The organism is Halomarina halobia (assembly GCF_029338575.1).
GTDB lineage: Archaea > Halobacteriota > Halobacteria > Halobacteriales > Haloarculaceae > Halomarina > Halomarina halobia.
This window is the reverse complement of sequence record NZ_CP119993.1, coordinates 1091169-1148839: the sequence shown is the minus strand read 5'-3', so window position 1 is coordinate 1148839 and position 57671 is coordinate 1091169. Positions and strand designations below refer to the sequence as shown.

Here is a 57671-nt window from a genome sequence, read left to right as displayed (position 1 = left end):
TACATGGCCGGCCGCCAACGTACGGCGTATGTCGACCAGTACGTGTTCTCATGCCGAGCGAGGTGCCAACGGTTCCTCCGTCGTCGTCGAAACGTTTCGGACGCTAGTCCCACTCTCGAGATGGGTTCCCGTGGTCGCCCCTCGACGGCGGTCTACACCGGGCGGCCGACGGTGGTGGCGATGACCGCCGATCGCTCGCCGCTTGACGCACTCTTCTCGCCCGATTCCGTCGCCGTCGTCGGAGCCAGTCCGGAGAACTGGTACTCCGGGAAGCTCGTGGACAACCTCCTTGAGTACGGGTTCGAAGGGGACGTCTACCTCGTCAATCCGGGGCGGGACGAAGCCTGGGGCAGGCGGTGTTACGACGACGTTTCCACGCTTCCGGAGCCCGTCGACCTGGTCGTCGTCTGCGTCCCTCGGGGCGCCGTCACGGACGTCGTCCGTGCGGCGGGCGAACGCGGTGTTCCCGCCGCGCTCGTCATCACCGCCGGGTTCGCAGAAGCCGACGAGGAGGGACGACGCCTCCAGGCCGAACTCGTGGAGGTGGCCGCGACGTACGACATGCGGATCGTCGGACCGAACTGTATCGGACTGGCGAACGTCATCGACGGAACAGTGTTGACGAGCACGTGTTCACGCCAGCCCGAGCCGGGGTCGATCGGACTCGTGAGCCAATCCGGTGCGCTCGCCTTCACGACGTTCTTCGAACGCGCAGCCGACGAGGACGTCGGCTTCTCGCACGTCGTCTCGACGGGGAACGAAGCGGCGCTCTCCGTGACCGACGTCGTCGAGTACCTCGGCGCGCGGGACGCGGTAGATGTCGTCTGCACGTACGTCGAGGGGCTCGACGACCCGCGCCGATTCGTCCGCGTCGCCGACGAGGTCGTCCGGAACGGGACGCCCGTCCTGACCGTGAAGGTCGGCAAGTCGTCGGTCGCCGAGACCGCGATCCGCTCACACACGGGTTCGGTGACCGGGAGCGACAATGTCTGGAACGGGGCGTTGGCGCAGGTCGGCGTCGAACGCGTCCCGGACATCCCCGACTTGCTCGGCCGAGCGAGGGCGCACGCCGCGTTCGATCCGCCCGCGTCCGACCGGGTGTGCATCGCGTCGACGAGCGGCGGCATGGGGAGCCTGCTCGCGGACATGGCCGCCGATCGGGGACTCGACCTCCCCGCGATCGAGGACGAGACCGAACGCGCGCTGCTCGACATGGACGATCTGCTGACGTTCGGTGAACTTCACAATCCGGCCGACATCCGCGGGCAGGGTGCCGACGTCCTTCCTGCGATCGCCGAGGTGCTGTTCGCAGACGACGCCTTCGACGCGTACGTGTTCGCGATCGGCCTCCCCGTTGTCGGCGACGACGCCGAACGCATCGCGGACTCGGTGCTCGCGGTCGCCGAGGTCGCATCCGACCCCGTGTTCTTCCTGTGGACGGGACGGAAGAAACCGATCGACCCCGACGGCGTCCAGCCGTACGAACGCGTGCGTCGGCGCACGCCGCTTTACTACGACCCGGGCCGTTGCATGGACGCCGTCGCCTCCCTCGTCGACGCCGGAGCGTTCCGCCACCGACTCGCCGACCGACCCTCGCGCGCAACACTCGAACGAGAAGTCGACACCGGGACCGACGCAGACACCGACGCCGAGATCGACGGTGGCGGGGATAGCGGGGCCCTCCCGTCGAACGACGTGCTCTCGTGGAATCGGGCGTCCGCGCTCCTGGCGTCGTACGGCATGGACGTGCATCCGACCGTGCTCACGGCCGATCCGAGCGAGGCCGTCGACGCTGCGACCGACTTCGGCTTCCCCGTCGTCCTCAAGGTCGACTCGCCGGACGTCCCCCACCGCACCGACGCGGACGCGGTCCGGACCGGACTCGAGGACGTCACCGCGGTCCGCGAGGCGTACGACGAGGTCGTGACGAACGCACTGGAATACGCGCCCGACGCGCGGCTTGAGGGCGTGCTTGTGCAGCCCCACGCCGGCGCGGGCGTCGAGGCGCTCGTCGGAGTCACGCGCGACGACGCGTTCGGGCCGGTCGTGACGGTCGGGTCGGGCGGCGTCGCCGTCGAACTTCACGGCGACGTCGCGGTTCGCGTCGCCCCGCTCTCAAAGCGCGGCGCGCTAGACGCCATCGACGCAACGACCCTTGGCGAGCAACTCGCCGGGTACCGCGGTAGTCCGCCGCACGACATCGACGAACTCGCCGAACTCGTCCGGAACGTCGGTCAACTGTGCACCGAGGTCGCGGGCGTCGCCGAACTCGACCTGAATCCGGTTGTCGTCCACGAAGACGGCGTTTCCGTCGTGGATACGCTCGTTCGGACGACCTGAACGGGTCGACCCAATCGCCCTTTCCGTACAGGAATGGAACGTGAGGAGAAACAGGGGATCACGCTCCCGTCGCGCTGTTGAGAGTCGATCGGCGATGGTGCAGTGGGTACGGGAAGGCCAAAGACCCGAGCGACGGAGACGGCGTGGCGCAGTTCGGGAGAAAGGAGACGCCGCGATTCAGTTCGGGAACAACGTCGCCCGCGTGACCTCGCGAGCGTCGGACTGCCGGAGGGCATCGTCGACGTCGCGGAGGTCGAACTCCGCGTCAATTAGGTTCTCGTAGGGATAGACGTCGCTCTGTGCTTCGAGGAACTCGAGCGCCCGGTGGAGGTACCACGGATCGTACCGGACCACCGAGGTGACGTCGATGGACTTCCGCGTCAGAAGCCCGGGGTCGAACTCGGTCGTCGCCCCGGGAGTGACGTTCCCCATCTCCAGGTACCGGCCGCCGTCGCGGAGGAGGTGGATCCCCTCTGCGAACGCCTCGGGTGCGCCCGCGACCTCGACGCCGACGTCCGCGCTAACACCGTCGGTGAGCGCCCGGACGCGTTTCGCGCGCGCCTCCACCGAGTCGTACTCACGGAAGTCGATCACGTGGTCGACGCCGAACTCGCGACCCCGCTCGATGCGGCCGTCTACGCCCTCGATGAGGATCGTCTCTGCACCACACTCGTTCGCGTACGCGATCGCGTTCAGTCCCAGCCCGCCACCACCCTGGATCACGACCGTGTCCCCGTACTCGACACCGGTCGAGTCGAGGCCGAATATCACCTGTGAGAGCGCGCAATTCGCACCCGCGGCGATGCCTGGGTCGATTCCGTCGGGGACCTTATAAAAGTACTGGTCCCGGTGAACGACGTAGTGCGTCCCGAACGTGCCGTGGAAGTGCGGTGGTTCCTCAGGGGACCGCGACCAGTACTCGTAGACGTTCTCGCACAGGTGGAACTGGCCGTTCTGGCAGGCCGAACATCGCCGGCACGTGAGGTAGTACACCGGTGCGACCAGGTCCCCCTCCTCGACGGGTTCGCCCGCGTAGTCCGTCTCCACGCCTTCCCCGAGTGCGTCGACGCGACACAGCGCCTCGTGACCGAGCGAGCCCTCCTTGACCTCGGGGTGGTTCCCGCGCCAGATATGCAACTCCGACCCACACACGTTCGCCCGCTCGACGGTCGTCACGACCTCGCCTGGCGCCGGGTCCGGAACGGGGTACTCCCTGAACTCCACGCGACCAGGTTCCGCGAGATACGCGACCGTACCCGTTTCCTTCGGTGTCATGGTACAACGTGTGTCGCGGGGGGCGATTACTCTTTTCCCTCGCCGGGGCTGGCCTGTCAACGAAACACGCTCGCTGATCGCGCCACCGGGCACGCGAATGCTTAATGCGATGGGTAGCCACAATCCGTTCCAATGGTCGTCGAGATAACGTATGATGGTGATCCCTTCAGGTCACCCGAGGAACGGCCGGACGCCAGCGTCGTTCGATTCGGTGACGTCAAACCACGAACGCGGCACGCATCGAACACCGGTTGTAACTTCGATCACCTGGTCTGGGAGTATGACTTCCCGGCCTCGAAGTGGTTCGACCGAGGGCAGTTGCGGCGGCTCGAACCGGGCGAGTACACCGACTTCCAGTCACATCGAGCGGACGTAGAGGGACCCCTCGAGATGTGCGTCCGCGTCGTCTCGGGGCGCGGCGTCCTCCGAACCGAGCGGCGGGACGTTCCGCTCGAACGGTTCGACCTCGTCACCGTCCCGACGGGTGCCGCCTACCAGTTCGGGAACGTCGGGACCGACTCGCTCTGGATCACAGCGTGGACGTCGGCCGGCGATACCGAACTGGGCGAGGAATCGATGCGAGAACCGTCCGCGCAAACGGGTGCACGGGAAGAGTACGAGCGGATCATGGCTGCGCGAGCCGCGGCGGGACTCGCCACCGCCCCCGGGTACTCGGACGAGTACGGGGACGACCCGGACCAGGACCGACCGGAGCCGGCCGTCACTCGCTTTGCGGAATCGATGCCGAAGGTGTTCCACGAGGCACCCGAGGTCGGCTGTAACGCAGATCGACCCGACTGGGTCACGACGGTCTCCGACGTGACCTGGTTCTCCGACAGCGTCGTCATGCGACTGGACCCCGGCGCGTACACGAGCCTCCACACGCACTTCGAGAACGAGGGGCCGCACGAGGAGATCTACTGGGTCGTCGACGGCAGGGCGCGTCTCCTCACGGAGTACCGGGATACCACGCTCGAAACGTTCGACTGCGCGTTCTTCCCGACCGGAAACCCACACGGAGTCGGGAACGTCGGGACCGATACCCTCTGGATCGTGGCGTGGGGCGCTCGAGGCGGGCGAAAGGGGGAGTTCACGCTCGAGGACCTCGAGGTCTCGGAGCGGCCGGGGCAGGTGGCAGAGTACGAGCGAGTGCTGGCCGCGCGAAAGAAGCGAGGACTCTCGCTCCCGCCTTGGGTATCGGTCGACCTGCAGTGAACCGTCCCCGTTCGCTACACGCGCCTCGACTTCTGAAGGCGACTCCGGGCGTCGAGACCCGGATGCGAGGGGTTCGCGGCGAGAGCGGACAGAGCGTCGGTCAGTCGAGCCCCGCGAAGAACGACTCGATCTCGTCGTTGGCCAGGTCGGGTTTCTCGTGGTGGACGAAGTGCCCGGCGTCCGGGACGGTATCGAGGCGATAGTCCGCGAAGTACTCGTCCAGTCGGTCGCTCCACTCGGAGTCAACGATCGGGTCGAGTTCCCCCCAGAGGATGCGCGTCGGGACCTCGATCGGGTCCATCGAGGGTGCGCCGTCGCGCATCAGTCGCTTTCGATCCTCGTCCGCGGCTACGTACCAGTTGAACCCGCCCTGCAGGTTTCCAGGTTTGAGGTACGTGTCGATCCAGGATTCCCGGTCGTCAGCATCGAACTCCGATGGGTCGCCCGACCAGTGATCGAGAAAGTGGCCGATGTACGTCTCACAGGCCACTCGACTGGAACCGACGAGGTCCGCGGCCCAGGGCTGCTGGTTGAACGACTGGTACCAGATCTCGCCGATGTGATCGGGGTCGCGCCACCGTTTGCCGATCCCCGGATACGGGGTATCGAAGAAAAACAAGCCGCGGAGTGACCCTGGGCGTTCGCGCGCGATCGTCTGCCCGACGTACGCGCCGAGGTCGTGGCTTACGTACCCGAATTCGTCGATGTCCAGTTCGGCTGCGAGTGCTGTTAGGTCAGCGACGTGTGCGTCGACGCCGTATCCCTTCACGGCGGGAACGTCGGGCTTCTCCGAGTCCCCGAACCCCCGAAGGTCCGGGACGATCACCTCGAACGATTCGGCGAGGACGGGGACGTTCTTCCGCCACGTCCGCCAGTACTCGGGCCACCCGTGAACGAGAAATAGCGGGAAGCCCGAGCCCTCTCGAACGTAGTGCAGTTCGACGCCGTTTACCCGGGCATACTCGTGGTTCCATGACGTCATCACCTTCGAGTACAGGCCCCAGGTCCGTATAACTGTACCCTGGCTGATGGCGTCTCTTCGGAACGGCGTCCTCCCGTCCTCTCTGTCCGCGCCTCGACCCGTCACGATTGGATATTCTAAAGTAGAAGTTCTGCGACGCGTTCAACCGCGAGGTCAGTCCCGAGAGCACCGGGGCGCTCACCCGGTCGGCGAGCGACGGTTCGAGATGGCTCAGCCATGCTTGGGCGAGCACGACGACGTCGACGTCGATCACGTCCTCGATCGCGCCAGTCACGAGGCGGTCGTGCGCGTTCACGTCGTCGTTACGGCGGGCGATATCGACCGCGGGCGACGTACTCGAGTACGTGTCCAAGATTACGTCGACCCCGCCGCGTTCGGCGAGCGAGAGCTGTGTATAGATCTGCTGGTGCGCCCGGCGTGAACTCACCCGCCGTGAGCACGTCGTCAGGGGCGCTCTCGTCGACGGCGTGGTACCACCCGTCCGCGAGGTAGTCCGCGATCAGAGCTTCGAACCGCTCCGAGAGCGCCGTGACCGTGTGGAGGAGGGAGTCGTGGATCGTCGTGGCACTAGAGATTCGATTCGCTACGTGTCCGTGGCGTCGCTGTCGACGACGACACCGGTACGTGCTAAGTAGTCGGCCGTTGTCCCACCTACGCATTCAGCGTGTACCCTGTTAACGGTCCTTCCCGCACGAGACGTTCGAAGCCGAACAGAACCCAGAACCGAATCGGCTGACCGGAACCGGCGTCGACAGCGTCCGAGCGGTCGGTACGAACACATATTACGATTACGGGTCGTGACGATCTCGGCTCCGGGGGACCACCAAAACAAACGGTCCCGCGTCCGTCGACCGTGGCGGTCGAGACCGGGGGAACGTTTTAGGCTGCTCCCCACGCACTGAGGGGAAGGATGCCGGGAGACAGACGTACCGTCGACAGTAGCACGAAACCCGATGCGACCGGTACCGCGGTGACCGCGGGCAGCCACGGCGGTATCTCCTCCGGGTGGCCGACCGCCCGGCAGGGAGTGACAGGGGTCGTCTTCAACGACGCGCACGTCAGCGACGCATTGTCAGCGTGGGGGGACGGCGTCCCGAGTCACGCCAACGAACGCGCCGCGAGCCTGTGCGTCGAACCGGGTGACACGCCACGGGACTTCGTAGAGACGGTCCAAAACGCGGAATAACCACGAGACAGCAATGAACGCAACCGGTCACACTACCAAATGACGGACCGAACGACGCACGATACCGCTCGAACGACGGCGACGTACCGCGTCGAGACCGCCGAGGATGTCACGAAGGTCGCCGAGCTGATGGCGGGCGAGCAGTCCTCGGGGACGTTCGTCGACGTTCCCGGCGAGACGGACGCCCTCCGCGAGCGACACGCGGCCCGCGTCGAATCGATTACGGAGCAGGAGACGGTCGCGGAACCGTCTCTCCCTGGAGCGTCGTCACCCTCCGAGGGTGCCGACTCGCCGTACACGCGTGCGGACGTCGAGATATCGTACCCGATCGAGAACACCGGGACGTCGCTCCCGAACCTGCTGACGACGGTCGCCGGGAACCTCTACGAGTTATGGCCGCTCTCGGGCATCAGGCTCGTCGATATCGCGCTCCCCGAAGCGTTTGCGGCGGCGAACCCTGGACCCCAGTTCAGCGTCGAGGGGACGCGCGACCTCGTCGGTGTCCACGACCGCCCATTGATCGGGACGATCGTCAAACCGAACGTCGGCCTCACTCCGGCGGAAACCGCAGACGTCGTAGAAGCGGTCGTCGAGGCCGGCGTGGATTTCGTCAAGGACGACGAGCTGATCGCTGATCCGCCGTACTCGCCGGTCCACGAGCGCGTCGTGGCAGTGATGGAAGTCATCGACCGGCACGAGGCGGCAACCGGCAGCCGGGTCATGTACGCCTGCAACATCACGGGAACCGTCGACGAGATGCTGGAACGCCACGACGCCGTGAAGGATGCCGGCGGAAACTGCGTGATGGTCAGCCTCCACAGCGTCGGCCTCGCCGCGGTGCAGACGCTCCGGGCCGAAGCCGACCTGCCGATCCACGGGCATCGAAACGGCTGGGGTGCCCTGTCGCGCTGCCCGCAGTTAGGGTTCAATTACGAAGTGTGGCAGAAGTTTTGGCGGCTCGCCGGAATCGACCACCTCCACGTGAGCGGGCTCCGGAACAAGTTCACTGAGTCCGACGAGTCCGTGATCCGATCGGCGAAGGCCGTCCAGCGCCCGATCGCCGCTACGGACGATGTCGCGATGCCGGTGTTCTCCTCCGGCCAGTGGGCCGACCAGGCGCCGGACACTTACGAGGCGCTCGGGAACTGCGACCTGCTGTACCTCGCGGGGGGCGGGATACTCGGTCATCCGGATGGTCCGGGAGCGGGCGTCGCCCACCTCAAACAAGGCTGGGAGGCCGCAGTAAGAGGAATCCCGCTGGAGGAGTACGCGGAGGACCACGAGGAACTCGGAACTGCACTGGCGTTCTACGGGAAACGATGAGACAACACGAGCCGAAGCTATGACCGAAGAAACGAACCGGCCGACCGACGACGATCTCCTCTTGGCGTTCTACGGGGATGACTTCACGGGGTCGACGGACGCACTGGAGGGGCTCGCCGCCAACGGCGTTCGTGCGGTGCTCTTCCTCGATCCACCGACGCGAGCCGACCTCGACCGGTTCGACGACCTGGACGCGCTCGGAATCGCCGGTGCGAGCAGGTCGATGACGCCGGGTGAGATGACCGAGGAACTACGACCGGCGTTCGAGGCGCTTTCCGCCTTCGACGTGCCGATCGTCCACTACAAGGTTTGTTCGACGTTCGATTCCGCGCCCGATGTCGGGAGTATCGGTCGCGCAATCGACATCGGTCAAGAGATGTTCGACTCCCCGGTCGTCCCGGTCTCGCAGGGGACCGAGGTACCGCACGGTCGCTACGTCGCCTTCTCGAACCTCTTCGCCGTTCAGGACGGCGAGACGTACCGGATCGACCGTCATCCGACGATGCGCGACCATCCGGTCACGCCGATGCGGGAGGGTGACCTCCGCCGGCACCTCGGCGAGCAGACCGAGCGCGACGTCGGTCACGTCCACGTGACGGACCTAGAACCTGCTGTGGCAGCGGACTCGGCGCTCTCGGACGCGAGCGCCGCTTCCGAGATCGTCGTCTTGGACGCGCTCCACACCGATCATTTGGAGACGATCGGGCGACTCCTCTGGGACCGTGCGATCGCGATCTCGGATCCACTGTTCGTGGTCGGTTCGTCCGGTCTGGAACATCACGCGCTCGTTCACACGTGGGCTGAACATGGCCGAATCGACCGCGAGGAGCGACTATACCGGAAGCGCGAGTCCGTCGACGAACTGCTCGTCGTGGCAGGGAGCGCGTCGGGGATGACCGCCGCACAGATCGATTGGGCGAGCGAGAACGGGTTCCGGGACATCCGGCTCGACACCGAAGCGCTCGTCGATCCCAACGCGGCCGCCACGGCCCGCGAATCCGCAGTCGAGGTGGCGACCGACGCGCTCGTTGCGGGCGATAGCGTCGTCCTCTACTCGGCTCGCGGTTCGGACGATCCCGCGCTCAAGGCCACCAGACGGCGGTTCCGGTCGCTCGGTATCGGCGGAGCGCTCGAAACTCGCCTCGGTCGAGAGCAGGGCGAGATCCTCCGCGAGGTCCTGGAGCGGACGAGGTTGCGTCGGGCGTGCGTCGCCGGCGGCGACACGAGCAGTCACGCGATTCCGCGACTCGGCATCCGCGCGCTCGAAGCGATCGCACCCGTTGGCCCGGGTGCCCCTCTCTGCCGGGCTCACGCCGACGACCCCGCGTTCGACGGCCTCGAGATCGCGCTCAAGGGTGGGCAGATCGGGACGAGGCACGAAGCCGCGGATTACTTCGGTGTCGTGCGCGAGGGCGGCGTCGCTGGAGAGTGATCATCCCGCGTCGGATCGGGCTCGTCGTTCGATTACGCCGGTCAGATGGCTTAGTCCTCGCCGGCGATGCCACCCCAGGAGTTCGTCGCGCCACCGTCGACGACGAGGGTTTCACCGTTGACAAATCCCGCGAGGGGACTGACGAGGTAGAGAACAGCGTTCGCAACGTCGTTCGGCGTGCCGACGCGTCCAATCGGTGTGGTGGTCGCGTACTCCTCGGCTGCGCCCGAGTCGAACATTTCGAGGTCGTTGCGAGTCATGCTGGTCTCGATGACGCCGGGGGAGACATCGTTCACACGGATGCCCCGCGGGCCGAGCGAGGCCGACAGCGCGTACGTCATCAGTCGCAATGCTCCCTTGGAGGCGCTGTAGACGACACCGTTCCCGCGTCCGGCAATACCCGAGATGCTCGCGATGTTGACGATGCGTCCGTCGTGGTCCGCGTCGATCATGCGTTCGGCAGCGAGCTGCGACGCGAAGAACGGTGCTTTGACGTTGATGTCGATGATGCGGTCGAAGTCAGCCTCGGTTTCGTCAGGAAGTCGCGGTTCTCGGTGATGCCGGCGTTGTTGACGAGGATCGAGACGCCGCCGAGTGTCTCGGCCGCGTCGAAGGTGCGTTGGAGGTCCTCAGAATCCGTGACGTCGCACTCGACGAACTCTGCGCGCTGACCGTACTCGGATTCGATGAGCTCGGTCGTCGGCTGACCGCCCTCCCGGGGCTCCATCCGGAGGTCGGCGACGACCACGTCGGCGCCGTACTCGGCGAGTGTACAGCTGATCTCTCGTCCATTCCCACTTGCACCACCGGTGACTACCGCTACGTCGCTAGCTAACCAGTCGGTCATTGTACCACCTGTGCCCTTAGTGTGCACCCTGTTAACGATTACGCCTCGAACGTTCGTAAGCCGACGGTGCGAACCTGATCCGACACCCGAGGACGGCGATGGTGCGAACGCTCCGTTTGACCCCTCCATTTATGGTACGACATAACATACACCGAGGAGTGAGTTAGCGTGGAGTCAACCTCGATGGTACTATCCGAACCCGGTCGTCTCGAGCAGGTAGCGTTCCCCGTGCCCGACGTCGCTGACGAAGGGGCGATTCTCGAAGTGGAAGCGGCGTCGGTCTGTGGGACCGACCTGAGCCTGTATAAGGGAACGTCGAATATGGGCGTCCTCCCCGTGGTACTCGGACACGAGGTCGCAGGCACTATCGTCGACGGGGCGGCGGAAACCCTGGACCGATGGGGTGTCGGGGTCGGCGATCGCGTGTCCCCCGAGCCGTACCTCCCCTGTAATGACTGCGGGGATTGTCTCCAGGGCCACTACCACATGTGTTCCGAGGGTCGCCTCTACGGGATCACGCTCCCGACACATGTCAAACCGAGCCTCTGGGGCGGCTACGGCGAGTACATGTACCTGCATCCGAAGTCCCGAGTCCACGCCGTCAGCGACGACATCTCGCCGAAGGCGGCCTGTCTCAGTAGCGTGATCGGGAACGGCGTTCGCTGGATTAGTCGAAAGGGGAAGGTGTCCCCCGGTGACAGCGTCGCGATCGTCGGTCCCGGCGCGCAGGGGTTGGCGTCCACGATCGTCGCGAAGGAGGCAGGCGCCGACCCGCTGGTCGTCATGGGGCTGTCCGCGGACGAGAAAAACCTCGAAGTCGGGGAGGCCGTCGGCGCAACACACACGCTCTACACCGACGAGGACGATGTCGCGGAGCGAGCGATCGACATTGCGGGCGGATCCGGGTTCGACGTCGTCGTGGTGACTGCTCCGGCAGAAGCCGCGGTGCACCTAGCCATCGACGTGGTGAGACCGCGCGGGCGTCTCGTGCAGGTTGGACTCCTCGGATCCGATGCGAGCATTCCACTCGACAATATCGTCGGGGACGAGATCACGCTACTCGGGGGGCGTGGACAGGCGGGCGACGTCGAAAAGGCGATGAACGTCCTCGAACGGAACGCCGACGATGTCGCGCGGATTAACACCCACACCTTTGCGATCGCCGAGGCGGAGACGGCGATCCACCGGCAATTACCGGGCGAGCAATTCGATCCCGACATCGTTCACGCAGTGCTCGTTCCGGGGGAGATCTGAGCACGATGGATGTCGAACGAGAGTCAGACCCGTTTCGACCGGTCGAGGAACGACCGAAGGCGAGCGTCGTGCGATTCGACGAGTGCATTCCACGTACGCGCCACGAGTCGACGGCGGGCTGTAATTTCAGCCACGCCACGTGGGAGTACGACTTCCCGGCCTCGAAGTGGTTCGACAGCGGGGAACTCGTCCGGCTCGATCCCGGTGCATACACCGACTTTCAGTCACATCAGCCGGACGTGGAAGGCGCGCTCGAGAGATCGTTGCGAGTCTTCTCTGGACGTGGTGTGCTCCGGACAGAATACTGGGACGCGACGATCGAACGGTTCCACCTGGTTTCGGTCCCTCCCGATACAGCCTATCAGATCGGGTATACCGGTACGGAGCCGCTCTGGATCGGTGCCTGGTCGTCTGTCGGCGGCGACGAGATCACAGACGAGTCCACGCTCGAACCCGCTGCGAGACCGGAGGGGAACGCCGAATTCGACCGGATCATGGCGACGCGATCCGACCGCGACCTCGCGACATCACCCGGGTACGATGGTGAATACGATGCGGACCCAGACGAGGACCGACCGGAACCCGTCGTTACGTCGTTCGCTAACACGGCGGCCAAACTATGTCCCAAAGCGCCGGAGGTGGGATGCAACGCCGACCGACTCGCGTGGATCGCCGAGCTTCCAGAACTGGAGTGGTTCTCGGACAGCACGGTGATGAAACTGGATCCCGGGATGTACGCGAGCACCCACACGCACTTCGAGAACGAGGGGCCACACGAGGAGATATACTGGGTCATGGCGGGGAAAGCGCGTTTGATCACGGAGTACAGGGATGCGAGATTGCGTCGGTTCGACTGCGCGTTCTTCCCGACCGGGAACCCACACGGGATCGGAAACGTCGGCACGGAGACGCTCTGGATCGGGGCGTGGGGAGCGCGAGGCGGTATCGAGGGGGACTTCGACATCGCGAACCTGGATGTTGCGGACCGACCGGGACAGATCGAGGAGTACGAACGTGTGATGGCTGCGCGGAAACAGCGAGGGCTCCCCCTCCCTCCGAACGCCGACATCCTCGACCCGTAGTCGCACCGACATCGGAGCGGGACCGGGCTGCTTCTTCGGGGGAAAGAGATAGGTTGTTATCGACCACAAGGGGGCTATGTTCGAACCGGAGACAGTCTGGACGTTCGATGCAGCCGACCGGGTATCGTTCAGCGTGGGTGCAGCGAACGAACTCGGCGACGAACTGTCGGCGTTCGACGCATCGAGCGTGCTGTTCGTCTCGGACGCGGGCGTGGTCGACGCCGGCATCGTCTCGTATTTGACTGACCGACTCCCGGATGGAATCGAATACGGCGTGTACGGCGACGTCGAGCCGGAAGCCGACATCGACGTCTACCGGGACGCACTCGAGCGTGCACGCGCAGACTCGCCGGACGTCGTCGTCGGCGTGGGGGGCGGAAGCGCGATGGACGTCGCCAAGACGACCGGCGCGCTCCTCGAGGTCGACGAGGACCCGCTCGCGTTCGTGGCACCGCCGACGGGCGAGGGAAAGCCCGTTCCTCGATCTGGTCGCCCCGTCGTCTGTCTACCGACGACGGCCGGCACCGGCGCCGAGACGTCGCCGGTTACGGTCATCTCCCTTCCGGACCGAGAGACGAAGGTCGGGATTTCGAGTCGTTACCAGTATCCCGACCTCGCCGTGCTCGACCCGACGCTTTCCGTGACGCTCCCGCCCGAACAGACGGCCTCGTCGGGCATGGACGCGCTCGCACAGGCGATCGAGGCGCACACCGTCCGACGGTACGACCAGAAGCCACGCGCAGACGACTCCGTGGGTCGACCCGATTACGGCGGGCGCACCCCGTTGACGGATTCGCTGGCCGAGCAGGCGATTAAACTCGTTTCCGGGAACATCAGACGGGCCGTCGGGAACGGCGAGGACCTCGAGGCTCGATCCGGGATGCTCCTCGGGAGCTTCCTCGCCGGACTCGCGTACACGAACGCGGGCGTCACAGTCAATCACGCGATGGCGATGGCGATTGGCGGCCGGTTACACAGTCCCCACGGCGCGACCGTGGCGGTATTGTTGCCAGCGTCGATGCGGTACAACGCCGGTGCGAGCCCGGACCGACACGCCAGAATAGCGACGCTGCTCGCCGACGCCGAGAACGGTTCGGGGACGGGAAGCAAGGAGGCGGCGGACGCGGTCGAGCAACTGCGGTCAGAGCTGGGACTTCCGGACGGCCTCTCGGCTTTCGGCGCCACAGCCGACGACGTCCGGTCGTTCGCCGAACGAACCATACAGCTCGAGCGCTTGACGTCGAACAATCCGAGAGCCCTCCCCCTGTCGGCCGTCGAAGACATGATCGAGCGGTCGCTCTGACCGGCTCTGTCGAACGCTCTCGTGCTCGACATACGCTGACTCACCGGCCCTCACTCGCTCTGCTGTCGATAGGACCCGAACATGTCCACGAGGTACTCTAAATCGTCGTCTGCCATGATGACAGGGTCCCCGATGGCCGACGCCTGATAGTGAATCTGGGCGACGAACTCGACCATCTCCGCGGTCTCCAGGGCAGCGTCGGCGTCTTCTCCGACGGCGATGACGCCGTGGTTCTGGAGGAGACACGCGTCGTGGTCGTGACCCAGCGCGTTGACTGCCAGTTCGCCGAGCGCCTCGGTCCCAGGCGGTTCGTATCCGGCAACCGGAACCTCCTTCCCGGCGAAGGCGATAAGGTAGTGAGACGCCCGTATCGGTTCGCCGAGGCTCGCGAACGTACTCGCATACGGTGAGTGCGTGTGAACGATCCCTCCGACGTCGGGTCGACCGGCGTAGATGAGCACGTGCATCGGAGTCTCGCTCGACGGGTCTCGCTCCCCGTCGCGGAGCGTCCCATTCAGGTCGGTGATGGGGACGGTTTCGGGGGTGATATCCTCGTAGGGGATTCCCGATGGGCTGACCGCCACCCGGTCGCCGCTTCTAGCGCTGACATTCCCACCCGACCCCTTGGTCAGGCCCTTTTCGCGCATCTCCCGTCCGATACGCGAGATGTCCTCGCGTTCGGCTCGCAGTGGTCGCTCTGTCGTCATGGGTAGCACCTCCGACTCACGGGATAGAGACAAAGGTTTCGCTAACGGAGGGTGGGCCGCACGGGATCCGGACGTGCCGCTTCGCTGTAGGTCGCTCACGTGATGAAGTAGAGGAGGACGAACAGCGAGCCGGTGGAGGCCATCGTCGTCGCGAAGACATTCACGGACGCGAATGTGGGATCACCGCCGGGTCCGGCGAGTAGACGTACGTCGAGACTGCGGAGGTGCCCCGAACATGATACCGGTGTTCCGAGTGAGTACGTCCGCGTCCAATCCGAAAACACCGCGAACGCGACGAGCGGCATCACGAGGACCTTCAAGCCGACGACCCACCCAGTCCAGCCGAGTGGCGTTCCGGCGCCCGTGGGCTTGAGCGACCCCCTGGCGGTGAGGAGCGCTACGGGGAGTGCGAGCGTCGACACGCGTCACAGACTCACGTCAACGGCGTCTGGGACAGGTAGGTTGAACGTCGTGAAGCAGAGGCTCACGGCGAGCGATAACAAGATCGGATTCGTTACGACGTTCGTGACCTCACGAGGGATGTCCGCATCGCGGTCATTGATACGCACGAGTAAATAGACCGTCAACGATACCTGTATCAGCGTCCCGAGTCCCGAGATCACACTCGCAATCGCCACCGCTGTCGCCCGAGCGTCGCTGCAACGACCGGGACCCCGAAGCACCCGAAATCACCGTGAGAAGACTGAATGAGCGCGACGCTACGCAATTTGTCCGGACCGTGGAGATTGCTCACCAATTAGAGACGGTCGAAGAGTACGTCATCCTCGCCGGTGAGGTCCCAGAAACGTCACTCTCCCCGGTTCGCGACTATGAAGCATTCGTCGGCGGACACGATACGGAGTACGACTGGCCAGACCTCGACGAGGAACGCGAGTGTGGCATCTGCTATACGTCTGGTACGACCGGCCTCCCGAAGGGCGCAGCCTACTCTCACCGTGGTCTGTACCTGTTGAGCATGAACTACGGCGCAAAGGACACCTTCGGCATCTGTGAGTCGGACATCATTCTTCCGATCGTCCCCATGTTCCACGTGAACAGGTGGTGCCTCCCGTACAGTGGGACGTTCTACGGCTCGTCGTTCGTCCTCCCAAACCAGCACACTGACCTAGCGAGTATCGAGGAACAGATCCGGAAACAAGACGTGACCGTGGCAGCCGGTGTGCCTACGATCTGGACTAATATGGCCGCCTATATCGGCGAAAATTCCGAGGCGGACATCAGCACACTCGATCGCATTCTTACCGGCGGAAGCTCGCCACCGCCTGCGATAATGCGACGATTCGACGAAGAGTTTGAGGCCCCTATCATCCAGGGATACGGCATGACGGAGGCCTCTCCCCACCTCGTCAATACGTTAGTGACCACCGAGATTCAAGATCTTCCGGAGGACGAACAGTACGAGCTTCGAACAAAGCCAGGTATCCCGATTCCCGGTGCGGAGCTCAGACTCCGCGGTGAGGACGGTGAACCCGTTCCCCACGACGGTACATCTAAGGGTGAGATTCAGGCGAGAGCACCATGGGTCATCGATGAATACTTCGCTCGACCAGAAGCGACCGAAGAATCGTTCACCGACGATGGATGGTTCAAGACCGGTGATATCGGCACGATTGACGAACACGGGTACCTCGCCGTAGTTGACCGGGTAGACAATATCATCAAGAGTGGCGGCGAGTGGATCTCATCAGTCAAACTAGAGAACGAGCTACTAGCGCACGAATCGGCCATAGAAGCGGCAGTCATTAGTGTTGACCATGAACGGTGGCAAGAACGTCCAGTCGCATACATTGTCACGAAAAACGAGGTGGGTGAAGACGACCTTCGCGAGCATCCCCTGAAAGAGGTTCCCAGATGGTGGCTTCCAGACCGATTCGTTTTCTCGGAGGAGATCCCCCGAACAAGCACGGGGAAGTATAATAAGAAAGTGATCCGAACGTCGTTCAATAACGAGTACGGTACCCTGCCAATCGAAACGAATAGTGACCATCCTGATCATGACCAAGACCGGGCGTAGCGAATAGCCCTGGGACAACCAACAGATTAGGACGAGAGACCCGAAGCCTGGGCGGGAAACGTCATTCAACAGCTCTTCGAGATCCTCACTCACCAGGGGGTACAGAGGCTCACCGATCGGAGCGTGACGGCCGCGATCGATATCACCCACTGAGAGTACTATGGCGATCACGCGGACGCAGAGATAGGGATAGGAATGAAATCGAGGACAAGCACGCGTGGACGTATCGGGTTGCCACGCGAACGGCCGTGAGTGAGCCTGTCGCATTCACCACTGCGATGGTGCCTGTCAAAAAGGAGATGACGCGGGGCGACCTCGTCCGCACTCTCGTTTCGACTGTCCAGGAGTACCTCTAGGTCCAAATAGTACTGGTTGCCGGTGAATTCGCCTCAGTCGGTGCAATTTACGCGAAGACGAACTGAACGGCGAGGATCTGATCAAATAACTGCACGAGCGCTGTGAGCAGCGCTTCAGCAGCCGACTGGACGGCGAGCTTGCGACCAAGCGGGACATAGGACATGTAGTTAGGGCAGGGTAGGTTACATCGATTACTAACAGCAGATCGAGTAAAAATAATTGCTCGGATAGAGAACCACTACAGGAAACAATGTACGTGCTCGGTACCGAGGAATGAACGTTAAGCAGATATCAGAATATACCGATATACGTGACCATTATTTGTTATATATGCCGTCTATAGCCCGATATTTGCCGAAGACGTTCAATAAGCCATGGAACCCCTAGTGTATACTACCAGGTTTCACAACTACTTCCCATTGGGTACGCGCAGTGAAGATCATCTTCAAAGATAGCTAGATTCCGCAGATCAAATAACCGAATAAGCGGTAGTAGACGTGCTAGATAGACGATACTCGCTTGAATGGCGACTGGGAAGCATAAATGCGTAGAAGCAGTCGTTTAGACACAGGGGACTCTCAGAGACGCATTCATCGCGATGCTCGCAACGAGTTATAGCCCTCGCGGATCATGGTCGTTTTTACTAGCACTGCCGCGTCAATATCTCCCTCCACTCAAACAGTGCACCTCTTCAATGAATCGAGTAATTAGTATTACTCCGACTGCTGTTGCCTTCATGAACGCGAGTGGCGTGACAAGGGTACCAGCACATGTCGCGAATGGCATGATCGTGAACCGCTCACTGAATACCGGCGAAACAGCTCTGTCGACAGACGCCCCCTGAGGGGCGTCGCAATCCCTTACCAATCTATCTCAAATCCAATCTCGAAGCAATCCTGACAGACGTTTCCGTGGCCGTTACCGCCTTTGACTGCCGGTCCACAGCGGAGAATCGCTAGTTGTCCACTCCATCGATAACGCTGGAAGCAAAAGCTCGATATCAGACTGGAAGACCGCCGAAAAGAGACGAAGAGTGGCAAGAACGCTGCGAGAAGTCGAGGGAGTGTCAAATTAACTACTTGTTCCTGCTGTGGCCGGTGCTGAGGCCAGTCTCAGAACACGGGTGTCGCTCCTCGCCAGCCTCGCTTCGGACGAAGCGAGGCGGCTCAACCGAGGCCGTGTTCACACTCTGCCAGCAGCCCGACACCGTTCGTTCGGTGTTTCTCTTTCCACCCCAGTTCGTTGTCTAACTCCCGCTCGATCCCATGGAGAAACGCGTCATCGAACGTGAGCTCCTCAGTAAGTGCTCATCCGCCACGCTATGCCTGGACGAGCACAGTCCACTGCAACACCAACCCCACTGCTCTAACAGAAAGCTTACGCCCACGTAGAACAACCGAATCGTCGTCGATGGGGTCGTCGTCATTGCACGTGCCTCACGGAACTTCTCGTAGCTCTTTTCGATTCGTGTTCGCTTGTCGTAGACCGCTGCGACCTGCGCTAGCGTGCGGTCTTGAAGACCGTACGCCGCGTGTCCCGTCGCTTTCACGCCAGACTCCCCACGATCACTATTGTGGTAGGTGACGTTCACCGCCAGCAGGAACATCTGTTCGTGCTCTTTTCCTTCACAGATCGTCGCTTCGGTCATGAACGACGCCATCGCTAAGAGTTTCTCCTGAAGCGACGCCTTCCGGGTCTTGACTGGGAAGACTGGTGGCGCAATCGCCCGGCACGCCGATCACCTCTCCGATATAGGTTGCTCGATCCATGACAATCCGCTCGATCTCGAACAGATAGATCTCGACGCGGGCGAGCGGGTGCTCGCCCGCGTCAGCCTTGCTTTCCTCGCCATCTACCGGTTCAACCGCCAGCGTCAGTGGCTTTCCCTGCGCTAGCACGAACGCCGTGCAGTACCGATGATACTGGGTTGTACCGTCCTGAGCAGCCATCCGCCGGATCTCGTTGTCGTTTCTGGGGTGCCATGGAACAGGTTGTCCAGGAAATCGATGCAGACGGTTCTCGACCTCAAGCGCTTAGAAATCAAGCTTGGCCGGCTGCCGCGCGCCAACGATGTTGTGCGCGACGGCACCCACAGCGTCAACACCTACTACAAGCGCTTCGACGGCAACTGGCGCCACGTCGAAACCGCCTATCAGCGCTGGCGTGATACCGGTAAACTGCCCGCTGACGTGCCGTAAACAGCGCCGAGGATCACTGCCACACGCTGTACGAACGATAGTAGCGCTCGGTCGTCACAGCAAATTGAGACAATCACGATTTTGTGCTGTCATCTATCACTTCCACACTCGTATTAAGATTCACGCTAGCGTAGCGCTTCGATATCGACATACTGGTCCACCCACGCGGCCCGATCAGCGAGTTCACGCCGCCCGCGCCGCGTGATCGTATACTCGTTGGTCCGGCGATCTTTCTGTGCTTTGTCGACGAGACCCTTCTCGACGAGGACATCGAGATTCGGATACAAGCGCCCGTGTTGGATCTCCCGCTCATAATACGTTTCGAGGTCGTCCTTAATCGCGAGGCCATGGGGCTCCTCAAGCCCGGCAATCACGTACAACAGATCGCGTTGAAACCCGGTAAAATCGTACATTGCGTCATGGAGGATTCTCCTCTCCGACGTAAAGATGTAGGTGTTGGTTGGCCGCACGACTGGGTCAAGCGTCACCCGACAACACACGGTAGAGATCGCTATAGGAACGGTCGTATCGGCTCGGGTCTCTCTCCAGCCATCGCGACGGCTGCCTCGCTGCGATGGCTGTGAATGTACGTGGTCAGTTACCGGCTCGTTCCGACCAACTATCGGTGGCCCTCTTCACCGTTCGAGAAGCATGGCGATGCCTCGGTCCAGTGCACTTCATCGCCGGACATAGGTGGGGAGAGAGGGGACGGCGCCGTCCATCGTGGGGATGGAGAGCATTCACACACCCTCTCTGGGTCTGCACTGCCACAGCCCCATCTTCATGACTCCCTCCGTCCCAGTAAGCGATTTTAATCGAATCGAGAATCTACCCTCAGCAATAAAGGCGTGAATGTGGCTGGCTGCAGGCGCCACCGTGACGCAGCACCAGGCGTGACCAATGACGACACAGCACGGTCCCACACCATCCAGTCATCGACGACTGGTAGGCATCACTACCGCTGGTCTCCCCTATGGCCGGGAAGCCAAGCCTCGTGTGATGTCTCCAGACCAGAGGAGATGCCGGCTGGCCCTGCTACGTCGGCGTGGGGTGTCGAACGGGAGGTAGTTGTCTTCCCAGTCGTGGCGCTCGGACAACGTCTCCCGGCCCTTCTCTGAGAGCGCATACCAATTCGTACGACGGTCGATCTGGCCCTTGTCGACGTAGCCCTGATTCACGAGCGTATCCAGGTTGGGATACAATCGGCCGTGGGTGATCTCGCGACCAGTTTAGGCCTCCAATTCGGCTTTGATCTCCTGCCCCGAGGGCTGGTCGAAGCCGGCGATCACGTACAGCAGATCGCGCTGGAACCCGGTGAGCTCAAACAGTGACATCATCAACCACATGCGTCTAGTATTGGGCATGGAGTATTGTTACACAGGTGATACAGAGCCTCCTAGATCGTTGCCCCGCACAACGATCACAAGTGTCTCGCTCGCACATCAAACACGATTGAAGAGATTCCATGAACGGTGTTTGACGAGTGTGAATCGGAGCTCCCCACGGTCCGGATGATCACTCACCGATGAATTAGTGTTAGTAATGAGTCATTTCACGGCATACACTCTGTGTCACGTGCCGACGCAGGAGTGGAGGAAGCGTCGGCATCCCCGCCGAGGGGGACCGCGATCGGGCGTGAGTCAATGACCGGGCGCGGGGGACCACCGTGGCACGGCGGAATCCGAGGGAGTGGGGGACCAGCCGTGGACCCCTCGGGTCATGCTGAGAGATCGAGACGGATCGTATCAGTGTCCGTCCGATCTCTGGCTGCCGACGCCTGGCGTTTCGCCCCGCCTGGCATCTGCTTTGTAGTCAGTGAAATAGACAGTGCACGTATCATGCGACAGTTCCAGTCGACGGAGGGCTCGTGATTTACCCTAGGTCTCAGTCATGAAATACGCTGAAAGTAATTACTCGGATAGATGCGACACCATCGACACCGGCCATGACCGGTGCTGGGCACTGGGCGGAATATGCGCCACGGAAACGCGACGGACACATCGTCACGAGGTGAGTCAGATGGGATACTCCGTTGGAGAATCGGCGCGTTACTCCACGCTGTGGAGGGTTCGCCGCTCTAGAGGAGCACCGCGGACGGTACGCGTTGAGACAGACCCGTTCTCCCTCTGTATGCGACTGTGCCCTACAACGCACCTATCTTCGTTCTCAGCGCATGCGCAGCATGAGCGGTCTGTGCAGGCGGTTGGACACCAGCTGTCGAGTGAGCGAGTAATAGAAAACATCTTAGACAGATCGAAAGTCAAGATGGCGAAGAGAGGAGCGTCGTACGTCAATAGGAAAATATGACGTAAGGTACACGATACTGAGAGATCGGTGCGACAGTCAGTGCATGGTCCGTGAGTGGCATATTTATTCTCCATGGTCCGACAGTCGAGTAGTATACGCGCATTGAAAAGTTGACCGAGCACGTATGATCTTTGAGGATATGCTAACAGTTGTTCTCGTACCGAGTTTTAGTCGGAGTTTGCCACGTCTGTTGCCCTGACCCTGGCTTGTCGATGCACGGCCCAGTGAAGCAGCGCATTCAGTAGCTGACCGAGTAATTAGTATTAGCACTATTGCCCTCGTAGAATTGAGTGGTGTGGCGAGAAGACCGCCAGTGTCACGAATAGAGCAACTGCGGGTCACCTCCTCTATGTAACCGAGCAGATCTGACGATAGACGGACCTTGGTGTGCGTCGCATGCCTTCATTCGGACACGAGCCGCGTCAGTAGGTCGTGTGCTCACCATTTGACCGAGTATCGTCTACTGCCCGCGACGCATCTCCAAGAAATCCGTCCGCATTGCTCGACACTCACACCGATCAAAATTGCACACGGCTCCGATGAGGACTGAACGCAAGTGCACGCTATACAGGCTATTGGAAATGGAATATATTCTTTCATCAGTAGGGTTGCGGGAGTCATTCGAGCGTATCTCCCGCCCTATCGAGGCACATCGTTCTGCTTAATCTGAGTTCCTTTAAGAACCGAACGATCAATACGAGACCATACTCGAAAGTCAACGATCATCAGACACTCCCTTAAGCGAGAAGGTGGCAGCTACAGTGTCCGTTGAAGAACCGCTTCAGGGAATTCCTCTTTCCACTGCTCGTCATCCTGCCGAGCAACATCGTACACTCGCCGTAATTCGGCAACCGGATCCTCGTGATCGTCGACCCGGAGATCGTGATACAGCCGAGGGTTCTCTGGATCGTATATTTTCAGTGCAGCACTCTGTGCGTTCCCCGCTCGCTTGTCCCCACCTGCGTCTTCCCCTGCTTGAAGGGCAGCTATCAGTCGCTTCTCGAACGACTGCTCCGTCTCGGCTGTGGCCACGTATTCGTCGGAAATCGCTTCGATGACAGATTTACCCTCAAGCATGTTACCGGCGACAGTGTACGTCTCGTAATCGGTTGTGCCCGTTACCGACCCAAACCAGTCGACGCACTCGTCGCCGGAGTACGTAGATGTGTTGCCCCACACGTCTACCCCATGGAGCTGTCGAACAGATGCATCATTATCTTTCTCAATGAGGGTTTCGATCGCATCGTCGACGCTTGCCTCTCCATCTAGGAGCGTAACTGCCTTTGGGCCGAGCGGGACGTTGACGATCGACTGCGTACAGACGGCTCCGTTCGGGGAGAGAAACGGTGCCAACCCGCCGACTGCAGGGGCTTTGGTCGCGATAGCGATACCGTGGCGCGTGCCATCAGTAGTACAAATCGAGTATGTCATGTGTTCCTCATAGTCACGTTCACCTAGGTCGAACTAGTCCTTCTGTCTAACCCTGCTGCGCTCGGGCGACAGATCGCGGAGTGGTGGTGATCTTGCATAGCGGGACTGAGTGTCGTCTCCAGTCGTCGATACGAGTTCATCAATGGGGATGGGCATCGTCGTCATATCCGAGCAATTCGTCGTAAAGGTCGGTTCGTCGGTCTCGAGGGATGACATTCAGCTCATTCCAGACCTTTTCCGTTCGTGCGTCCATCAGATCACAGTCCTTGGCGATGAGCAACTCCTCGTCCGACTGACTAGCGGGCCCGGCGATCGTCGTTCCAGTTGGATCGACGATCAGGCTCCGTCCGAGGAACGGCTGTCCACGTTCCGTCCCGATTCGGTCCGCGCAAGCGAACCAGACAGTGTTGACGTGGGCGTTTGAAATAGCGAGATAGTTCGCCCGGGCGAACTCGCCGTCCGCGAGTGCCGTTCGCTCGTGTTCGTTTATCGGTACCCAGTTGGTTGGCTCCGCGATGAGATCAGCACCTTTCGCAGCCTGGATGCGCGAAAGTTCTGGAAACCACTGGTCGTAACAGATCTGCATACCGATTCGTCCGATTTCCGTATTAAATACGTTGATCTCGTTTCCTGGCTCGAACCAGAGCTTCTCCTCGTTCCATAGATGGAGCTTTCGATGCGTCCCGATGTATCCGTTGGGGCCGATGAGCACCGCGGAGTTGTAGAGATCACTTCCGTCTCGTTCAGCGTAACCGCCAACAATGTATAGGTCACGGTCGGCCGCGAGGTCGGCCCACTGCTGGACCGTCTTGCCGTCCGGGATGGATTCGGCTAGTGACTGGGCCTCTGTTCGATTCTTGAAGACGTATCCCGAGTTCGCGAGTTCCGGGAGGACGATGAAGTCACTCCCCCGTTTTGCTGCTTCCTCGATAAGTCGACACGTTTCCCGGCGATTTGTCCCAAGTTCTCCGACGTGTGGTTCGAACTGCACGCAGGCGATGGTAACGGACGACTGCCTGTTGGGTGACTGTTCGTCTTCGCTACTGCTGATTTCGTTTGTGGAAGGTTGTGTTTCACTCATTCTAACTGATCTCGATTCACCGTTGCCCAGGCGGACGGACGGTGACCGTTGTTCGACCGTCGACTCTCCGTGTGATTCGATGCAGTCCGACCGTGGCCCTCATTACTCCTTCTGAACATGATTACCACATCGTATCATTACGCAGTTCTCGAATGGTATATCGGAGGATGATGCCAGTCACGATGAGCGTCCCGATAATACCGACGACGACCATCCCGATGAAGAACGTTTGACTGACAACGAGTGGGAGGATCATACCCTATCACCCCCACTGGTTATATCTCGACCGACGCGTTGGAGTTTACTCCAGTCGAAGTCCGCTGGTCGGAGATATGAGCCGCCGTACGTGACGAGACACGAAACCCACCCGCTCAGGATAATGCCTTGATTTGCTCCGAGCGTGAAGTACGCGGTGTAGCCGACGACTGTCGCAGCGGTCGTCGCGACGAACACGATCCGCGGGTTCGTCTTCTCCCACCAGAGACCGGCGATAATGGGGAAGACGAACGCGACGTTAATCACGCCCAAGAAGAACAACATCTGTAACATCGTCAGAATGCGAGGAAGGCTAAACAGGAAGCCGAGGACTCCGATACCGATCGTGAAGTATTTTCCGTACTGGAGGAGTTCATCTTCGGTCACGTCGTCTGTCACACGTGGGACGGCGTCGTTCATCAGGAGCGTCGCGAGTGCGTTGATGCTCGCGGCCGTCGTCGAACAGAGCGCACTCCAGACGGCGACGAGGAAGAGCCATCCCGCTACTGGCCCGCCGTATATCTGAGCGATCATGGGTGCGACCTGGTTGACCTGATCGGGGGTCCGATTGAACGCTAACGCGACGAACGAGAGGCTTGAGATCGCGAGCGGGACGAGAATCCAGCCGATACCACTAAGCCCAAACGTTTTCGCGACGACGTCGCTTCGGATAGCGTATGCCCGCTGCCAGAAGGTGTTATCCATAAACACCTCTCCGATCCCGAGCAGTGCCCCGGCCGTCGCGAACAGGAGACCACTGGGGGCGGTGAGACTGAGCTTTGCCGGCGAATCAGCAACGATCCGTTCATAGACGGGTTCGAATCCAACGTTGAAGTAGACCAGCGGCGGCACGATGAGTGCGACGAGGAGGATCAGAAGAACTTGAAAGTACGCCACACCGGTGACGCTCCGGAATCCGCCGAGATACGAGTAAACGATGACGATGCTGAAGGTTAGGAACACAGCCAGATAGTACGGAATTCCGAATATCTGCTCGAGTAACACGCCACCGCCGATACCCTGCGTGACGATGAGGCCGAGAACGTACACGACGAGCAGCGACACGAACACGTAGTAGTTCTTCTCGTCGTAACGTGTGCCGTAGAAGTCGCCGACGGACTTACCGTGCGGGATGACCTGGTGAAGACGCTTCGAGAGCAACCCGAACAGGAGAACGCCTGCACCTCCGAGCATACCGTAGCCGAGAGAACCGAGGATACCAAACGTGTAAGCACTTTCAGGAGCAGCGAGCATTGTGTTGCCCGTTATCCAAAAGGCAAGTAGCGAGGTCATCCCGAGCGCGATACCGAGTTGTCCACCACCGAGGATGAAGTCATCAGTTCCCTGGGAGCGCTGGGAGAAGAACCAACCAACGCCGACGAACGCGGCTCCGAGGAGGACGACGATACTGATGTTGACAATAGGGAGTGTCACAATCAGAGTCCCTCGGGGCTTTCAGGGGCGTTCGATTCTATATCGATATCTCTGTCGCCAAATACACCGAAATACGGGGCCACCAATAACACGAATAGTACAACGAGCAGTACTGTGGCGGCAGATACCCAAAATATCGTCGGAGCGACACTGGTCTGTGCGATGAACGTGATCATGGGGGATGACACTACGACGAACGAATCCGCATCCTTGGTGTTAAGTTTTATGATTCAGTACTAGAGAGAAATTGTTGACCGGGGTAGAATGGCCACTATTATTCATCAGTCGCTGATGTGCAGAGTTGGGTCCGCTTCACGCCGCCCCCATGGCGATAAAGGACTTAATCCACGTGGAAGAGGTTCGGACCCCGTTTGGGGTAAATACCTTCGCAGAGCACGTCCCCGACCAAAGCGACACGGTCGTGAAACGATTTGAAGACGTTGGCGTTATTGTGCTCGGTAAGACGAATACCTCCAGAGTTCGGATAAAGCCAGTGATCCATAATCTCTGTTCGGCGCGTCGACCAATCCATAGGATGTCGACCAGACCACAGGTAGATCATCGGGTGGGACCCCGGCGGCACTGACCGACAGTGCCTCTATCACCCTTAGCAGCGACTCTGTGGGATCGCTTCGACTGAAACTGTCGTCTCGGTCCGAGCGAGCGTACCGGGAACAGCGTTCACCAGTCCTCAGAGCCGACCATCCTGACGGCTTACTCAGACGTGTATTGTAGGAGCGTAGAGTCGGTTGTGCATAGGCGTTGGACGGCTCCCCGAGTCGAGAAATCACGACGGGGATGTAACGTTCGTACTTTTGTGATGGTATAGACGAAGCTCGATTGGTGTGCCATGGTACAGCATGTCTAATAAATATTCCGGGTAGTTAGACTTAATAGTGGATATTATTCACAATTACTTTGATACGTGGTATATCGTTCGAACATAGGCGTTAGGAGCAACCGTCGAGCAGTGGACTGAAGGGTGCGAGTGTCCCAGAACGGCGATGGCGACGTGAAGATGGGAAGATGTCGATGTCCAAATCTACCGGGCTTCGTTCGGCGGGCTCCCGCTTGCCGTCGACGAAGCGTCGGCGGCGTTCCGACGGTTCACGAGTCGTTCACCAGACCTTGTTTCATCTCTGTAGACATGTTTGACGTGATTTTCGGATTCGTCAGTATCTCGTTCATGACGAACCGCGAGGACGTCTCGTTGACGCCCTCTATCGCGACCATACTCTCGATAACCTCGTTCATCTGCGTTCGATCCTGAACGCGGGAGATGGCCACGAAGTCGACGTCGCCCATCGTGTAGTAGACCTGTTCGACGCCGTCGAGTTCGGCTAATTCGCTGCCGAGTTCTCGCGAGTAACCGTGCTCGTGGGTTACGGAGATCTCCGTGATGGCGACCATCTCGAGTCCGAACGGTTCGGGGTCGAGGTCTGCAGTGATCCCCTTCACGACACCGCCCTCTTTGAGTTTGTTCAATCGATAGTGAATGGCCGATTTCGACAGGCCGAGCTCGTCCGAGAGCGTGTTGAGACTGACGTCGAAGTCACCCTCGATACGCTCGAGGAGTTTGAGGTCGATCTCGTCGAAATTACCGGTGGGGACCGTCGACCGAGACATGGACTATTATTCTACGCTATTATATAAAAAGGCGAGGGGATCGCGAGGGTCTCCCACAGCGTTACCCCGCCGCTGACCGTCTTTGAACGGATTCCAACCGAATCCCTTCACGAAAATCTCACAACCGTTAACTACCCTCCGTCACTCTTGATTACATGCGCCACTTAGACGCAACCATCGCCGACAGATACGACCTCTATATCGACGGCGAGTGGACCGAACCAGCGAGTGAGATCTGGCAGGAGACGATAGACCCCGCCACGGAAGAGCCGATTTCGTCGGTCGCCTCGGCGGAGAGAGCCGACGTCGATCGAGCAGTCGCGGCCGCTCGGGAGGCGTTTCCATCGTGGCGAGACACTCCCCCGGACGAACGGGGTCGGCTGATCTACCGTGTCGGCCAACTCGTTCGAGAACGGCTCGACGAACTCGCATACCTCGAAAGTATCGATCAGGGTAAACCGCTTTCGCAAGCTCGAAGCGACATGAGAGGGGCGGCTCGCTATTTCGAGTACTACGCGGGTGCCGCGGACAAACTCGAAGGCCGATCCGTTCCCGTCGGGCCCGACCAGGTCGATTACACCGTTCGCGAACCATACGGGGTCAGCGCACAGATAACTCCGTGGAACTTCCCCGGAAATCTCTTCGCTCGTGGTGTCGCCCCAGCGCTCGCGGCCGGGAACACGACGGTCGTCAAACCTGCCCCCCAGACGCCGTTGTCCTCGCTGCGATTGGCGGAACTCTGTGAGCAAGCAGGTATCGCGGACGGTGTCGTCAACGTCATCACGGGCGACGGCGGTACTGCCGGTGCTGCACTCGTCGCTCATGACTCCGTAGACACCGTAACGTTCACCGGGAGTGTGTCGACAGGTCGAGAGATCATGCGCCGATCCGCCGAGCACGTTCGAGAGGTTACGCTCGAACTCGGGGGGAAGAACCCCGCGTTGATCTTCCCCGACGCGGATCTCGATGCGGCAGCTGAGTGGGTGGCAAAAGCCATTTTCACGAACGCCGGCCAAGTGTGTTCGGCGGCTGACCGAGCTGTTGTCCACGAATCGATTCACGACGAGTTCTTGAACGAAGTAGTCGAGCGAGCAAGCGAGTACTCGCTCGACCGCGGCGTGGAGGACCCCGACATGGGCCCTCTCTGTTCTGCAGAGCATTTCGAACGAGTAACGCAATATATCGAGGCGGGAGTAGACGAGGGGGCGAGCCTCGTTACCGGCGGAAAGGCTCCCGACCGGAGCGGGTACTTCATTGAGCCGACCGTCTTCAGTGCCGTCACGCACGACATGCGCATCGCACAGGAGGAGATATTCGGTCCCGTGCTCTCGGTACTCTCGTTCTCGACCACCGAGGAGGCAGTCCAGATCGCAAACGGCACGAAGTACGGATTGGTTGCCGGCGTCTTTACGAACGACGTTACTCACGCGCATCGTCTGGTACGTCGTCTCGATGCGGGGAACGTCTACGTTAACAAGTGGTTCGGCGACACCAACCAGACACCGTTTGGCGGATACAAACTGAGCGGCGTCGGTCGTGAGAAGGGACTCGAGGCGTTCGATTCGTACCTCCAGACGAAGAACGTCGCGATCAACCTCTCGGATACGGCCGACGGCTCCCTCCCCGGGGCCTGACGCGTGTCGCAATCAAGTAGAATTTCATCAAAGAATCGTAGGTAACCGCTCCCTCACGTTTAATACTCAGTCGAAAGGAGTGCGATGTATGGGGTTTCACGATAGAGTAGTTATCGTCACTGGTGCCGGAAGCGGGATGGGACGTACGACGGCCCGACGGTTCGCTGACCGCGGCGCATCGGTCGCGGTCGTGGACATCGACGACGAATCGGCCGCGGAAACCGCTCGACGTATCCGATCGGACAGCGGTGACGCACTCGCGATCGCTGCGGACGTCTCCGACGCGCGTGATGTTGAACGAACTATCGAGAAGGTAGTTGACGATTTCGGCCGACTCGATATCCTCCACAATAATGCAGGCATCTCACAGCGGTCGACGCCGGTGGAAGACATCGAAGAGGAGACCTGGAACCGGGTGCTCGACGTGAATCTCAAGAGCGCGTTCCTTGGCGCTAAGTACGCCGTCCCCTACATGAAAGAGCAGGGCAGTGGGGTTATCCTCAATACAGCCTCGACCGCCGGTATTCGTCCACGAACGGGACTTTCCGCGTACGCAGCTTCCAAGGGAGGGATGATCACCCTCACGAAACAACTGGCGTACGAACTCGCCGAACACGACATTCGAGTCAACGCGGTCTGTCCCGTCGCGACGGATACTGCGATGCTTCCGGAGTTCGCCGGCGGCGACCTCAGCATCGAAGGAATAGCTAGTACCATCCCGCTAGGGCGTCTCGCACGCCCGGACGATATCGCTAGCGCGGCGGTCTTCCTCGCTAGTGAAGACGCGGCAATGGTGACCGGTACAGCGCTCGAGGTCGACGGGGGGCGAGATATCTGATGGTTCGAAAGGAGGAACTCTACGCGGCGGTCGACGACCGTGAAAGCGATATCGTCGAATTCTTGGCCGAATTTGTTAGGATCGATACGGAGAATCCCCCCGGGAGGAACTATCGCGAAGGCGCAGAATTCCTCGGAGATGCCCTCGCAGCTCGCGGATACGATGTGGAATACGTGGACGTTCCCGGACGAATCGTAGCGGAACATTATCCCGATCGAACCGAACACAAACGAGTGAATGTCATCGGTCGAAGGGGCGAGGTAAGCGATGAAGGTCCGAACGTTCACTTCACCGGGCACTTCGATGTCGTCCCGGCCGGAGAGGATTGGACGTTCGATCCCTACGACCCGATCATCGAGGACGGAGCGATGTACGGGCGGGGCACAAGCGACATGAAATCGGGGATCGTCGCTAGCCTGTTCGCGATCGACGCACTCGATGCGACCGACGTCGATCTACCTGGATCCATTACCCAGAGCATGACTATCGACGAGGAGACGGGGGGGTTCACCGGCCTCGGGTATCTCGTCAACGAGGGGTACATCACTTCGGACAATACGGACTACTGCGTATACACTGAGTGTTTCGACGGTTCTCGTGTCTGTCTCGGTCACCGCGGCGTCCTGAAGTTCCGCGTCACTGCGACGGGGAAGAAAGCGCACGGATGCATGGCCCAGGACGGTTTCAATGCGATTTCGGCGCTGAACGACCTCCTCACGAGGATGGAAGCGTATCGTGACCGACTCCATCAGCGGACGACCGATGAACCGGTCACGCCCTCCGAATCGAGACGGGCTGACGTCTCAGCCACGATGATCGACGCGGGCTACTCCGAAAACGTGATCCCGGATCGCGCGACCGCTACCTTCTATCGCGTCCTCGTACCCGAGGAATCCGTGGCGCAAGCCCGTGGTGAAATCGAAGACCTCGTGTCGGAGACCGAGGCGGACTTCCCCGAGACGGAAGTCTCGTACGACGAGATCATGTTCGCTGAGCCGACGATCGTTGCGGAGGACTGCCGGGTCAGTCAAACGTATCTCGAGTACATCGGCGATTTCTACGACGATCCGGGCTTCGTCGTGTCACCCGGGTCGGACGATCAACGATTCCTCGTCAACGACGCGGGGATTTCGGAGTGTATCGTCTACGGCCCGGGGTTGCTCGCCCAGGCTCACGTCGTCGACGAACACGTTCCCATCGACCGGGTAGTGACCGCGACCAAAGTAATAGCGGTGGCGACGGCCGATTTGTTGGGGGTACTCGGGTGAGCACCGACTCTCGATGTCGTCGTTGGAAGACTCGATCCGTTGGGGACCCCCGTCGAGCCGGTGCTCTCCCCTGGCGGTTCACCGCCCCTCTCTGAACGTCCCCGGGTCAACCCATCACGAGCACTATCTCGACACGGCGTACTCGACGTATGGTGCTTTACACGGTGGACCATCGGTGGCGAAGAGGCGACGTCCGGTTGGATCGATGATGACGCTCGTACGCGTCGCCGAGCGCTCGAGAGCGGGACGCTCCTCATCGACGTGACGACAGATACTCGCCGGGCAGTTGAAATGATCCCGCAGGATCTCCTGAATACGTTCCCTCGAGAGGTCACCACTCCGGTTCTCGAGCAGGCGTCTCAGGCGCGGCGCTCGGCAGAGAGTATCGGGGAGCAGGCGCTCGAATCGGCTCGTCGTTCTCGTCCCTCCCAGGAGATGATTCGCGTGGACGAGCAGACCGTCCTCGGGGGAGAGATACGTCGCCGACTCGGGGAGTGATTCGATGTCGATGAACTCCCCTTCCGGGGAGCCGAGCAGCAGGTTCGCGGAGCAGGCGCGGTCGGTCGAGATCACGGGTTCGATTGCCTCGCTCAGCCGTCGCGCGCTCAGGATCTCGCGGAAGCGTACGTGGTACGGTTTGCGGAAGGGGTGCTCGCCGTCAGCGGTCGTGACGAGACCGTTTAATGTCAGACCGATCCCGTGTTCGTTGACGCCGATCTTGCCGCCCACGATCCCAGCCTCGGTCACGGCGACGTGGTTCGGTTTGTCGTCGGGTCGCACGTCCATTAGGAACACCTCGACGTCGTGGATCCAGTCCCAGTTCTGGCCCATGTACGGTCGACCGTCAGCGGTGACGTCTCCCTGAACGGCGAAGCTTGTACAGCCATCCGGCAGCGGGGGGCCTCGTTGAGCGACTCCCTTCGCCTGCTCGGCCCAAATACCGTACATGATCTCGTAGCGGGCGTTCAGGAGGGTGACGTCCGTAAGTGAGATACCGCTTCCATCGGCCACGCCGCGTATCTCGTCGGCATATTCCGGATTCGCGTCCTCGATGAGCGGGATAAATCGCTCTGCCCACTTCCGAGCCGTCCTCGGATCGACCCCGTAGTAGTCGTATTTCGATAGGTAGCGATCGAGGTTACGCCCGATAGCCTCGGCGAATACCTCACCGTGGCGGACGCCACGTTCGCGCGGCGATTCGTCGAGGATGAGCGTCTCCAGGCCATCACTCATGGTTCACTGCGAAAGAGGTCAGTCAACGCACGGGTGAGTACCTCGTAGCCGTCCGCGGCATGTGCGAGATCGACGTGTTCGTCGTACGTGTGCGCTTGCGAGATGTCGCCCGGTCCCCACGTGATCGCCTCTATCCCGGCGTCGTTGACGAAGTTCCGGACGTCCGTCGAGGCCTGGATACCCCACGGTTCGGTCGAAACATCGGCGACGGCGGCCGAGCGTTCGCGAAACACCGAAGCAAAGTCACTATCGGTGGGGATAGAGGCGGACTCGTAGGTTCGGGTGCGCTCCCAGTTGATCCCGACGCCGTGATCTACCGCGATCTCTGTGAGCAGGTCGTCGATCTCGTCATCGATCTCGTCAGCAGACTCCGAGGGGAGGAACCGGCGATCGACCGTTATTACGGCCTTCTCCGGGACGACGTTCTCCTTCGTCCCCGCTTCTAACTTCGTGACGGTGGCGTACGCCTGGCCCACGAGAGCGTCCTCCCGTTTGCGGACTTCCTCGTCGTAAGCCGTGAGGGCATCGAGCACGGGACGTGCATGTTGGATAGCATTCGTTCCCTGATCCGGCCGACTCGCATGGGAAGGATCCCCCATGACGGTGATCTCGTACCAGGCGAGTCCTTTCTCACTAGTTGCGGTTCGCATCCCCGTCGGTTCGAGGACGACGCCGTAGTCGCCGTCGTAACCGGCCTCTAGTAAGGACTTCGTCCCCGGTTCCGCCGTCTCTTCGCCGATGGCGGCGTGGAACACGAGCGAGCCGTCGAACTTCCCGCCCTCGAATGTATGCTTGAACTCGGTCATTGCGAGCATGCCCAGGGCGACGCCCGTTTTCATGTCGACGCTTCCGCGGCCGTAGAGACTGCCATCCTCAATTACGGCGTCGTACGGGCCGGTCGACCACTGGTCGAGATCGCCGGCGGGAACGACGTCGATGTGGCCGTTCAGCACGATCGTCGGGTCGCCGTCACCTACCCGCGCCCCGACCTGTGGTCGATCGGGATAGGGCTGCTCGACGCGATCGGCGTCGATGCCGTGTTCGTCGAACCAGTCGATGATGTAGTCGGTGCAACCCGCCTCGTTCCCCGGTGGATTCTCGGTCTCGATAGCGACGAGATCTGCGATCAGTTCAGCCAGTTCGGATTTCGTTCGTGTCTGGGCCATGTGTGGATTCGTTCTTTTAGTGGAACGCGAGTTCTACTGCCACCACTTTGCGAGCAGTGTGAATGACACGCGTATCTTCACGCGATGATACATAAAGGTTGACGCCTGTTCAGAGTGAATGATACGTAGTCGTTACGTGATACGGGAACGATTCGGCATCGTAACGTCCTGGTGAGCAGTTCTCACGTCTGTGACGGCATCCCCCCGTCCGTGGACGATCGATATCAACGATTTTCACGGTCGGCTCCATAGAGAGATCATGGTAGCGGATCGAGTACTCACGAACGGAGTCGTCATCACGCTAGTTGATGAGCAACCAGACGCGAGCGCAATTGCGTTCGTCGGCGAGCGGATCGTGGGGGTTGGTACGGACGAGAAGATCGAGGAACACATCGGATCGGACACCGACGTCATCGATCTCGACGGCCGGGCTGCCCTTCCGGGGTTCATTGATACGCATCTTCATATCCCTATGGGCGGCCGGCGGATGATGCACGTGAACTGTCGTGCCCCGCCGAACGCGTCGGTTGCCGACGTGGTCGAACGCATCCACCAGCGCGCCGAGGAGACCGACAACGGTGAGTGGATCATCTGTAGCGGCTACAACCTCGGCCTCGTCTGGGAAGAAGAAGGGAGACACATCGATCGCTGGGACATCGACGAAGCCGCGCCGAAAAACCCAGTTCAAATCAACAGTGTCGGTGGCCACACGGGGAGCATCTACAACTCCGCCGCGCTAGAGCTAGCTGGCATCGACCGTGATACGCCCGATCCCGAGCCGCCCGCAGTCATCGTCCGCGACGAGGATGGTCGACCGTCTGGTCTCGTCAGTGAGGAGGCCGAGATCCCACTCCACGAAGCCATTCCGGATGAAACGCGCGAGGAACGCGTCACAAATATCAAACGGGCAATGAGCCAGTTGCTGAAGTGGGGCATTACGACCGCTCACGACGCGAAGACGACACCTCAGGATCTCAGAATCTATCAAGAATTGGCTGATGCCGACGAACTGCCTGTTCGCCTCGGGCTGATGCTCCAGGGTGACGCCGGCCCTGATCTCGGTGAGGAAGGGACCGACGTCCTCTCCCGGTTGGCTGACGTGGGCATCCGGTCGGGATTCGGTGACGATACCCTCTTCTTGATCGGCGTAAAGTACTTCATGGATGGTGCGTTCACCGGTCGAACCGCGGCCATGCACGACCCCTACAAGGGCGAACCCGTACCCGAGGACTCACCGCGCTACGACGGCGTCCTCCACATCGATCCGGATTACCTCGCTGATCGAGTCGTACAGGCCTCTGATGCAGATCTCCGCGTGTGCGTCCACGGTCAAGGCGACCGGGGTATCGATCACATTCTCGATGCCTACGAGGCGGCGCTTTCGTCCGACGAAGATCATGGCTTTCGGATCGAGCACGCCGGCTTGACCCGGTCCGAACAGTTAGAGCGTATGGCTGACCTTGGCGTCGGTGTCTCTTCCTCGATCAGTTTCCTCGGCGCGGACGTCTCCCGCAACTGGGTCTACTGGGGGGAAGATCGAATGGACTGGACCTACGCCCTGGCTTCCCTCCTCGAGTACGGCATCACGACGGCGGCCAACGGTGATTGGCCGGTTTCGACTGGCGATCCGCGCGTCGGACTGCGCACTGCCGTCACACGCCGAACCGTCACCGACGACACGGTCGGCCCGGACCAACGAATCGAGATCGAGGACGCCCTCCGCCTGTACGGCCCCGAGGCAGCCCGGTTAGAGGGCGCAGAGGACGCGAAGGGGACGCTCCAACCGGGCAAACTCGCGGACGTCACCGTACTCTCCGAGGATCCCCGGGCGGTTGCGCCGGAACGAATAACCGATCTCGAAATCGAATACACCATCGTCGGTGGCGAGATCAGGTACAGTGCCCGTGACGGCATCGTCACGTCCGAAAACAGCGGTCAGTAACTCGATAGACGGCTCGATCGTGGCTTATTCTCCCGCCGCTGTGCCGGGTTGGATCGATTCACTGTCCTTCCAGATGACGTGGCCGACGCCGAGCGCGAGCAGCGCCGCACCGACGCCGACGAACGTGGCCGGGATGCCGAGATAGCCGCCCGAGACGTCCCAGCTCACGCCGAGGACTGTACCCGCGATGATCGACGCGAGCACGGCGGTCCCGCTGACGCCCTTCCAGTAGAGCGCGACGTAGATGGGGATCAGGAACGCGCTGGTGAGCAGGATGGCGCGGAACGTATAGAGTGCGATGATCGTTCCTGGCGGATCGACCGCGATAGCGGTAGCGGTGATCCCCCAGAAGACGGTCGAGATGCGTGATACCTTGAGGAGTGTCCGATCTGAGGCGTCCGGCCGGAAGTACTCGTAGATATCGCGGGCCGTCGTGATGCCCGTCGAGTGCAGTCGCGTGTCCGTGGTCGAAAGGATGGCGCTCATCACCGCGAGGATAACGATGATTCCGACGCCAGTGGGGAGGTACTCCGTGATGAGTACCGGGAAGGCCTGGTCAACGTTATCGACCGCCATGCCGGCGTTTTCGAGTGCGACCGCCGTCGCACCGCCGAGCCAGATCAGCGCGGCGTAGAACGTCGAAAGGATGACGCCCGCGGCTGCGACGTGGATCTTCGCCGTCCGGATGTCCTTCGTCGCGTTGATCCGGACGATGGTCCCCTGAGAGGTGAAGATCGTGCCGAAGAACGCGACGAGCGAGCCGACGACGCCGATGAGGGTGTACGCGCCATCGCCGAGCGGCGCGACGTTCGCGGTGTTCTGCGCCGCGAACTGGGCGTTGATCGTGCCCAGCCCGCCGAGGTCCATCGCCATGAACGCGAGCGCAGCGAACACCGTCGCGACCATCACGGTCCCCTGCATGAGATCGGTCCAGGCGACGCTGATCAACCCCCCCATGACGGTGTAGGCGATGAAGACGACGCCGATGACCCAGATCATGTACTTGTACGGAACGCCGGTGATCGTGGTGACGAGCAGGCTCGCCCCCACGAGCTGCATGATGAGATAGACCCAGGCATTGGCGAGTAGCGGAACTGCGGCGACGGGACGTGCCCACTCCTTCCCGGTGAGTTCGGCAATGATATCCGGGAAGGTGACGTGGTCGAGTTCGCGCACCTTATGGACGACGAAGTAGAGGCCGCTGACGCCGAGCATGAGGCCGAGGATGATGCCGGTGAGCACGGAGTAGCCGCCACCGTAGACGGCTCCGATGAAGCCGATGACGCTCACCGCGCTCACGAAGTTAGCGACGTACGACCAGGTGGCGAGCCACGGCCCGAGACCCTTTCCGTACACCCAGAAGTCGTCGACGTCGTTCGTCTTCGTGTATCCCCACGCCCCGACGCCGAGGACGACGAGGAGATAGACGACGAACGTTCCGAGGTAGAACGAATTAACGGCCATCGCGAGTGCCTCCTTCCGTCGCGGCTTTGCCGCGGATGTGTTCGTTAACCGGTTTTCCCATGACGACGTGAACGACGACGTAGTGGATCGCACCCAGGCTCCCCGCGAGGATCGTCGCGGCGAACACGAGAAACATGTCCAACGGCATGCCTAATACTGTCATGTGCTCCCTAGCAACAGGGATATCGATATATAATAAATCTATGGGGCGTTCGGATAAAGACGTAGCGTAATCGGGTTACTCCTCGAAAGGGCACCAACAGATAACGTTCCAGAGAAAGACTAGCTCCGGCGTGGCCGGGCGAACGTCGTTCGAAAACCCGCAGTCGTTTGGGCGGAATGCGAGCGGATTTCCCCCGCTCCGATGGGTTCAGACGGTATCGACGTCGAACGGCGGCTCGATTCCATCGGGAAGCGGCGACTCGTATTCGCTTCCGGACGTAACCGTGTCGAACTCCGAACGCGCTGCATCGAGCAGATCGCGGTCGGTAACGAGATCGACAGCGGTCGCCGCGAGCACTTTCGACGCGAACAGCATACCCTCACGACCGAAGTCACCATTCGCCGCAACCGCCTGCCACGAGTGGGCGGGCGTTCCGACGGGCCACGTCGCTCCCCGGAACTGGGCGGTCGGCGTTAGCCAACTCACGTCGCCGACGTCGGTCGAACCCGCCGTTCCCTCGTCGAACGCCGGCACCGGGTCGGCGTACAGCGCGTTCCCGCGAACGTCTTTGCGCCAGTCATCGGCCAGATCGGCGAGTCTCGCTTCGATCTCCGCGTCGGAGATCGTCTCCTGGAGATCCGACGCGAACGCCCGATCATCCGCGTCGTAGTCGATGGATCCCACTTTCTGCATGTTCTCCCAGATAGTATCAGTGAGCACGTCGTTGGGTAGGTAGGCGTAACAGCCAGTGATGAACCGGTCGCTCACCTCCGTTCGTGTCATCATCGCAGCGCCATTCGCGATCTCGCGAAGCCAGTCACTCACGCGCTCGACCTCCTGCCGAGTAGGCGCGCGAACGTAGTACCAGACGCTCGCGGTCGGCGGGACGACGTTGGGTGCCTCGCCACCGTCCACGATCGAATAATGGACTCGTGCCTTCTCCGAGATGTGCTCGCGCATGTACTCGACTCCCGTGTTGAGCAGTTGGACCGCATCTAGCGCGCTGCGTCCGGACTCTGGCGAGGCGGCGGCGTGAGCCGAGACTCCCTGGAACTCAAAGCGGATCGAGTCGAGCGCCAGCGAACTCCCCCGCCAGGGCGAACTCAGGTCGCCTGGGTGCCACGTGAGTGCGGCGTCGACATCGTCGAACGCTCCGTCGCGGGCCATAAACACCTTGCCCACGAGTATCTCCTCCGCCGGACAGCCGAAGAAGACGATGCGCCCAGGGAGGTTCTCGCGTTCCATTACGCGTTTGACGGCGATTACCGCGCCGACGCCCGCCGTCCCGAAGAGGTTGTGGCCACAGCCGTGACCCGGACCACCTGCCTCGATCGGCTCCCGTTCGGCGGAGATCGTCTGCGAGAGTCCTGGAAGGGCGTCGTACTCGCCCAGGATGGCGATCGTCGGATCACCCTCGCCGAAACACGCCTCGAACGCCGTCGGCATGCCGCCAACGCCCGTCTCGATCACAAACCCCTCCTCGTCCAGCGCCTCGATCAGGACTGCGGCTGATTCGCGTTCCCCGAGGCCGAGTTCCGGCGTCCTCCAGATTTGGTCGGCCAGATCGAATAGGTGCTCGCGCTCGGTCTCTACCGTCTCGAAGAGATCGCGTTTCTCCATTCCTGAATATATCTGGAGACGTAACATCAAGGTTCGGGGTGTGACTAATATTGATGGCTTTGTTAGGGGTAGTACTAACGGGCAGACTGAAAATGACGACAGCGGCCTAACTTTCCCTCCTCAACTCGTTGCGTCAGTAACCGTCGTTCCCACACCGTTTACAGCGGTACTTGTTCAGAAAGAATGATTGAGATAGAATGATATATCTCATACATACTTGAAGATTGTTCAGTCGCAATGGGCGAGTTGGCTTGGGAGGAGTTCGCTAATTGCGTCGATACTAGCCCCGTGTTTGTTTCCGTCGGGAGCACAGAGCAACACGGCCTGCACTTACCGCTTAACGTAGACACAGTCCTCACTGTCGAATTCACGACGAGAGCAGCCCAGTGTGTCAATGGCCTTGTTGCCCCTCTACTCCCATTCGGGTTCAAATCACAGCCGGAGAGCGGAGGCGGGCGGACTTCACTGGGACCACGAATCTTGACGGGGGCACGCTCCGACGATCGTTCGGAGATGTGATCGGCGACCTCGTGTCCGATGGCGCAACAAAGATCCTTGCGTTTAACGGTCACTACGAAAATGAGTACTTCCTGCGCGAAGCATCGATCTACATCTTGAAGACCTAACGGCGAGTTCATGATCACGAACTGGTGGGACCTCCTATCGTCCGACGTTCGAGATGATCTTTTCAGTGAGATCCCTGGCGGATTCCAAGGGTGGGCGACTGAGCACGCCGGCGTGGTCGAAACGGCGCTCATGATGCATTTCCGGCCGGACCTAGTCCGCGATGACTGTATCGTCGACGATGGCCCCGACCGAACGTCGCCGTACGTGTTCAAACCGCCTCGGGATAAACAGATTTCCGCGAGCGGCACATACTATAAGGCGACCCATGCGACGCCAGAGATGGGTGAGCGCGTCGCCGCTGACGTCCTTGATATCCTCGTTGAGGGAATCAGCCACGAGTGGGGCGATGTGATCCAAGATTCGTCCCTATCCTGAAGTGAGTACGCTAGGCGATACCCAGATAGTTCTGTCGGCGAAAACGTATTTTAGCCTCTGGGGTGATTTGCGTCCACTCTTCGTAATATTAGAGCTCTTACGGAAAGGTTCATTAGGAATGTTTCCAATATTGCCAGAAGTATGTCTGTGTACACCATGTACTTGCGGGGACCATCCTTCGATCGGATTGTACGGACGACCTTCATGAACAGGGGAACGGCATGATAGATCCACAGGAAGTTCCACGGTTTGCAGGCGTGGCATCATTCATGCGGATGCCACATACGCATGACCTGGATGATTGTGACGCGGACGCGGCCTTCCTCGGCATCCCGTTCGACGATGCGACCACGTATCGGCCAGGTGCCCGTTTCGGCCCGCGTGCAGTCCGCGAAGCCTCGACGCTCCTCAAACCGTATAACCCAGTGACTGAGACAAGCCTCCAAGAGTACGTACTCGTTGATCACGGCGACGCCCCCGTTATCCCAGGCTATATCGAGGATACGTTCGAGGAGATCCAAGCGCGCGTCGCGTATGTACTCGCCCACGACGTTGTTCCCGCGATTGCCGGCGGTGATCACTCTACAACACTACCGGTGTTGCGTGCGATTGCGGACGAATATGGACCAGTGTCGCTCGTCCAGTTCGACGCTCACTCCGACCTGTGGACCGAATACTTTGGGAAGGACCATAACCACGGGACGACAGTTCACACGGCGATTAAGGAAGGGTTGATCGAACCGGAGACATCGATTCGAATTGGCGATCGCGGTGGACTCTATAGTCAGGAAGATATCGATCTCATGGATGACTCCGGAGTCAAGTATTACACTACTGAGGAAGCTATCTCAAAAAACCTCAACGATATCGGGCAACGCATCCGTGAGCGAGTCGACGAACCTGTGTTCGCTACGATCGATATCGACGTCGTCGATCCGGCATATGCACCAGGGACGGGAACACCCATGCCCGGCGGGTTCACGTCACGGGAGATCCTACGGCTTACACGTGAGCTACACGGCGTGAATCTCATCGGGTTCGATCTTGTTGAGGTTGCGCCTCCGTACGACAACCGTGCTGGGACAACATCCATTCTTGCGGCGAACATCATGTTTGAGGCGCTCTGCGCAGCACTCGATAAATAAACAATATCGGCACGGTCTAGTTCAGGGAGTTTGAGAAACGAGCAGGTCGTAGTGAGTGAGATCCATGACACTCGCAGACCTGCTCAGGGAGAGCTTAGACGTGGATTGTGATGAGGTTTGGGAGAATGAGTGTATCCCGACACCCGTGAGGGTGTTCGGGGTGCGGCTCCATTCAATGGAGTTGTTACTTCAAGACGTCAGCGCCGTGCTTGACTTACTCGGCGTTGATCGTTCTCATGGAGCGGTCTGGAATTGGACGCATACGCTTTCGAAAGATCAGAGCGACCTGCGACGGTGGGTCGCGGTTGACGAGAAACAGATCGAGGTTGATGATGAAGACAAGTGGCTGTACGCGGCGATCGATACCGGGTCAAAGCTGCTGTTAGAGATCGACGTGTACAGCCGCCGCGGGACCGATCCTGCGGCGTTCACGAGAGCTCCGCTCTCGTGCAGCCCATCAGAACGCTTCGCGTTCTGAGGACAGCGTTCCTCCGTCGCCTCACCGAGAAATACGATGTCTCAGATACGGAGTTTCTCGTCGATGCTGCGGACTATCTGACTGCCCTGTTTCACCACGCTCTGAGCGGTCAGCTCAACTACAGCGAGCGAAACACCCTTGAGAAGTGGTTTCAGATGGTCACGATGCGCATCGACCGCTTTCGCTCGTTTTGGCGGGGCAGTCAGACCAGCGCTTACCGCTGGTTACGACGGTTTAGACACCACTGTAATTACGACCGACCGAACCAGGCCCTAGACGGACGAACTCCTGCCAAGGAGGTACTCAACCAGACAGTGCCGTGAAGGGATGGGTGAGCAACGGTAAACTCGCGAGTTGCTGGCGAATGTCGGCGATGCAAGGACGCTCGTCATTCGCCCTGCTAGCACGACTCATCAGCAGCTCACTAAGGCGGGTCAAGTTATCACCGCCGTCATATTAGACATAGCCCACCTCTTGGTAGGCCTCAAGGACATCGACATAGCGCAATTATGCGATGACGGGTATGCGGAGACTATTACCTCTTCCACGAACTCTTTCAACTCTCACGAAAGCGTCCCAATCGCATGTTAGATAAGCGCACACGTGGGACAGTCTGGTTAGCGTTTGTTCTGCTGGAGAACGTCGGTCTGCTGATGTACCTCCAGGCATACACCAATGGCGGTGGGCGGGGACAGTTCCTCTTCGGACTCCCCGAAGCATTTGTCGTCCTCGTCACATTCGTGTTCGTCGTAACAGGGTCGAACGCCGCTTTCGGCTGGTACTACCTCGGTAAACCCGACCTATCACAATTGTACACGCCCGAGTCCGGAACTGAGGCGCCCGACCGAGTCGCGCAGTCGGACTCGACGGAGTTGGAGGGGTCCTGAGATGCCATCTCTATGGGTTACCGTCGGCCTAGTCGTCACGACGATCTATCTCTTCTTTCTCATCTACCTCGGCTACCGCGGATCGCAGCTGACGCTCGACGACGTCAGCGACTACTTCGTCGCTGAGGGGTCGATCAGTACCCTCATTATCTTCCTGACCGGCATTGGGACGGCACTGAGTTCTTTCACATTTCTCGGAAGCGGTGGCATCACGTACAGCCTCGGCATCGCAGGAATCGTCATCATCGGGGCTATCGTCGTCACCGACATCCCTGCAATGATAATCGTGGGTGAAAAATTCTGGAAAATAAGCAAGATGGGGAAAGATTACGTAACCCCGTCAGACCTGTTATGCGACCGCTTTGACGACAGCAAGTGGCTCCGGGTCGTCGTAGCTATAATCGCCGTCGGATTCTCCTTCTTCTACATCGCCATCCAATTCAAGGGGATGGGCCTGGTGCTGAACGTGCTTACTGACGGCTTTGTCTCCCAGGACATCGGCATCGCGTATGTCGGCGTCTTCATGGCCATCTACATCGCCATTGGGGGGATGCGCGGCGTGGCCTACACCGATGCACTCCAAGCGATACTGCTCTTCGGTGGTATGACCATCGTCGCATTGTGGATCATCTTTACCGTCCCAGGTAACGTTTACATCCAGGCAGCCCAGCAGGCGACGAAGGTCACTACAATCGATGGTAACCTCGTTAATCTGTACACTGTCGCCGCTGGATTCGGTCTCTCGTTGCCCGTTTGGCCGCACATGTGGGAGCGATACTTCGCCGCTAAACGACACTCTGGTGTCTGGGGGCTCGGATTCGCCGAAGGCATCGGCGACACGTTTCTCTTGACGCTCTTCGCCGGCCTTATCGGCTTCGCAGGCATTGCCACTTTCACCGGTCTGGAGGGGGCGCAGGCCGACACAGTCATTCTGCGGTTTATCCAGCAGATGCCTGGTCCGATGCTCGGCATAATGATGGCTGCGGCGATAGCGGCAGCCATGTCCACCGCTGACTCTATCATCCTGATGGTCGGTTCCATCTTCTCTCGCGATATCTATCAGGTGCTCCTTGCGGGCGACGTCTCGGAAGAGCGACTCTCGACGTACTCAAAAGGCGTCTCCGGACTCATCGCGCTGGGCGCTCTGCTCGTGGCAACTCGGCCGCTCGGCGAACTCATCCAGCTCGTCCTTGACATGAGTTTCCCCGGCTACTTCCTGCTACTTCCCGTCGCTGTAGCCGCGTTCTGGTGGCCACGGGCGAATAAGTACGGCGCTGTCGCGGGTCTCGTATCGGGCGTCGCGACGCTAGTCTATCTGCTGTGGTCTGGGATATCGGTATGGGACATGTGGGTCGGGTTCCCCGCAGCGGTCGTCCAGATCGCCGTCATGGTGCCGGTAACGTACCTCACGCCCGAACCACCAGCCGACCGGGTTCAGGAGTTCGTCCATGACGTACGGGCCGCCGATCCTGAACGGCTGGAAGGCGGCGTCGGCCACCATCGCACCCCAGTGAACGACTAACGCAGTCCCCTTTCCCTCTGCATCCGTTTCGTTTCCAGCGTACTCTGATACTCCCAATCTCTACCACTAGATGTGGTCGTGCTCCGCCATAGCAACGTATAGCGATCGTCTCGATACGGACAGTCGTCCCGGAGGGCAGATATTCCACTTAGAAGTTCGCGTGTACTTCGGTTCCGTCGGGAACGCAGACATCTATTGGCTTCGTCTCACCGGCGTTCACGACTGATTCACCGGCGCACGAGGAGATGGCTACGAAGGCGTCCTGTTCGGCGCAGAATTTGACGGTATCGCCTGGCTCTGACACGGGTTCACGAATGTCGATATACGTCTGCTCCGCGATAGTGGACTTCATGAAGATATTGAGGGTGCTGTGGACCAGTTCCTCGCCGACGTTGAGTGGCGCCAGTGCCTCCGACAGATTCTCGCGGCAACCGTTTTCGTCCGGTTGGTCGTAGTAGTCGTCGAGGACCCAGTGGTTGCACGGGGCGTACAACAGATCGTGGACACCACAGTCATCCTCGATGATAGTAAGTATCTCACGTCCCTCGGTTGTGTATAGTGTGTCGCCCGTGGTGATGCGGACTTTGCTGTTCCGCCGATAGCTGTACTTCGAGGAGAATCGCTCTGTGGGAGCGTCGGCGTTGAAGGCCACGAGATCAGCGACCTGACGGCCTCGCGGGTCGATCACCTCGAAGGTGTCCCCATCGTCGATTCGGAAGGCGATGCCTCGTTTCTCTGGTATACGCTGTTCTATCACGAATCGGAATCCAGTATGTCACACTATAGTTTTTTCGGAAGATTCGACGGAATCGTCTCGCGTGGGGTTTCTCCATCGATTTTCTACGAAACGTGACGCGTCAGATTCCAAGTTTCTCAGCGATGCTTTCAGGTGCTAGTGGTCCTTGTTCGCTGTAGTTGAACGATTAGCCCAACTACTGGAGCGAGATCGTATTGAAACGTGGTCTTAGACAGTCGCACTGCGGCGCTGCTGCTTTCACTCGTTCTTTTGGCGTAGTCTTTCGCTGCCGTTGCTGCGGCGGTTCAGGTACCACTCTAACCTGCGATCAGCCGAACCAGCTTCAAGAAAGGTATGCTCCTGACAAATAAATATCTAAATAAACTATTTCTCTATTTACTATACAACATCCTCAATAGTCTTTGCAAATAGTTTTTCAACTAGACGGGCGATTCAGGGGTGTGCGGATCGCTATCGACAGGGAACGGTTTGTAGAAACAATGCAAGAACAGGCCGAGATCGGGGCCATAGACGGCCGTGGGCTCGACCGGTTGACGTTAACCGACGCCGACCGCGAGGTCAGAGATTGGTTCCGAGACCAGATGGAAGCAGCCGGACTCGACATCCGCGTCGACGAGATGGGCAACATGTTCGGCCGGCGCCCCGGTAGGGACCCCGAGGCAGGGACGATCCTACTGGGGTCTCACCTCGACTCACAACCGCGAGGCGGTATCTACGACGGGCCGCTCGGGGTTGTCGCGGCCCTCGAGTTCGTGCAGACGCTCGAGGACGAGGACATCGAGACGGAACGCCCCGTCGAAATTGTCAACTGGACGAACGAGGAGGGTTCCCGGTTCCAACCTGCTATGATGTCGAGCGGCGTCTGGGCGGGCGAGATCGCCCGCGATGACGCCTACGAGACGACCGACGCAGAGGGCCGTCGGTTTGTCGACGAACTGGAACGAATCGGCTACCGCGGAGACATCCCCGCAAAACCGCAGCACGACTACGACTCCTACCTCGAGCTACACATCGAGCAGGGACCGTACCTTGACGAGGAGGACCGCGACGTCGGCATCGTGACGGGCATCGTTGCGCTCCGGTGGGGTGAGGTCACTTTCCAAGGGCAGGCGAACCACTCGGGTACGACACCGATGAATCACCGGAACGATGCCCTGGTCGCGGCGAGCGATGTAATCACGCAAATCCGGCGCATCCCCGGAACGCTGGGCGAGCGGACTGTCGGAACTGTCGGCGACCTTGAGGTCGAGCCCGGTTCTATCAACGTCGTGCCGGAAGAGGTGCGCTTCACGGTTGACATTCGCGATCCGGACGACGCCGTCGCTGACGAGGCGGTCGAACGCGTGAAGGCGGAGATAGTAGCCGCCGCCGAGCGAGAAGGCGTCGAGTGGGAGTACGAGGAGCGAATGAAAGCGAAGAGCGTTTCCTTCGCCGACCGTTGTGTCGACGCCGTCCGGAATGCTGTTTCCGATCTTGAGTACGATGGGCGGGAGTTCATCAGCGGGGCGGGCCACGACGCGACGTACGCGGCGAGCGTGTGCGACACCGCAATGGCGTTCGCGGTGAGTGAGGACGGCAAGAGCCACTCGCCCGCGGAGTATACGAGCTGGGAGGACTGTTACAAGGCCGCGAACACGCTCGCGAACGCCGCACTCGATCTCGCTGGCGTTACCGAAGACGGGGCGGCTGGAGAATGAGACCGGGGTCGTCGATCCGTGGCCGGTAGTCCGGTGGATGGTCGCTCGTTCCAGTGCAGTCTCGTAACACCGCTATTGGAATCGCAGAGGCAAACCACCTCGCCAACGGTTGGAACCGAGACGGGGATCCAGCTATCGAAGACTACCGAATACTTATTGTCGTTCGGAGCAACCCTCGCTCGAACGATGTCCACCGAAACCGACCTTGAGTACGGTGACGTAAAGAACTACGTCGACGGCGAATGGTCCGCGTCCAGCGAGAACGGACAGGACGTATTAAACCCGGCTATGGGAGAAGCCATCGCCCGCGTCGGATTCAGCTCGAAGGAAGACGTGGACGTAGCCGTCAGCGTCGCCGAGGAGGCGTTCGATGAATGGCGTAGTCAACCGGTCGAGGAGCGCATACAACCGCTGTTCGAACTCAAGCATCTGCTCGAAGAGCACCAGGATGCGCTGGCTGAACTCCTCGTCCAGGAACACGGCAAGACGTTCGCCGAGGCGAAGGGTGAACTCCGTCGCGGGATCGAGAACGTCGAAGTCGCCTGTGGGATCCCGACGCTCATGCAGGCTGGCCATGTCGAGAACGCGGCACCCGGTATCGACGAAACCGCGGTTCGGCAGCCACTGGGTGTGTTCGCAGCCGTCACACCGTTTAACTTTCCCGGGATGATCCCCCTGTGGTTCCTTCCGTACGCTGTCGCCACGGGTAACGCCTTCATCCTGAAACCGAGCGAGCAAGATCCCCTCGTTCCACAGCGGATGTTCGAACTCATCGACGAGGCAGGCTTTCCCGACGGGGTCGTTCAACTCGTGAACGGCAGCGTTGACACGGTGAATGCGCTCCTCGAACACAACGGGGTCAAAGGCATCTCGTTCGTCGGCAGTACTCCCGTGGCAAAAACGATCTATGCGAAAGCCGCGGCCAACGGCAAGCGAGTTCAGGCACAAGGCGGGGCGAAGAATCACGTCATCGTGACCGAATCCGCCAATCTGGAGTTCGCGGCCGAGAAGACGATCGGGTCTGCACTCGCGTGCTCGGGGGAGCGATGTCTCGCGAACGATGTGGCTGTCGTCGAGGAGTCTGTCTACGAGGAGTTCGTCGACCTCGTCGTCGAGAAGGCCGAACAGCAGGTGGTCGGCTACGGACTCGACGATGATACGACCATCGGACCTCTCATCACTCCTGAACACGAACAGCGCGTCCGCAATTACGTCGAGACGGGCATTCAGGAGGGCGCTGAGCTAGTGTACGACGGGCGGAACGTCGTGGTTGATGGCTACGAAGAAGGAAACTTCGTTGGCCCCTGTATCTTCCGGGACGTAACCACAGACATGGTCATCGCACGCGAAGAGATATTTGGGCCGGTGCTCGGGCTCATGTCGGCCGGCGGTATCGACGAGGCGATCAAGATCGTGAACCAGAGTGACTTCGGCAACGCAGCAAGCCTCTTCACGAGCAGGGGCGCTGAGGCGAAGACGTTCCGCCACGAGGCGGAGGCGGGGAACCTGGCGGTCAACGCCGGAACCGCAGCACCGATGGCGTTCTTCCATTTCGGCGGACAAAAAGACTCTTTCTTCGGTGACCTCCACGCCCAAGCGGAGGACGTAGTCCGGTTCTACACCGACGAGACTGTTTACATTGAGCGCTGGCCAGATTCATGAGTACCCAGTCAGTATTCAGCAAGCAATACCCAACGCCGCGGATCGTCCGTTGATTTCACAGAGAGACGCGCGACGCGACTCACTTTCTGCCAGTCACCTTGACACCGTGACGTCGTTCTACGTCGAGAGTAGGTACGCTCGCGGCTGGTACCAGGCGGGTCAGCAGGAGAACAGAGCGTACAGTTAAGTAAGTAGGACGGAAGCTCCCGGTCATGCAGACATTGCTCCTTGATAGTGTGGCCGTCGACGAGAACGCCCGCATGGACGAGGTAATTGACGCGGTCGAGCGAGCCTTCGCCGCGTACGAGCGTGGGGACGTGCAGATGCCGGCGAAGTCGTACATCGACCTCCCGGAGTACAACGGCGACTTCCGGTCGATGCCAGCTTACCTCAACGCGGACGCGTGGGACGCGGCGGGCATCAAGTGGGTAAACGTCCATCCGGACAACCCCCATGCTCACGATCTCCCGACGGTAATGGGTATCGTGATCTACTCAGACCCGGGGACTGCGTTCCCACTCGCGATCATCGACGGAACAGAACTGACGATGAAGCGAACTGGTGCCGCGGCCGCTGTCGCGACCGACCACCTCGCGGTTTCCGACGCCTCATCGCTCGGGATCATTGGTGCCGGCACCCAAGCGTATACCCAGTTAGAGGCGATCGCGACAGTCCGTGATATTGAACGGGTTGTCATTGCAGATCTCGACGAGGAGCGGGTCAACCGCTTCATCAAAACATTCGAAGACGACTTCCAAGTAATGAGTGGGAGCCCAGCCGAGGCTGCCCGTTGTGACGTTCTCTCGACGGTGACGCCCGTTGAAGAGCCCATTGTCGATCGGGAGATGGTGGGAACGTATACTCACATCAATGCGATGGGGGCCGACGCCAAAGAGAAACAAGAAATAGACGAGGAATTACTCTTGGACGCGAAGCTCATCATTGACGACTACGATCAATGTACCCACTCTGGGGAGATCAACGTTCCTTGGAACAAAGGGTACCTTACTGACAAAGATATCTATGCGGAGTTAGGCGAAATCGTTATCGGCAGCAAACCGGGTCGGACGACTGAGGATACCGTCACGGTGTTCGATTCGACTGGCCTCGCCATCCAGGACATCGCGACTGCACACGTCGTATACGAATATGCCGTTAAAAACAATAACGGACATCCCTTTGATTTGCTCGGACTGGATAAGTAATCCTGAACCTCGGCCGGTGAGGGCTACTGAGGAACAACTTGAGAACTCTTACGAAGCAGGTCCAACTGTCATTTATATAATAGATTAGATAAGTTCGGTCGCATCTGAGCTATCGTGAATCCTCCGATCATCCGTTCTCGGTGCGCTATGCCTGTCGTGCTTGGAGCGTCCCGGTAGCTTCCGTTACCGCGCACGTCGCGTGAGTCCGTCGCCCGAGCATGGGACACTGTGAAATAACCCGCGAGGATCGACCTGGGATTTGAAACTACGGACGGTCTCAAGAAAGTGGGGTTCAGCGACGTAACTGACGAAAGCTCCCACTATCAATTGATCAAAGATGTGAATACCCCGTCAGTTCGACGCCCGAGTATGTTTTCAGTCCATCTACAATGAACACTCGTTGTTCTGGTCGACTCCTCCTACTAGCGGTCGCGAACTCGCCCTGACTGTTCTACCGTCTAGCGCTCGAACGGCCCCTTGTAACAGCGATTGTTAGTAATCCTCCACAACTCGAACCAACAGGTAGGCTTCCGGAGGTGGCATCCATTTCTTATTACGTACAACTGTACTACCCGTCCCTATTATTTGGATTGGGCTATATGGGATGATTGTATGAGCGGCAAACCACCAGAGATGCAGGCAGACACCCAGGCAATCCCTCATTGGTACAGTCCGAAGAGTGAGACTCCGACGATCATAGACGGGGAGGGTGCGACTGTCTACGACGACGAGGGGAAGGAGTACCTCGACTTCGTCTCGCAATTGTACTGCTGTAATGCCGGGCATGATAACGAAGCCATCATTGACGCCATGGAGGAACAAGCACGTCGCATCCCGTACGTCTCCTCGGCGAAACACAATGATACGCGGTCGGAACTGGCGAGGAAACTAGCAGAGATCGCTCCAGGATCGCTGTCCGACGTCTACTTCTCGATTTCGGGCAGTGAGGCGAACGAATCGGCAATCCAGATCGCGAGGGACGTTCAGGACGCACCGAAGGTACTGACACGATGGCAGTCCTATCACGGAGGGACCTACGGCGCGGGTGGACTCACGGGTGACCCCAGTACCCGGGCGACGGTGGAACGATTCGCTGCCACGACCGGGACGGGAAAGTTCCTGCCGCCACTACCGAAGGCGTTCGACGCGGATTCGCCGCGGGAACTAGCCGAGATGGCTGCAGATCACGTCGAGTTCGTCATCCAGAACGAGGGGCCGGATTCGGTCGCTGCCATCCTCACCGAGCCCATCGGGGGAACTAGCGGGGCCTATCCGGCACCTCCGGGATATTTCGAACGACTCCGTGAAATATGTGACCAATACGACATCCTCCTTATCTCCGACGAGGTGATCACGGGATTCGGTCGGTGCGGTGATTGGTTCGGCATCAGTACCGAAGATGTCGACCCGGACATGATCACGTTCGCGAAGGGGGTTACGAGCGCGTACGTCCCCCTGGCAGGTGTGATCGTAGACGAGGGGATCGGCCAACATGTACAGGAGAACGGCCACGAACTCGGGCAGACGTTCGCCGGCCATCCAGTAGCCTGTGCTGCCGGTTGCGCTGCCCTCAAGGAGTACGACGATGGGTTGATCGCCAACGTCCGTGAACACGAACCGTATCTAGAGGAGCGACTACGGGAGCTAGAGGCGTCACACGGCGTCGTCTCGGAAGTCCGCGGCCGTGGGTTCCTATGGAGCGTCGTCTTCGCCGACCCAGTAACCGACGACCCCTTCGTCCATCCATGGGTGGACCACGACTCCGACAACCCCGTCGCGGATGTCCGTAAGGAAGCTACAGATCGCGGTATCATGTTCGGGAGCGGTCGCCCAGATGTGCAAGTTCTCGTTGCTCCTCCGTTCTCAGTTGGACAGGTCGAGATCGATGAGGCTATCGAGGTCCTCGATACCGCGATCGAGACTGTCTTCGGCTAACCGATCACCGACCCCCCATAGCTGGTGGGTCCTGTATCGATATCTTGTCGGGGATATTGGAGGCGTCCCCGTGAGATTCCCGGAGCAACTCTGGACATAGGTGGTTGGTTTGAAATGAGAGATAGATTTGTTGATGTAGATACTCGCGCGACTATCAGACGGTATTACCGTCGGCTCATAGCCATCCACCTATTAGGACAGACATCGGAATCCCACCTATTAGGGCCAGATTCCCCTGAGCTTCTGAGCCCGAACGTTGACCTGTGTCACAGTTGTCTTGGGATCTGGCTGGTGCCTTAACACGGCTACCTTGACTAGAACGCCGGATCCCTAGATGTGACTGCTACCCGCGTAACAATGTCGATGAACTCCTTAAACAACTATCTCCGGAGACGACGTTTGCCTCGTCGTAGATAATCCATTCAGTTGATAAATTGCATAAATGAAAACAGCTAGTCAAGAATCGCACCCCATGAAATTAGTGAGTTAGCTTTATACCCTTGGTTGAGAAAGTCTAACATCAATGTTAGATGGTAACTCTGGGAACACCGACAGATCGCAGGGTCGACGCGCCCCAACCGGTCGCGTCGGACGGCGGCGAGTGCTCACTGCCCTCGGCGGTGCCGGTGCGTTCGGACTGGCGGGTTGTATCGGTGGATCGGGTGGTGGATCGGGCAGTGGGTCAGGGAAGCCGGACTCCATCCGGTATCTGGGCTGGGGAGGCAACACCCAAGACTCGGCAAAGCAACTCTTCGAAAAGTGGTCAGAGGAAAGTGGCGTCAAGGTCCAACACACATCAGCCGGCGGCGACTCAGAATTCATTTCGAGGCTGAAACAAAATCCAGGCGAGTTCGACCTCGTCAACTTCAGCTCTTATGGCATCTCAATTGCTCGAAATGAGGACCTACTCGGCGAGATCGACTTTTCAAAGCTGCCCAACTATACGGAGAACATGCAGGAGGCGTTCCAGAACGCCCCGTACGTGAAATCGGACGAAAAAAGCGACACCGTCTTCCGCGATCCAGTGACACAGGGGTACACGTACAACACGGACGAAGTCGATCAGGAGTTGACCTCGTGGGGTGACCTGCTAAACGAGCAGTTCACCGACCAGGTTGCGCTTCGCGACGATCCCCTCTCGCGCTTTGCCAACGCGGCACTAGCTATTGGGACGAACATCAACGAGATCGTCAACGACGACGCGCTGTACCAGAAAACGATCGAGCGGATGAAACAGGAACACCGGGTCGTGTTCAAGTACTGGGGTTCGGGCGCACAAGCGATCCAGCTGCTTCGCGAAGGGAACGCAATGATCGCTGAGATCTGGGGTGGACGGACTCTCGCGCTCCAAGACGCAGGATACGAACAGATGAAGTACGTACTACCCGAGGAGGGAACGTTCGTGCTTGACGAGAACTACAACATTCCGAAGGCGAGCGAGAAAAGCGACACGGTCCATGAGCTGCTCAACTGGAGCTACAAGCGTGAGAACGCAATTGAACTGTCGACAAACCTGGGGTACCCAATTATGATCAAGGACCCACCGAAGGAGATCCAGAACATGCCCGACTACGTCGACAGCATTGACCAGCTCAGCTGGCCTACTTGGAACGACGTGCTCCCGAGTCTAGATCAGATGCAGCGGGATTTCCAAAAGGTCAAACAGGGATAGGCCGACGCTTTCGATCCCAACCGCCACCCAAGATGAACATACAATACGTCATCAAATTTAAATAATGCTCGAGGTCAAGAACTTCACCAAGTACTACGGCGATCTGAAGGCCGTCGACGATCTGTCGTTCGAATTGAATCAAGGAGAATTCGTCACCCTCCTCGGTCCAAGCGGTTGCGGAAAAAGTACCACGTTGCACGCGATTGCGGGATTGGTCGAACCGAGCGAAGGAAGCATTCACCTCCGCGGGAAAGACATCACAAACACGCCACCGTCCGAGCGCAACATCGGTATGGCGTTTCAGCACTCGGCGCTGTTTCCCCACATGACCGCCGAGGAAAACATCGAGTACGGTCTAAAGATGCACGGATACAACGCGGCGGACGCCAAGCAGCGGGTCCAGGAACTGCTCGGCCTTGTACAGATGCCTGATCACGGGGACCACCGGCCAGGGGAACTGAGCGGCGGGCAGAAGCAGCGCATCTCCCTCGCTCGGGCAGTCGCGTACGAACCGGACCTGCTGTTGCTCGACGAGCCCCTGACAGGCCTCGATCGTGTGCTCCGCGAGGAGATGCGAAGGGAAATAAAGCGTATCCAGGAGGAGGTGAATGTCACGACACTTTATGTCACCCACGACCAGGAAGAGGCGCTCTCGCTATCGGACCGGGTGGTTGTCCTCAAGGACGGCCGCAAGCAGCAGGTCGGCCGGCCGAGGGAAATCTATGAGACCCCAGTAAACCCGTTCGTGGCCGAATTCGTGGGCAAATCTACGAAGTTCGAAGGAACGGTAGCATCGAACTCCCCACTCGTTGTCCGCAACGGAAACCGGGAGTTCTACCTGAACGGGAACGAAAGTCTCGCCGACGGCAAACAGGTCGTGCTGTACGTCCGCCCGGAAGACATCGAGATCGCGCGTTCAGCGACGAATCAGAAAAACGAATTCCGCGGACATGTCGGGGAGATCACCGAACTCGGGCGGTTTGCCGAAGTACTCGTCGAACTGCCGGAAGGAACGAACGTCCTCGTCGAAACAGAGCGGTTCCCGCCGATCAGGGAGGGCGACGACGTGTACGTCTCCTTTGATCCATCCAACGTCATCACACTATGATTGTCAAGAACCTCCCCGTTCCAGAGATCATAAAGCAGCGAGTGTCGAGCCAGTCATTGGTGCTTATCGGGCTCGGATTCCTCTTGTTTTTTTACGCGATTCCCATCCTGCTGCTCGGATGGACGAGCGTTAACCTCTCTAGCGGCGATCCGTTCGTGAACTACCGCACGGCGCTTGAGGGAGTCTACCTCGACGCCATTGTACGCTCATTTTACTATGGTCTGGTTACGACGGTCGTCTCGCTCGTACTAGCGTACGCCATCTCCTATTACATCGTCTTTTATGGTGAACGGCAGTTTCTGCTGCTAGGTCTCGTCATTCTCCCATTCTGGGTTGCATACATCATCAGATACCTCGGAATCCAGCTGTTTTTCTCCCCGAACGGTCCGTTCGTCATGGTGTTCGGAACGGACTTCGACATCCTTTTCTCGTCTGTGGGCGTAATCGTTGGCCTTGTGAGCGCGCTGCTTCCGTTTGCTATCCTACCGATCTACAACTCGCTTAACTCCATCGATCAGGATCTAGTCAACGCCTCGCATGTGCTCGGTGCCGGACACCTGCGGACGCTCGTGTCGGTCATCTTCCCGCTAAGTCTCTCGGGCGTGATCGCGGGGGGGCTCATCGAGTTCATTCTCGCGACGGGGTCGTTTTTGGCGCCCGCCATCCTCGGTGGGCCGGGGCAGACTATGATAGCCAATGTGATCGCCGAGACATTCAGCTCCGCGTTCAATGTCGAACTGGCGGCCGCCATCGCCGTACTCTACACGGTAATCCTTACGGTCGTACTGATGATCTTTAATTCCGTTATCAATATCGGGGAGGTGCTCGGCGAGCTATGAATCGGCACCAACTCGCACCGCGAATGAGCCTGACGATCCTCTCACTGTTCGTCTACGCAGTCCTATTGGTACCAATCGTCGTGATCGTGTTAACCTCTCTAACGCCGCGACCGTTCCCGACGTTGCCGCGTGAGGGGATTTCACTCCAGTGGTACGTCACGCTGTTGAACGACCCGGAGATACTGAATGCTCTCTCGACGAGTATCTTCGTCGCTACGATATCGTCAATCCTATCGGGGCTTCTCGGGACGATCACCGCGTTCGGATTTGTCCGGACAGAGTTTCCATACAAAGAGCAGATCTCAACGCTCATGCTACTTCCGCTGATGATCTCACCAGTGATAACCGGTCTGGCGCTTATCCAGTACGCGTCAGAACTGGGAATTTCGTCAGGCTACGTCCCCGTTGTCCTCGGTCACACCATCCTTACACTCCCCTACGTGTTCTTGATTGTTCGTGCAGAGTTGGTCAGCTTCGACACGACGCTAGAGGCAGCTTCGCAGGTGCTCGGCGCGGGGCCGGCCGAGAGTATTCTTAACGTCACGCTACCGATTATCTCTCCCGCCGTCTTCTCGGCGATCCTGATCTCCTTTGTGGTCTCGTTCGGCGAATTCACCGCAACGCAGTTTCTGGTTTCTCCCGGCACGACGACCGTGCCCGTGATCATCTACACAATGACGCGCTCCGGACTCAGCCCGGTGATCAGCGCACTTTCGACCGTGCTCATCGTGGTGATGCTCATTGTGGCCGTCTTAGCGACCGTGCTCGAGCGGTAATTGCCTCTCGTTCTCGATGAGGGCGAACGGTCGCGTTCGCGCGTTGTCTTGCGACTGTGATAGACCGAGACCAACGACTTATGTGGGTTGATAGAGACAACCACACTGCTATGGCAGTACTGGACAAGGATGAAGTAAGCAGCGAGATCCTGCGGATCACTTTAAACCGGCCCAACTCGCTCAACGCCCTCAATGGGGAACTGCTTGCGGGGATTGCGGACACCGTCCGGAGCGCAAACGGCGAGTACACAGTCCTTATCTTCGAGGGAGCCGGCCGGGCATTTACCGCCGGCGCCGACCTGGACGCTGCAAAGGAGGAGGGTGGTGAGAACATCGACCTGTTTCAAGACATCACGCGCGCCGTACGGGAGTTCGAGGGCATCGTCGTCGGAAAACTACACGGGTGGGTCGTTGGCGGTGGTTTCGAGTGGACGCTGTCGTTCGACCTGCGGTACGCGGCGACGGATACGACATTCAAGATGACGGAATCGGAGATCGGCGTCACCATCTCGAACGCTTCAACACTTCTCCTGCCGCTGACCGTCGGTGCGGGCAAGGCGCGAGAGCTCGTATTCACAAGCCGCGAGGTCAGCGCGAATGAGGCGGAACGACTGGGGCTCATCGCCGGCGTGTACGACGATGCCGATCTCGATGAGAAGGTGCTATCGGTCGCCGAGGACATCGTCGAGAACAAGTCCCGCACGGCCCTATGGCTGAACAAGCGCGGGTTCAACCACGCCTTCCCGGTCGAGGAAGTACTCGAGTACGAGGAGGTCGCCAATCTGCTATGCGACGAGCTTTCAGGCGAAATCGAGTGGTGAGATCATGATTCCCGACTACGGAACCCTCCCGGAGATGATCCGCGGACAGGCCGACCGAAACGGCGACGAGACGTTTCTCATCAGGGCGGAGACGGGCGAGACATTCTCGTACCAGGAAATCGACGCCCGTTCTGACGAGGTCGCTGCGACGCTCGCCGAACGGGGCGTCGTAGCGGGCGATAAAGTCGGAGTCATACTCCCCAATTCGGCGGCACTTGTCGTCGCCATCTGCGGGGTCCTGAAGGTCGGTGGCGTCGTGGTCCCAACGAATCCCGAGTACAAGACGGGGGAGATCGCGTACGTTTTTGAACAGTCGGACAGTCAGCTCGTCATTACGGAGGAATCGCTGCGTAAAACCGTCGAGAAGGCGATCGACGACATTGGCGTCAAGGCGCTATTGACACCCGAGGAGTGCGAGGCGAACGCGAACGAATCGCGCTCGACCGTACCAAAGCGAGAGGTACGGCCAGTCGACACTGCACTGTTGATGTTCACCTCCGGGACGACCGGTGATCCGAAGAGCGTCGCGTTGAGTCATCTGAACCTGTTGTTCCGGTTCGACGGTGGGGAGATGCCACGGGGGTACGGAGTGTTCTATACGGTACTCCCGCTTTTCAACATCGACGGGTTCATCACCACCCTTGGCACGATGTATGACGGCGGTCAGGTACTCCTGCGGAACGGCTTCAGCGCGAGTTCCTTCTGGGCAGATGTCGAGCAATACGACGCGAATATTACGAGTGTCGTCCCGAGCGTCCTCGCGATCCTACTCGAACGGGAGTACCCAGAGAACCGGGACGTTTCCTCGTTCGAACGATTTGTCGTGTCTGGTTCGTACGTCCACGAGGAACTCGTCGAGCGGTTCGAAGAAGCGTTCGGGATCAACGTCATGGAGATCTATGGCCTCACCGAGGCCGCTGGAACGGCGTATGAATCACCAGAGGAGGTCGTCGTCGGCTCGGCCGGCTCCCCGACGCTGTACGCCGAAGCGGCAATCCTCGACGAGGATACTAGCGAACCGCTCCCGCCCGGTGAACTCGGGGAAATCGTGCTTAGGGGGCCGACCGTGTTCAAGGAGTATTACAATAATCCCGAGGCGACAGAAGAAGTGCTTCAGGGCGGTTGGTTTCACACGGAAGATATCGGCTACGTCGACAAGGAGGGGCG

General features: G+C 59.8%; 47 protein-coding genes and 4 pseudogenes (1 of these 51 only partly in view). 33 read left to right on the top strand and 18 right to left on the bottom strand.

Annotation, left to right across the window (positions count from 1 at the left end):
• Positions 1–120: 120 nt before the first annotated feature.
• Positions 121–2340 carry an acetate--CoA ligase family protein gene (locus tag P1K31_RS20725; protein ID WP_276306244.1) on the top strand — a complete coding sequence of 740 codons (2220 nt, stop codon included), beginning with the start codon at positions 121–123 and terminating at the stop codon, positions 2338–2340.
• Between the two features lie 177 nt (positions 2341–2517).
• On the opposite strand, the gene P1K31_RS20720 is transcribed toward P1K31_RS20725, so the two are convergent.
• The gene (locus tag P1K31_RS20720; RefSeq protein WP_276306243.1) at positions 2518–3615 is read right to left on the bottom strand and encodes a zinc-binding dehydrogenase; all 1098 of its coding nucleotides are present in this window, start codon (positions 3613–3615) and stop codon (positions 2518–2520) included.
• Between the two features lie 132 nt (positions 3616–3747).
• Between P1K31_RS20720 and P1K31_RS20715 the strand changes: the two genes are divergently transcribed.
• Positions 3748–4830: a cupin domain-containing protein gene (locus P1K31_RS20715; RefSeq protein ID WP_276306242.1), complete on the top strand. Its 1083-nt coding sequence runs from the start codon at positions 3748–3750 to the stop codon at positions 4828–4830.
• Positions 4831–4930: 100 nt separating this feature from the next.
• Here P1K31_RS20715 and P1K31_RS20710 read toward each other — a convergent pair whose 3' ends face one another.
• Positions 4931–5812 carry an alpha/beta fold hydrolase gene (locus tag P1K31_RS20710; protein WP_276306241.1) on the bottom strand — a complete coding sequence of 294 codons (882 nt, stop codon included), beginning with the start codon at positions 5810–5812 and terminating at the stop codon, positions 4931–4933.
• 205 nt (positions 5813–6017) lie between these two features.
• Here P1K31_RS20710 and P1K31_RS20705 point away from each other — a divergent pair, with 205 nt between their 5' ends.
• From P1K31_RS20705 to P1K31_RS20690, 4 genes are all read left to right on the top strand, one after another.
• Complete coding sequence (locus P1K31_RS20705; protein ID WP_276306240.1) at positions 6018–6233, top strand: hypothetical protein; 216 nt, start codon at positions 6018–6020, stop codon at positions 6231–6233.
• 489 nt (positions 6234–6722) lie between these two features.
• Complete coding sequence (locus P1K31_RS20700) at positions 6723–6998, top strand: hypothetical protein (protein ID WP_276306239.1); 276 nt, start codon at positions 6723–6725, stop codon at positions 6996–6998.
• 39 nt (positions 6999–7037) lie between these two features.
• On the top strand, positions 7038–8321 hold the full coding sequence (locus tag P1K31_RS20695) for a ribulose-bisphosphate carboxylase large subunit family protein (RefSeq protein WP_276306238.1): 1284 nt from the start codon (positions 7038–7040) through the stop codon (positions 8319–8321).
• Between the two features lie 19 nt (positions 8322–8340).
• Positions 8341–9753 (top strand): four-carbon acid sugar kinase family protein, encoded by a 1413-nt coding sequence (locus tag P1K31_RS20690; protein WP_276306237.1) that lies wholly within the window; start codon positions 8341–8343, stop codon positions 9751–9753.
• Between the two features lie 50 nt (positions 9754–9803).
• Here the strand turns inward: P1K31_RS20690 and P1K31_RS20685 are convergent.
• A pseudogene (locus P1K31_RS20685) lies at positions 9804–10600 on the bottom strand (SDR family oxidoreductase).
• Positions 10601–10783: 183 nt separating this feature from the next.
• Between P1K31_RS20685 and P1K31_RS20680 the strand changes: the two are divergent.
• The 3 genes from P1K31_RS20680 (at position 10784) to P1K31_RS20670 (ending at position 14239) form a co-directional block, all read left to right on the top strand.
• A complete protein-coding gene (locus tag P1K31_RS20680; RefSeq protein WP_276306236.1) occupies positions 10784–11854 on the top strand; it encodes a zinc-dependent alcohol dehydrogenase in 1071 nt (356 codons plus the stop codon).
• A 5-nt stretch (positions 11855–11859) separates the two neighbouring features.
• Positions 11860–12936, top strand: a complete 1077-nt coding sequence (locus P1K31_RS20675) for a cupin domain-containing protein (RefSeq protein ID WP_276306235.1) — start codon at positions 11860–11862, stop codon at positions 12934–12936.
• 76 nt (positions 12937–13012) lie between these two features.
• Positions 13013–14239, top strand: a complete 1227-nt coding sequence (locus tag P1K31_RS20670) for a hydroxyacid-oxoacid transhydrogenase (protein ID WP_276306234.1) — start codon at positions 13013–13015, stop codon at positions 14237–14239.
• A 50-nt stretch (positions 14240–14289) separates the two neighbouring features.
• Here the strand turns inward: P1K31_RS20670 and P1K31_RS20665 are convergent, their stop codons facing one another.
• Together P1K31_RS20665 and P1K31_RS20660 are read right to left on the bottom strand one after the other, a co-directional pair.
• Positions 14290–14946 (bottom strand): class II aldolase/adducin family protein, encoded by a 657-nt coding sequence (locus tag P1K31_RS20665; protein WP_276306233.1) that lies wholly within the window; start codon positions 14944–14946, stop codon positions 14290–14292.
• A 95-nt stretch (positions 14947–15041) separates the two neighbouring features.
• Positions 15042–15368, bottom strand: a complete 327-nt coding sequence (locus tag P1K31_RS20660; RefSeq protein WP_276306232.1) for a hypothetical protein — start codon at positions 15366–15368, stop codon at positions 15042–15044.
• Between the two features lie 317 nt (positions 15369–15685).
• Here P1K31_RS20660 and P1K31_RS20655 point away from each other — a divergent pair, with 317 nt between their 5' ends.
• Complete coding sequence (locus P1K31_RS20655) at positions 15686–16981, top strand: AMP-binding protein (RefSeq protein ID WP_276306231.1); 1296 nt, start codon at positions 15686–15688, stop codon at positions 16979–16981.
• Between the two features lie 1523 nt (positions 16982–18504).
• Here P1K31_RS20655 and P1K31_RS20650 read toward each other — a convergent pair.
• Positions 18505–19361: pseudogene (locus tag P1K31_RS20650) on the bottom strand (ISH3 family transposase); the annotation flags it as partial.
• On the opposite strand from P1K31_RS20650, the gene P1K31_RS20645 reads away from it, so the two are divergent.
• Positions 19345–19536 (top strand): homing endonuclease associated repeat-containing protein, encoded by a 192-nt coding sequence (locus P1K31_RS20645; RefSeq protein WP_276306230.1) that lies wholly within the window; start codon positions 19345–19347, stop codon positions 19534–19536. The pseudogene P1K31_RS20650 and the gene P1K31_RS20645 sit on opposite strands and share 17 nt — an antisense overlap.
• Before the next feature lie 125 nt (positions 19537–19661).
• On the opposite strand, the gene P1K31_RS20640 is transcribed toward P1K31_RS20645, so the two are convergent.
• The 6 genes and pseudogenes from P1K31_RS20640 to P1K31_RS20615 all read right to left on the bottom strand — a co-directional run bounded on the left by P1K31_RS20640 (position 19662) and on the right by P1K31_RS20615 (position 26220).
• A complete protein-coding gene (locus P1K31_RS20640) occupies positions 19662–19949 on the bottom strand; it encodes a PadR family transcriptional regulator (RefSeq protein ID WP_276306229.1) in 288 nt (95 codons plus the stop codon).
• Between the two features lie 558 nt (positions 19950–20507).
• Positions 20508–20864, bottom strand: a pseudogene (locus tag P1K31_RS20635) (helix-turn-helix transcriptional regulator).
• A gap of 1735 nt (positions 20865–22599) precedes the next feature.
• Positions 22600–23274 carry a DUF1028 domain-containing protein gene (locus P1K31_RS20630; RefSeq protein ID WP_276306228.1) on the bottom strand — a complete coding sequence of 225 codons (675 nt, stop codon included), beginning with the start codon at positions 23272–23274 and terminating at the stop codon, positions 22600–22602.
• 139 nt (positions 23275–23413) lie between these two features.
• Positions 23414–24355: a nitrilase family protein gene (locus P1K31_RS20625; protein WP_276306227.1), complete on the bottom strand. Its 942-nt coding sequence runs from the start codon at positions 24353–24355 to the stop codon at positions 23414–23416.
• Between the two features lie 252 nt (positions 24356–24607).
• Positions 24608–26044, bottom strand: coding sequence for a sodium:solute symporter family transporter (locus tag P1K31_RS20620; protein WP_276306226.1), 1437 nt, complete (start codon positions 26042–26044; stop codon positions 24608–24610).
• A gap of 2 nt (positions 26045–26046) precedes the next feature.
• Positions 26047–26220 (bottom strand): hypothetical protein, encoded by a 174-nt coding sequence (locus tag P1K31_RS20615; protein ID WP_276306225.1) that lies wholly within the window; start codon positions 26218–26220, stop codon positions 26047–26049.
• 125 nt (positions 26221–26345) lie between these two features.
• Between P1K31_RS20615 and P1K31_RS22010 the strand changes: the two genes are divergently transcribed.
• Complete coding sequence (locus tag P1K31_RS22010; protein WP_379794706.1) at positions 26346–26630, top strand: amidase family protein; 285 nt, start codon at positions 26346–26348, stop codon at positions 26628–26630.
• A 521-nt stretch (positions 26631–27151) separates the two neighbouring features.
• Here the strand turns inward: P1K31_RS22010 and P1K31_RS20610 are convergent.
• Positions 27152–27670: an Lrp/AsnC family transcriptional regulator gene (locus P1K31_RS20610; RefSeq protein ID WP_276306224.1), complete on the bottom strand. Its 519-nt coding sequence runs from the start codon at positions 27668–27670 to the stop codon at positions 27152–27154.
• 155 nt (positions 27671–27825) lie between these two features.
• On the opposite strand from P1K31_RS20610, the gene P1K31_RS20605 reads away from it, so the two are divergent.
• The 3 genes from P1K31_RS20605 to P1K31_RS20595 all read left to right on the top strand — a co-directional run bounded on the left by P1K31_RS20605 (position 27826) and on the right by P1K31_RS20595 (position 31410).
• Positions 27826–29304, top strand: coding sequence for an aldehyde dehydrogenase family protein (locus P1K31_RS20605; RefSeq protein ID WP_276306223.1), 1479 nt, complete (start codon positions 27826–27828; stop codon positions 29302–29304).
• Between the two features lie 88 nt (positions 29305–29392).
• Positions 29393–30142 carry an SDR family NAD(P)-dependent oxidoreductase gene (locus tag P1K31_RS20600; protein ID WP_276306222.1) on the top strand — a complete coding sequence of 250 codons (750 nt, stop codon included), beginning with the start codon at positions 29393–29395 and terminating at the stop codon, positions 30140–30142.
• Entirely contained in the window at positions 30142–31410 is a 1269-nt protein-coding gene (locus tag P1K31_RS20595; protein WP_276306221.1) for an ArgE/DapE family deacylase, read from the top strand. Before P1K31_RS20600 ends, P1K31_RS20595 begins: the two co-directional genes overlap by 1 nt.
• 123 nt (positions 31411–31533) lie before the next feature.
• Here P1K31_RS20595 and P1K31_RS20590 read toward each other — a convergent pair whose 3' ends face one another.
• On the bottom strand, positions 31534–32643 hold the full coding sequence (locus tag P1K31_RS20590) for a C45 family autoproteolytic acyltransferase/hydrolase (RefSeq protein ID WP_276306220.1): 1110 nt from the start codon (positions 32641–32643) through the stop codon (positions 31534–31536).
• The gene (locus P1K31_RS20585; RefSeq protein WP_276306219.1) at positions 32640–33809 is read right to left on the bottom strand and encodes a M20 family metallopeptidase; all 1170 of its coding nucleotides are present in this window, start codon (positions 33807–33809) and stop codon (positions 32640–32642) included. The genes P1K31_RS20590 and P1K31_RS20585 overlap by 4 nt, the downstream gene beginning before the upstream one ends.
• A gap of 259 nt (positions 33810–34068) precedes the next feature.
• On the opposite strand from P1K31_RS20585, the gene P1K31_RS20580 reads away from it, so the two are divergent.
• Positions 34069–35751, top strand: a complete 1683-nt coding sequence (locus tag P1K31_RS20580; RefSeq protein ID WP_276306218.1) for an amidohydrolase — start codon at positions 34069–34071, stop codon at positions 35749–35751.
• A gap of 24 nt (positions 35752–35775) precedes the next feature.
• Here P1K31_RS20580 and P1K31_RS20575 read toward each other — a convergent pair whose 3' ends face one another.
• A complete protein-coding gene (locus P1K31_RS20575) occupies positions 35776–37215 on the bottom strand; it encodes a sodium:solute symporter family protein (protein WP_276306217.1) in 1440 nt (479 codons plus the stop codon).
• A gap of 370 nt (positions 37216–37585) precedes the next feature.
• Positions 37586–38998: a M20 family metallopeptidase gene (locus P1K31_RS20570; RefSeq protein WP_276306216.1), complete on the bottom strand. Its 1413-nt coding sequence runs from the start codon at positions 38996–38998 to the stop codon at positions 37586–37588.
• Between the two features lie 237 nt (positions 38999–39235).
• On the opposite strand from P1K31_RS20570, the gene P1K31_RS22005 reads away from it, so the two are divergent.
• The 7 genes and pseudogenes from P1K31_RS22005 (at position 39236) to P1K31_RS20545 (ending at position 44032) form a co-directional block, all read left to right on the top strand.
• Positions 39236–39517, top strand: coding sequence for a creatininase family protein (locus P1K31_RS22005; RefSeq protein ID WP_368410909.1), 282 nt, complete (start codon positions 39236–39238; stop codon positions 39515–39517).
• The gene (locus P1K31_RS22180; protein ID WP_379801570.1) at positions 39418–39624 is read left to right on the top strand and encodes a creatininase family protein; all 207 of its coding nucleotides are present in this window, start codon (positions 39418–39420) and stop codon (positions 39622–39624) included. The genes P1K31_RS22005 and P1K31_RS22180 overlap by 100 nt, the downstream gene beginning before the upstream one ends.
• Before the next feature lie 10 nt (positions 39625–39634).
• Positions 39635–40000 carry a creatininase family protein gene (locus P1K31_RS20565; protein ID WP_276306215.1) on the top strand — a complete coding sequence of 122 codons (366 nt, stop codon included), beginning with the start codon at positions 39635–39637 and terminating at the stop codon, positions 39998–40000.
• 221 nt (positions 40001–40221) lie between these two features.
• On the top strand, positions 40222–41145 hold the full coding sequence (gene speB / locus P1K31_RS20560; protein ID WP_276306214.1) for an agmatinase: 924 nt from the start codon (positions 40222–40224) through the stop codon (positions 41143–41145).
• Positions 41146–41209: 64 nt separating this feature from the next.
• A pseudogene (locus tag P1K31_RS20555) lies at positions 41210–41946 on the top strand (transposase domain-containing protein).
• 330 nt (positions 41947–42276) lie between these two features.
• A complete protein-coding gene (locus P1K31_RS20550; RefSeq protein ID WP_276306213.1) occupies positions 42277–42510 on the top strand; it encodes a hypothetical protein in 234 nt (77 codons plus the stop codon).
• Between the two features lies 1 nt (position 42511).
• Positions 42512–44032, top strand: a complete 1521-nt coding sequence (locus P1K31_RS20545) for a sodium:solute symporter family protein (protein WP_276306212.1) — start codon at positions 42512–42514, stop codon at positions 44030–44032.
• A 148-nt stretch (positions 44033–44180) separates the two neighbouring features.
• On the opposite strand, the gene P1K31_RS20540 is transcribed toward P1K31_RS20545, so the two are convergent.
• Positions 44181–44789 carry a DUF1989 domain-containing protein gene (locus P1K31_RS20540; protein WP_276306211.1) on the bottom strand — a complete coding sequence of 203 codons (609 nt, stop codon included), beginning with the start codon at positions 44787–44789 and terminating at the stop codon, positions 44181–44183.
• Positions 44790–45229: 440 nt separating this feature from the next.
• On the opposite strand from P1K31_RS20540, the gene P1K31_RS20535 reads away from it, so the two are divergent.
• From P1K31_RS20535 to P1K31_RS20490, 10 genes are all read left to right on the top strand, one after another.
• Entirely contained in the window at positions 45230–46486 is a 1257-nt protein-coding gene (locus tag P1K31_RS20535; protein WP_276306210.1) for a Zn-dependent hydrolase, read from the top strand.
• Between the two features lie 186 nt (positions 46487–46672).
• A complete protein-coding gene (locus P1K31_RS20530) occupies positions 46673–48148 on the top strand; it encodes a CoA-acylating methylmalonate-semialdehyde dehydrogenase (RefSeq protein WP_276306209.1) in 1476 nt (491 codons plus the stop codon).
• Positions 48149–48360: 212 nt separating this feature from the next.
• Positions 48361–49353, top strand: coding sequence for an ornithine cyclodeaminase family protein (locus tag P1K31_RS20525; protein ID WP_276306208.1), 993 nt, complete (start codon positions 48361–48363; stop codon positions 49351–49353).
• A gap of 612 nt (positions 49354–49965) precedes the next feature.
• Entirely contained in the window at positions 49966–51288 is a 1323-nt protein-coding gene (locus tag P1K31_RS20520; protein ID WP_276306207.1) for an aminotransferase family protein, read from the top strand.
• A gap of 601 nt (positions 51289–51889) precedes the next feature.
• Entirely contained in the window at positions 51890–52960 is a 1071-nt protein-coding gene (locus P1K31_RS20515; RefSeq protein WP_276306206.1) for an ABC transporter substrate-binding protein, read from the top strand.
• A 64-nt stretch (positions 52961–53024) separates the two neighbouring features.
• A complete protein-coding gene (locus tag P1K31_RS20510; RefSeq protein ID WP_276306205.1) occupies positions 53025–54068 on the top strand; it encodes an ABC transporter ATP-binding protein in 1044 nt (347 codons plus the stop codon).
• A complete protein-coding gene (locus P1K31_RS20505) occupies positions 54065–54907 on the top strand; it encodes an ABC transporter permease (protein WP_276306204.1) in 843 nt (280 codons plus the stop codon). The genes P1K31_RS20510 and P1K31_RS20505 overlap by 4 nt, the downstream gene beginning before the upstream one ends.
• 23 nt (positions 54908–54930) lie before the next feature.
• Positions 54931–55683, top strand: a complete 753-nt coding sequence (locus P1K31_RS20500) for an ABC transporter permease (RefSeq protein WP_276306203.1) — start codon at positions 54931–54933, stop codon at positions 55681–55683.
• Between the two features lie 110 nt (positions 55684–55793).
• The gene (locus P1K31_RS20495; RefSeq protein ID WP_276306202.1) at positions 55794–56504 is read left to right on the top strand and encodes an enoyl-CoA hydratase/isomerase family protein; all 711 of its coding nucleotides are present in this window, start codon (positions 55794–55796) and stop codon (positions 56502–56504) included.
• Between the two features lie 4 nt (positions 56505–56508).
• Positions 56509–57671 carry the 5' portion of a class I adenylate-forming enzyme family protein gene (locus tag P1K31_RS20490; protein WP_276306201.1) on the top strand. It continues 319 nt past the right edge of the window, so the window shows 1163 of its 1482 coding nt (coding positions 1–1163); the start codon lies at positions 56509–56511; its stop codon lies beyond the right edge, outside the window.

What these genes read in the sequence shown, in the direction of transcription:
- P1K31_RS20725 (WP_276306244.1), top strand. Translation starts at nt 121, where the DNA reads ATGGGTTCCCGTGGTCGCCCCTCGACGGCGGTCTACACCGGGCGGCCG.
- P1K31_RS20720 (WP_276306243.1), bottom strand. Translation starts at nt 3,615, where the DNA reads ATGACACCGAAGGAAACGGGTACGGTCGCGTATCTCGCGGAACCTGGT.
- P1K31_RS20715 (WP_276306242.1), top strand. Translation starts at nt 3,748, where the DNA reads ATGGTCGTCGAGATAACGTATGATGGTGATCCCTTCAGGTCACCCGAG.
- P1K31_RS20710 (WP_276306241.1), bottom strand. Translation starts at nt 5,812, where the DNA reads ATGACGTCATGGAACCACGAGTATGCCCGGGTAAACGGCGTCGAACTG.
- P1K31_RS20705 (WP_276306240.1), top strand. Translation starts at nt 6,018, where the DNA reads ATGGCTCAGCCATGCTTGGGCGAGCACGACGACGTCGACGTCGATCAC.
- P1K31_RS20700 (WP_276306239.1), top strand. Translation starts at nt 6,723, where the DNA reads ATGCCGGGAGACAGACGTACCGTCGACAGTAGCACGAAACCCGATGCG.
- P1K31_RS20695 (WP_276306238.1), top strand. Translation starts at nt 7,038, where the DNA reads ATGACGGACCGAACGACGCACGATACCGCTCGAACGACGGCGACGTAC.
- P1K31_RS20690 (WP_276306237.1), top strand. Translation starts at nt 8,341, where the DNA reads ATGACCGAAGAAACGAACCGGCCGACCGACGACGATCTCCTCTTGGCG.
- P1K31_RS20680 (WP_276306236.1), top strand. Translation starts at nt 10,784, where the DNA reads ATGGTACTATCCGAACCCGGTCGTCTCGAGCAGGTAGCGTTCCCCGTG.
- P1K31_RS20675 (WP_276306235.1), top strand. Translation starts at nt 11,860, where the DNA reads ATGGATGTCGAACGAGAGTCAGACCCGTTTCGACCGGTCGAGGAACGA.
- P1K31_RS20670 (WP_276306234.1), top strand. Translation starts at nt 13,013, where the DNA reads ATGTTCGAACCGGAGACAGTCTGGACGTTCGATGCAGCCGACCGGGTA.
- P1K31_RS20665 (WP_276306233.1), bottom strand. Translation starts at nt 14,946, where the DNA reads ATGACGACAGAGCGACCACTGCGAGCCGAACGCGAGGACATCTCGCGT.
- P1K31_RS20645 (WP_276306230.1), top strand. Translation starts at nt 19,345, where the DNA reads ATGCAGACGGTTCTCGACCTCAAGCGCTTAGAAATCAAGCTTGGCCGG.
- P1K31_RS20640 (WP_276306229.1), bottom strand. Translation starts at nt 19,949, where the DNA reads ATGTACGATTTTACCGGGTTTCAACGCGATCTGTTGTACGTGATTGCC.
- P1K31_RS20630 (WP_276306228.1), bottom strand. Translation starts at nt 23,274, where the DNA reads ATGACATACTCGATTTGTACTACTGATGGCACGCGCCACGGTATCGCT.
- P1K31_RS20625 (WP_276306227.1), bottom strand. Translation starts at nt 24,355, where the DNA reads ATGAGTGAAACACAACCTTCCACAAACGAAATCAGCAGTAGCGAAGAC.
- P1K31_RS20615 (WP_276306225.1), bottom strand. Translation starts at nt 26,220, where the DNA reads ATGATCACGTTCATCGCACAGACCAGTGTCGCTCCGACGATATTTTGG.
- P1K31_RS20610 (WP_276306224.1), bottom strand. Translation starts at nt 27,670, where the DNA reads ATGTCTCGGTCGACGGTCCCCACCGGTAATTTCGACGAGATCGACCTC.
- P1K31_RS20605 (WP_276306223.1), top strand. Translation starts at nt 27,826, where the DNA reads ATGCGCCACTTAGACGCAACCATCGCCGACAGATACGACCTCTATATC.
- P1K31_RS20600 (WP_276306222.1), top strand. Translation starts at nt 29,393, where the DNA reads ATGGGGTTTCACGATAGAGTAGTTATCGTCACTGGTGCCGGAAGCGGG.
- P1K31_RS20595 (WP_276306221.1), top strand. Translation starts at nt 30,142, where the DNA reads ATGGTTCGAAAGGAGGAACTCTACGCGGCGGTCGACGACCGTGAAAGC.
- P1K31_RS20590 (WP_276306220.1), bottom strand. Translation starts at nt 32,643, where the DNA reads ATGAGTGATGGCCTGGAGACGCTCATCCTCGACGAATCGCCGCGCGAA.
- P1K31_RS20585 (WP_276306219.1), bottom strand. Translation starts at nt 33,809, where the DNA reads ATGGCCCAGACACGAACGAAATCCGAACTGGCTGAACTGATCGCAGAT.
- P1K31_RS20580 (WP_276306218.1), top strand. Translation starts at nt 34,069, where the DNA reads ATGGTAGCGGATCGAGTACTCACGAACGGAGTCGTCATCACGCTAGTT.
- P1K31_RS20575 (WP_276306217.1), bottom strand. Translation starts at nt 37,215, where the DNA reads ATGGCCGTTAATTCGTTCTACCTCGGAACGTTCGTCGTCTATCTCCTC.
- P1K31_RS20570 (WP_276306216.1), bottom strand. Translation starts at nt 38,998, where the DNA reads ATGGAGAAACGCGATCTCTTCGAGACGGTAGAGACCGAGCGCGAGCAC.
- P1K31_RS22005 (WP_368410909.1), top strand. Translation starts at nt 39,236, where the DNA reads ATGGGCGAGTTGGCTTGGGAGGAGTTCGCTAATTGCGTCGATACTAGC.
- P1K31_RS20565 (WP_276306215.1), top strand. Translation starts at nt 39,635, where the DNA reads ATGATCACGAACTGGTGGGACCTCCTATCGTCCGACGTTCGAGATGAT.
- speB (WP_276306214.1), top strand. Translation starts at nt 40,222, where the DNA reads ATGATAGATCCACAGGAAGTTCCACGGTTTGCAGGCGTGGCATCATTC.
- P1K31_RS20550 (WP_276306213.1), top strand. Translation starts at nt 42,277, where the DNA reads ATGTACCTCCAGGCATACACCAATGGCGGTGGGCGGGGACAGTTCCTC.
- P1K31_RS20545 (WP_276306212.1), top strand. Translation starts at nt 42,512, where the DNA reads ATGCCATCTCTATGGGTTACCGTCGGCCTAGTCGTCACGACGATCTAT.
- P1K31_RS20530 (WP_276306209.1), top strand. Translation starts at nt 46,673, where the DNA reads ATGTCCACCGAAACCGACCTTGAGTACGGTGACGTAAAGAACTACGTC.
- P1K31_RS20525 (WP_276306208.1), top strand. Translation starts at nt 48,361, where the DNA reads ATGCAGACATTGCTCCTTGATAGTGTGGCCGTCGACGAGAACGCCCGC.
- P1K31_RS20520 (WP_276306207.1), top strand. Translation starts at nt 49,966, where the DNA reads ATGAGCGGCAAACCACCAGAGATGCAGGCAGACACCCAGGCAATCCCT.
- P1K31_RS20510 (WP_276306205.1), top strand. Translation starts at nt 53,025, where the DNA reads ATGCTCGAGGTCAAGAACTTCACCAAGTACTACGGCGATCTGAAGGCC.
- P1K31_RS20505 (WP_276306204.1), top strand. Translation starts at nt 54,065, where the DNA reads ATGATTGTCAAGAACCTCCCCGTTCCAGAGATCATAAAGCAGCGAGTG.
- P1K31_RS20500 (WP_276306203.1), top strand. Translation starts at nt 54,931, where the DNA reads ATGAGCCTGACGATCCTCTCACTGTTCGTCTACGCAGTCCTATTGGTA.
- P1K31_RS20495 (WP_276306202.1), top strand. Translation starts at nt 55,794, where the DNA reads ATGGCAGTACTGGACAAGGATGAAGTAAGCAGCGAGATCCTGCGGATC.